55 protein-coding genes and 1 pseudogene (2 of these 56 running past the window's edge) are annotated in these 55082 nt (G+C 63.3%); 23 read left to right on the top strand and 33 right to left on the bottom strand.

Features of this window, described 5'->3' with window-relative positions:
* Positions 1–126, bottom strand: the 5' portion of a protein-coding gene (locus AC5Y5C_RS00855; RefSeq protein WP_499968153.1) for an FMN-binding negative transcriptional regulator. 495 nt of this gene lie to the left of the window's left edge; the window shows 126 of its 621 coding nt (coding positions 1–126); the start codon lies at positions 124–126; the stop codon falls past the left edge of the window.
* Positions 127–265: 139 nt separating this feature from the next.
* Between AC5Y5C_RS00855 and AC5Y5C_RS00860 the strand changes: the two genes are divergently transcribed.
* Entirely contained in the window at positions 266–1525 is a 1260-nt protein-coding gene (locus tag AC5Y5C_RS00860; RefSeq protein ID WP_499968155.1) for an MFS transporter, read from the top strand.
* Positions 1526–1540: 15 nt separating this feature from the next.
* On the opposite strand, the gene AC5Y5C_RS00865 is transcribed toward AC5Y5C_RS00860, so the two are convergent.
* Positions 1541–2149 carry a TetR/AcrR family transcriptional regulator gene (locus tag AC5Y5C_RS00865; RefSeq protein WP_499968157.1) on the bottom strand — a complete coding sequence of 203 codons (609 nt, stop codon included), beginning with the start codon at positions 2147–2149 and terminating at the stop codon, positions 1541–1543.
* 145 nt (positions 2150–2294) lie between these two features.
* Between AC5Y5C_RS00865 and AC5Y5C_RS00870 the strand changes: the two genes are divergently transcribed.
* Entirely contained in the window at positions 2295–2756 is a 462-nt protein-coding gene (locus AC5Y5C_RS00870; RefSeq protein WP_499968159.1) for an MmpS family transport accessory protein, read from the top strand.
* Positions 2753–5668, top strand: a complete 2916-nt coding sequence (locus AC5Y5C_RS00875) for an MMPL/RND family transporter (RefSeq protein ID WP_499968161.1) — start codon at positions 2753–2755, stop codon at positions 5666–5668. The genes AC5Y5C_RS00870 and AC5Y5C_RS00875 overlap by 4 nt, the downstream gene beginning before the upstream one ends.
* Before the next feature lie 7 nt (positions 5669–5675).
* On the opposite strand, the gene ppc is transcribed toward AC5Y5C_RS00875, so the two are convergent.
* Both ppc and AC5Y5C_RS00885 read right to left on the bottom strand, forming a co-directional pair.
* Positions 5676–8465, bottom strand: coding sequence for a phosphoenolpyruvate carboxylase (ppc, locus tag AC5Y5C_RS00880; protein WP_499968163.1), 2790 nt, complete (start codon positions 8463–8465; stop codon positions 5676–5678).
* A 90-nt stretch (positions 8466–8555) separates the two neighbouring features.
* The gene (locus AC5Y5C_RS00885; protein ID WP_499968165.1) at positions 8556–9389 is read right to left on the bottom strand and encodes an SDR family NAD(P)-dependent oxidoreductase; all 834 of its coding nucleotides are present in this window, start codon (positions 9387–9389) and stop codon (positions 8556–8558) included.
* 93 nt (positions 9390–9482) lie between these two features.
* On the opposite strand from AC5Y5C_RS00885, the pseudogene AC5Y5C_RS00890 reads away from it, so the two are divergent.
* A pseudogene (locus AC5Y5C_RS00890) lies at positions 9483–9850 on the top strand (TetR-like C-terminal domain-containing protein); the annotation flags it as partial.
* Positions 9851–9883: 33 nt separating this feature from the next.
* Here the strand turns inward: AC5Y5C_RS00890 and AC5Y5C_RS00895 are convergent.
* The 4 genes from AC5Y5C_RS00895 to AC5Y5C_RS00910 form a co-directional block, all read right to left on the bottom strand.
* Positions 9884–10606, bottom strand: coding sequence for a DoxX family protein (locus AC5Y5C_RS00895; protein WP_499968167.1), 723 nt, complete (start codon positions 10604–10606; stop codon positions 9884–9886).
* Positions 10607–10727: 121 nt separating this feature from the next.
* Positions 10728–10883, bottom strand: coding sequence for a hypothetical protein (locus AC5Y5C_RS00900; protein WP_499968169.1), 156 nt, complete (start codon positions 10881–10883; stop codon positions 10728–10730).
* A gap of 102 nt (positions 10884–10985) precedes the next feature.
* Positions 10986–12488 carry a PPE domain-containing protein gene (locus tag AC5Y5C_RS00905; protein ID WP_499968171.1) on the bottom strand — a complete coding sequence of 501 codons (1503 nt, stop codon included), beginning with the start codon at positions 12486–12488 and terminating at the stop codon, positions 10986–10988.
* A 279-nt stretch (positions 12489–12767) separates the two neighbouring features.
* Positions 12768–13532 carry a DUF1906 domain-containing protein gene (locus tag AC5Y5C_RS00910; RefSeq protein ID WP_499968173.1) on the bottom strand — a complete coding sequence of 255 codons (765 nt, stop codon included), beginning with the start codon at positions 13530–13532 and terminating at the stop codon, positions 12768–12770.
* Positions 13533–13601: 69 nt separating this feature from the next.
* Between AC5Y5C_RS00910 and AC5Y5C_RS00915 the strand changes: the two genes are divergently transcribed.
* The gene (locus AC5Y5C_RS00915; protein WP_499968175.1) at positions 13602–15266 is read left to right on the top strand and encodes an ABC-F family ATP-binding cassette domain-containing protein; all 1665 of its coding nucleotides are present in this window, start codon (positions 13602–13604) and stop codon (positions 15264–15266) included.
* Between the two features lie 23 nt (positions 15267–15289).
* Here the strand turns inward: AC5Y5C_RS00915 and AC5Y5C_RS00920 are convergent, their stop codons facing one another.
* Positions 15290–16318, bottom strand: coding sequence for a fused (3R)-hydroxyacyl-ACP dehydratase subunits HadA/HadB (locus tag AC5Y5C_RS00920; protein WP_499968177.1), 1029 nt, complete (start codon positions 16316–16318; stop codon positions 15290–15292).
* 214 nt (positions 16319–16532) lie between these two features.
* On the opposite strand from AC5Y5C_RS00920, the gene AC5Y5C_RS00925 reads away from it, so the two are divergent.
* Positions 16533–16787: a hypothetical protein gene (locus AC5Y5C_RS00925; protein WP_499969374.1), complete on the top strand. Its 255-nt coding sequence runs from the start codon at positions 16533–16535 to the stop codon at positions 16785–16787.
* Between the two features lie 111 nt (positions 16788–16898).
* Complete coding sequence (locus tag AC5Y5C_RS00930; protein WP_499969260.1) at positions 16899–17801, top strand: glycoside hydrolase family 6 protein; 903 nt, start codon at positions 16899–16901, stop codon at positions 17799–17801.
* An 8-nt stretch (positions 17802–17809) separates the two neighbouring features.
* On the opposite strand, the gene AC5Y5C_RS00935 is transcribed toward AC5Y5C_RS00930, so the two are convergent.
* From AC5Y5C_RS00935 to AC5Y5C_RS00945, 3 genes are read right to left on the bottom strand one after another with little or no spacing between them, the layout of a single operon-like run.
* Positions 17810–18559 (bottom strand): enoyl-CoA hydratase-related protein, encoded by a 750-nt coding sequence (locus AC5Y5C_RS00935; protein WP_499968179.1) that lies wholly within the window; start codon positions 18557–18559, stop codon positions 17810–17812.
* A 35-nt stretch (positions 18560–18594) separates the two neighbouring features.
* Complete coding sequence (locus AC5Y5C_RS00940; protein ID WP_499968182.1) at positions 18595–18987, bottom strand: PPOX class F420-dependent oxidoreductase; 393 nt, start codon at positions 18985–18987, stop codon at positions 18595–18597.
* Positions 18988–18998: 11 nt separating this feature from the next.
* On the bottom strand, positions 18999–19610 hold the full coding sequence (locus AC5Y5C_RS00945; RefSeq protein ID WP_499968184.1) for a class I SAM-dependent methyltransferase: 612 nt from the start codon (positions 19608–19610) through the stop codon (positions 18999–19001).
* A 78-nt stretch (positions 19611–19688) separates the two neighbouring features.
* Between AC5Y5C_RS00945 and AC5Y5C_RS00950 the strand changes: the two genes are divergently transcribed.
* Together AC5Y5C_RS00950 and AC5Y5C_RS00955 are read left to right on the top strand one after the other, a co-directional pair.
* Positions 19689–20300, top strand: a complete 612-nt coding sequence (locus tag AC5Y5C_RS00950) for a TetR/AcrR family transcriptional regulator (protein WP_499968186.1) — start codon at positions 19689–19691, stop codon at positions 20298–20300.
* A 163-nt stretch (positions 20301–20463) separates the two neighbouring features.
* Positions 20464–21261, top strand: a complete 798-nt coding sequence (locus AC5Y5C_RS00955) for a L,D-transpeptidase (protein WP_499969262.1) — start codon at positions 20464–20466, stop codon at positions 21259–21261.
* Positions 21262–21368: 107 nt separating this feature from the next.
* Here the strand turns inward: AC5Y5C_RS00955 and AC5Y5C_RS00960 are convergent, their stop codons facing one another.
* The 4 genes from AC5Y5C_RS00960 to AC5Y5C_RS00975 all read right to left on the bottom strand — a co-directional run bounded on the left by AC5Y5C_RS00960 (position 21369) and on the right by AC5Y5C_RS00975 (position 24844).
* Positions 21369–21818 carry a hypothetical protein gene (locus AC5Y5C_RS00960; protein ID WP_499968188.1) on the bottom strand — a complete coding sequence of 150 codons (450 nt, stop codon included), beginning with the start codon at positions 21816–21818 and terminating at the stop codon, positions 21369–21371.
* A gap of 489 nt (positions 21819–22307) precedes the next feature.
* Positions 22308–22967 (bottom strand): biliverdin-producing heme oxygenase, encoded by a 660-nt coding sequence (locus AC5Y5C_RS00965; RefSeq protein ID WP_499968190.1) that lies wholly within the window; start codon positions 22965–22967, stop codon positions 22308–22310.
* Positions 22968–23065: 98 nt separating this feature from the next.
* On the bottom strand, positions 23066–23632 hold the full coding sequence (locus AC5Y5C_RS00970) for a TetR/AcrR family transcriptional regulator (protein ID WP_499968192.1): 567 nt from the start codon (positions 23630–23632) through the stop codon (positions 23066–23068).
* Positions 23633–23842: 210 nt separating this feature from the next.
* Positions 23843–24844 (bottom strand): adenylate/guanylate cyclase domain-containing protein, encoded by a 1002-nt coding sequence (locus AC5Y5C_RS00975; RefSeq protein ID WP_499968194.1) that lies wholly within the window; start codon positions 24842–24844, stop codon positions 23843–23845.
* 140 nt (positions 24845–24984) lie between these two features.
* Here AC5Y5C_RS00975 and AC5Y5C_RS00980 point away from each other — a divergent pair, with 140 nt between their 5' ends.
* The 3 genes from AC5Y5C_RS00980 to AC5Y5C_RS00990 all read left to right on the top strand — a co-directional run bounded on the left by AC5Y5C_RS00980 (position 24985) and on the right by AC5Y5C_RS00990 (position 28827).
* Positions 24985–25431, top strand: a complete 447-nt coding sequence (locus AC5Y5C_RS00980; protein ID WP_499968196.1) for a hypothetical protein — start codon at positions 24985–24987, stop codon at positions 25429–25431.
* Positions 25432–25609: 178 nt separating this feature from the next.
* On the top strand, positions 25610–26008 hold the full coding sequence (locus tag AC5Y5C_RS00985; RefSeq protein WP_499969264.1) for an MmpS family transport accessory protein: 399 nt from the start codon (positions 25610–25612) through the stop codon (positions 26006–26008).
* Between the two features lie 35 nt (positions 26009–26043).
* Complete coding sequence (locus AC5Y5C_RS00990) at positions 26044–28827, top strand: MMPL/RND family transporter (protein WP_499969266.1); 2784 nt, start codon at positions 26044–26046, stop codon at positions 28825–28827.
* Positions 28828–28918: 91 nt separating this feature from the next.
* Here AC5Y5C_RS00990 and AC5Y5C_RS00995 read toward each other — a convergent pair whose 3' ends face one another.
* Positions 28919–29614 carry a cupin domain-containing protein gene (locus tag AC5Y5C_RS00995; RefSeq protein ID WP_499968198.1) on the bottom strand — a complete coding sequence of 232 codons (696 nt, stop codon included), beginning with the start codon at positions 29612–29614 and terminating at the stop codon, positions 28919–28921.
* 72 nt (positions 29615–29686) lie between these two features.
* The gene (locus tag AC5Y5C_RS01000; protein WP_499968200.1) at positions 29687–30295 is read right to left on the bottom strand and encodes a TetR/AcrR family transcriptional regulator; all 609 of its coding nucleotides are present in this window, start codon (positions 30293–30295) and stop codon (positions 29687–29689) included.
* A 124-nt stretch (positions 30296–30419) separates the two neighbouring features.
* Between AC5Y5C_RS01000 and AC5Y5C_RS01005 the strand changes: the two genes are divergently transcribed.
* The 3 genes from AC5Y5C_RS01005 to AC5Y5C_RS01015 are packed head-to-tail and all read left to right on the top strand — an operon-like array spanning position 30420 to position 32973.
* Complete coding sequence (locus AC5Y5C_RS01005; RefSeq protein ID WP_499968202.1) at positions 30420–31355, top strand: metal-dependent hydrolase; 936 nt, start codon at positions 30420–30422, stop codon at positions 31353–31355.
* A gap of 2 nt (positions 31356–31357) precedes the next feature.
* Entirely contained in the window at positions 31358–32524 is a 1167-nt protein-coding gene (locus AC5Y5C_RS01010; protein ID WP_499968204.1) for a hypothetical protein, read from the top strand.
* A 38-nt stretch (positions 32525–32562) separates the two neighbouring features.
* Positions 32563–32973, top strand: a complete 411-nt coding sequence (locus AC5Y5C_RS01015) for a WhiB family transcriptional regulator (RefSeq protein ID WP_499968206.1) — start codon at positions 32563–32565, stop codon at positions 32971–32973.
* On the opposite strand, the gene AC5Y5C_RS01020 is transcribed toward AC5Y5C_RS01015, so the two are convergent.
* The 5 genes from AC5Y5C_RS01020 to AC5Y5C_RS01040 all read right to left on the bottom strand — a co-directional run bounded on the left by AC5Y5C_RS01020 (position 32963) and on the right by AC5Y5C_RS01040 (position 37664).
* Positions 32963–34909, bottom strand: a complete 1947-nt coding sequence (locus AC5Y5C_RS01020; RefSeq protein ID WP_499968208.1) for a YhgE/Pip family protein — start codon at positions 34907–34909, stop codon at positions 32963–32965. The two genes, AC5Y5C_RS01015 and AC5Y5C_RS01020, sit on opposite strands and share 11 nt — an antisense overlap.
* Before the next feature lie 3 nt (positions 34910–34912).
* Positions 34913–35647, bottom strand: a complete 735-nt coding sequence (locus AC5Y5C_RS01025; protein WP_499968210.1) for a hypothetical protein — start codon at positions 35645–35647, stop codon at positions 34913–34915.
* Between the two features lie 89 nt (positions 35648–35736).
* Entirely contained in the window at positions 35737–36411 is a 675-nt protein-coding gene (locus AC5Y5C_RS01030; protein ID WP_499968212.1) for a nitroreductase family protein, read from the bottom strand.
* A gap of 9 nt (positions 36412–36420) precedes the next feature.
* Positions 36421–36792, bottom strand: coding sequence for an ATPase (locus AC5Y5C_RS01035; RefSeq protein ID WP_499968214.1), 372 nt, complete (start codon positions 36790–36792; stop codon positions 36421–36423).
* A 26-nt stretch (positions 36793–36818) separates the two neighbouring features.
* Positions 36819–37664 carry a patatin-like phospholipase family protein gene (locus AC5Y5C_RS01040; RefSeq protein WP_499968216.1) on the bottom strand — a complete coding sequence of 282 codons (846 nt, stop codon included), beginning with the start codon at positions 37662–37664 and terminating at the stop codon, positions 36819–36821.
* A gap of 221 nt (positions 37665–37885) precedes the next feature.
* Here AC5Y5C_RS01040 and AC5Y5C_RS01045 point away from each other — a divergent pair, with 221 nt between their 5' ends.
* Together AC5Y5C_RS01045 and AC5Y5C_RS01050 are read left to right on the top strand one after the other, a co-directional pair.
* A complete protein-coding gene (locus AC5Y5C_RS01045) occupies positions 37886–38941 on the top strand; it encodes an NAD-dependent epimerase/dehydratase family protein (protein ID WP_499968218.1) in 1056 nt (351 codons plus the stop codon).
* Positions 38942–38962: 21 nt separating this feature from the next.
* Positions 38963–39586, top strand: coding sequence for an MBL fold metallo-hydrolase (locus tag AC5Y5C_RS01050; RefSeq protein ID WP_499968220.1), 624 nt, complete (start codon positions 38963–38965; stop codon positions 39584–39586).
* Here the strand turns inward: AC5Y5C_RS01050 and AC5Y5C_RS01055 are convergent.
* Entirely contained in the window at positions 39583–40542 is a 960-nt protein-coding gene (locus AC5Y5C_RS01055; RefSeq protein WP_499968222.1) for a GlxA family transcriptional regulator, read from the bottom strand. The two genes, AC5Y5C_RS01050 and AC5Y5C_RS01055, sit on opposite strands and share 4 nt — an antisense overlap.
* 135 nt (positions 40543–40677) lie before the next feature.
* Between AC5Y5C_RS01055 and AC5Y5C_RS01060 the strand changes: the two genes are divergently transcribed.
* Positions 40678–41313 (top strand): HD domain-containing protein, encoded by a 636-nt coding sequence (locus AC5Y5C_RS01060; protein WP_499968224.1) that lies wholly within the window; start codon positions 40678–40680, stop codon positions 41311–41313.
* A gap of 10 nt (positions 41314–41323) precedes the next feature.
* Here AC5Y5C_RS01060 and AC5Y5C_RS01065 read toward each other — a convergent pair whose 3' ends face one another.
* The 3 genes from AC5Y5C_RS01065 to AC5Y5C_RS01075 form a co-directional block, all read right to left on the bottom strand.
* Complete coding sequence (locus AC5Y5C_RS01065; RefSeq protein ID WP_499968226.1) at positions 41324–42661, bottom strand: HNH endonuclease signature motif containing protein; 1338 nt, start codon at positions 42659–42661, stop codon at positions 41324–41326.
* A 109-nt stretch (positions 42662–42770) separates the two neighbouring features.
* Complete coding sequence (locus AC5Y5C_RS01070) at positions 42771–43706, bottom strand: patatin-like phospholipase family protein (RefSeq protein ID WP_499968228.1); 936 nt, start codon at positions 43704–43706, stop codon at positions 42771–42773.
* Between the two features lie 57 nt (positions 43707–43763).
* The gene (locus AC5Y5C_RS01075) at positions 43764–44531 is read right to left on the bottom strand and encodes an SDR family oxidoreductase (RefSeq protein ID WP_499968230.1); all 768 of its coding nucleotides are present in this window, start codon (positions 44529–44531) and stop codon (positions 43764–43766) included.
* Positions 44532–44680: 149 nt separating this feature from the next.
* Between AC5Y5C_RS01075 and AC5Y5C_RS01080 the strand changes: the two genes are divergently transcribed.
* Entirely contained in the window at positions 44681–45223 is a 543-nt protein-coding gene (locus AC5Y5C_RS01080) for a TetR/AcrR family transcriptional regulator (RefSeq protein WP_499969268.1), read from the top strand.
* Between the two features lie 50 nt (positions 45224–45273).
* Positions 45274–45705 carry a pyridoxamine 5'-phosphate oxidase family protein gene (locus AC5Y5C_RS01085; RefSeq protein ID WP_499968232.1) on the top strand — a complete coding sequence of 144 codons (432 nt, stop codon included), beginning with the start codon at positions 45274–45276 and terminating at the stop codon, positions 45703–45705.
* Between the two features lie 29 nt (positions 45706–45734).
* On the opposite strand, the gene AC5Y5C_RS01090 is transcribed toward AC5Y5C_RS01085, so the two are convergent.
* From AC5Y5C_RS01090 to AC5Y5C_RS01100, 3 genes are read right to left on the bottom strand one after another with little or no spacing between them, the layout of a single operon-like run.
* Positions 45735–46004 carry a metal-sensitive transcriptional regulator gene (locus AC5Y5C_RS01090; protein WP_499968234.1) on the bottom strand — a complete coding sequence of 90 codons (270 nt, stop codon included), beginning with the start codon at positions 46002–46004 and terminating at the stop codon, positions 45735–45737.
* Positions 46005–46038: 34 nt separating this feature from the next.
* Positions 46039–48855: an MMPL/RND family transporter gene (locus AC5Y5C_RS01095; protein WP_499968236.1), complete on the bottom strand. Its 2817-nt coding sequence runs from the start codon at positions 48853–48855 to the stop codon at positions 46039–46041.
* Complete coding sequence (locus tag AC5Y5C_RS01100) at positions 48852–49295, bottom strand: MmpS family transport accessory protein (RefSeq protein ID WP_499968238.1); 444 nt, start codon at positions 49293–49295, stop codon at positions 48852–48854. Before AC5Y5C_RS01100 ends, AC5Y5C_RS01095 begins: the two co-directional genes overlap by 4 nt.
* A gap of 224 nt (positions 49296–49519) precedes the next feature.
* On the opposite strand from AC5Y5C_RS01100, the gene AC5Y5C_RS01105 reads away from it, so the two are divergent.
* Together AC5Y5C_RS01105 and AC5Y5C_RS01110 are read left to right on the top strand one after the other, a co-directional pair.
* On the top strand, positions 49520–50140 hold the full coding sequence (locus AC5Y5C_RS01105; protein ID WP_499968240.1) for a mycothiol-dependent nitroreductase Rv2466c family protein: 621 nt from the start codon (positions 49520–49522) through the stop codon (positions 50138–50140).
* A gap of 64 nt (positions 50141–50204) precedes the next feature.
* Positions 50205–51362, top strand: coding sequence for an NAD(P)/FAD-dependent oxidoreductase (locus tag AC5Y5C_RS01110; RefSeq protein ID WP_499968242.1), 1158 nt, complete (start codon positions 50205–50207; stop codon positions 51360–51362).
* An 84-nt stretch (positions 51363–51446) separates the two neighbouring features.
* Here the strand turns inward: AC5Y5C_RS01110 and AC5Y5C_RS01115 are convergent, their stop codons facing one another.
* Together AC5Y5C_RS01115 and AC5Y5C_RS01120 are read right to left on the bottom strand one after the other, a co-directional pair.
* Complete coding sequence (locus AC5Y5C_RS01115) at positions 51447–52292, bottom strand: glycoside hydrolase family 16 protein (protein WP_499968244.1); 846 nt, start codon at positions 52290–52292, stop codon at positions 51447–51449.
* Positions 52293–52348: 56 nt separating this feature from the next.
* Complete coding sequence (locus AC5Y5C_RS01120) at positions 52349–53509, bottom strand: NAD(P)/FAD-dependent oxidoreductase (RefSeq protein WP_499968246.1); 1161 nt, start codon at positions 53507–53509, stop codon at positions 52349–52351.
* 74 nt (positions 53510–53583) lie between these two features.
* On the opposite strand from AC5Y5C_RS01120, the gene AC5Y5C_RS01125 reads away from it, so the two are divergent.
* Positions 53584–54828, top strand: a complete 1245-nt coding sequence (locus AC5Y5C_RS01125) for a M20 family metallopeptidase (protein WP_499968248.1) — start codon at positions 53584–53586, stop codon at positions 54826–54828.
* Positions 54829–54832: 4 nt separating this feature from the next.
* On the opposite strand, the gene AC5Y5C_RS01130 is transcribed toward AC5Y5C_RS01125, so the two are convergent.
* Positions 54833–55082 carry the final stretch of a DsbA family protein gene (locus tag AC5Y5C_RS01130; RefSeq protein WP_499968250.1) on the bottom strand. The gene runs 401 nt beyond the window's last position, so only the last 250 of its 651 coding nucleotides appear in the window; its start codon lies beyond the right edge, outside the window — the gene reads right to left on this strand; it ends in the stop codon at positions 54833–54835.

A 55082-nucleotide genomic window follows, 5' to 3' on the forward strand; every position in this document is an offset into this window, starting at 1 on the left:
GAGCAGGGGGACCGGAGTCACCAGGTATCCGTCGTCGTCATGCGTGACGAGGTGGGCCAGACCCACGTCGGCGAGCGCCGCAGCGGTCTCCTCGTCGCTCATCACGAAGTTCTTTGGTACGTACACAAGCTCATTGTCCTCAACCGCTGTCGGTGAAGCGACCGAGTTAACCGGGCTCCGCCGCCAGGTGTGACCGATCTCGTCCCCAGCGGTCCGCGTGCATAACCACCTACAGTGGTTGTTCGAAGAACGTCGAGAGGACCGTATGTCTACGGAAACGCCTGCTACACGCCTTGGGGCGGATGTCCAGGTTGTGCAGCCGCGCGCGTTCCTGCCGATCTTTCTGCTGGCCTACTTCGCTTCCGCGGTCGCCCTGCTTGCCGCCGGTGCGGTCAGCATTCCCCTGCGTCTTGCCGAGCTCGACCCGGACCACAAGACACAGGCGCTGTCGCTGACGATGGCTCTCGGCGGAATTGCGATCATCGTGGTGACTCCGCCTCTGGGCCATCTCAGCGACACATCGACCTCGCGGTTCGGTATCCGTAGACCGTTTCTCGTGGGGGGCACCCTCCTGGGGGCGGTGGGTCTGACGACATTGGCCACGGCACCGACGGTCGGCGGTGTCGTCGCCGGTTGGTGTATCACCCAGATGGGTTTCGCCGCAACGCTTGTGGTGTTCAACGCACTGTTGGCAGATCAGATATCGGTCGCCATCCGGGCACGTGTTGCGGCGGTGTTCGGCATCTCGACCAGTCTGGCGCCCGTGGTCGGCAGTGTTTTCATCAACGTCCTGCCCAACGATCCCCGCTGGTGGTTCGGTCTGCCGGCGGTGCTGGCGTTGGCATTCAATGGTGCCGCCGCACTTATTCTGCGCGATATCGTTCGCACGCAGCGGCTTCCCCGGAGCTGGCAGGCGATCCTTGCCAGCTATTGGATCAATCCAAGGAAGCACCAGGATTTCGCCTGGGCGTGGATCTGCCGACTGTTCGTCACGATGTCGGTGTTGTTGGTGACGGTCTACATGCTGTATATCGTGGCGGGCACCTTGGGGTTGTCCGAGCATGAGGCAGCCGCCAAGTACGGCATCATCATCGGCGCCTTCTTGATCACCAATATGCTCACCGCAGCGGTATCTGCGTGGTGGTCGGACCGCACCGGGCGACGGAAGGGCATCGTCTGGTCCTCGTGCCTGATCACGGCGATAGGCTTGGTGATCCTGTTGCTGTTCAAGGACTTTCATGCCCTCCTGCTCGGCGCGGCGGTAATCGGAGCAGGGCAGGGTGCCTACGCCGCGGTGGACTTGGCACTGATGACGGAGGTGCTGCCGGAGACGGAGTCCTCTGGGAAAGACCTTGGCGTGGTGGCAATGGCGTACCTGTTGCCGCAGCTGCTCGTCCCCATGCTGGCAACGGCACTATTCGGGTTGCACCACGCTCAAGGAGATTTCAGCATCCTGTACCTCGCGTCCATGGTGCTCTCGGTCCTCGGTGCGCTGGCAGTGCTTCCGATCAAATCCGTGCGGTAGCGGGACCGGATCGGGTCACTCGTCGTGGAGTTCGACGTAGGAGGCCACGGCAGAGTAGAAGATCTCGACGTAGATGTCGATCATGTGTTGGCGGTTTAAGTCGGGGCGGGACTGCCACCAGTGTCCGAGACGCTCAGCGGCCCCGGACATGGCGTGGGCGAGACCTTCGGCGAACAGCTCGGGTATGCCGGGCCGATCTTTGATGATCAGTCGGTAGGTCGTCTGGATGTTGTCCAACCGCAGCGCAGTGAGTTCTTCCCGTGATTCGGCGGGCAGCACTGCGGCGCTGCCGTAAATCAGCTCCCACCGCTCGGGGTGGGTCTCCAGGAGCTCGAAGAACAGGTTGGCGGCGGTGGCGAACTGCTCTCGCACCGCCAACGAGGAGTCCACCCGCAAGATCAGTGCCTGCGCGAAGTCGGCCTGCGCTCGGCGAGCGCAGGCCAAATATGCGCCATCTTTGGTTGTGAAGTGGCGGTAGGCGATGGGCTTTGTGACGCCCGCGGCCTGCGCGATATCGCCCAGCGACACAGCGGCAAAGCCGCGCTCGAAGAACAACTGCTCGGCGATGTCGAGTAGGTGCGTGTGACGCAGCACCCACGGCTGACGTGTCGAGCTGGCATCCATGAGCCAACAGCCTAGCCCTCTTGTTACTTTCGGTAACAAGAGCTATGTTACTCATGGTAACAAAGGACTCTGTGGTCGCAAGGAGCATGTGATGAGGGGATTCGACGGTCGTGGTGCATTCCGCTCCCGACACACCGCCTCAAAGATGAGCAGTCGCAGACGGTCGAGCGACCGCGCCGGCCGAATCCTCGGCACGTTGTGGATGCCCTTGGTGGCGCTGCTCGTCATCGCTGTCGTCGGCTTCGGAGTCAATCGGATTCGGGAGAAGTCGCAGGCGATCAGCCACCCGCCGACTACCCGTCCGATTCCGGCCACGGTTGTTCAGATCAATCCCAAGAACGTCACCTATGAGGTGTTCGGCAATTTGGGGGCCAGCGGGAAAGTGTCTTATGCAAACCTCAACAGCGAACCCGTCGACGTCGTGCTGACATCACTGCCGTGGTCGGTCTCCGAAACCACGATGTCGTCGGCGGCGTCGCTGAGCCTGGTCGCACAGGTCGACGGGGACTCGCTGGGCTGCCGTATCCGGGTCAACGGTGAGGTCCGCGAAGAGCAGGTCGTCAACCATGCCAGCGCCGCGGTCGCATGCACGGTGACGGCAGCATGACGCCGACTCAGCAGCCGCCGGAGGACGCGGACACGGGCCCGGTGCTGGTACCTTCCGCGTCGCCGGTGGCGAAGGAACCCGAGAAACGCCCGGGGCCGGTGCGATTGCTCCGGGTGCTGGCGATTCCGGTGGTGATTTTCTGGGTGGTGGCTGCCGCCGCCCTGAACATCTTCGTGCCCACCCTGGAAGAAACGACCGCGGCCAATGCCAAGGCGATGATTCCGCGTGACGCACCCTCGTCGGCCGCGGCCATCACCCAGGGCCAGGACTTCAAAGAGTCCGACTACACCAGCATGGCCGTGATCGTCCTGGAGACCGAGGGCCGCACGCTCGGCGAGCAGGATCACCGCTACTACGACGAGATGGTCCGTCGTCTGCTTGACGACAAAGAGCATGTGCAGTCGCTGATGAATCTGTGGGGCGACCCGGTGACCATGTCGGGCCAGCAGAGCGCCGACGCGCAGGCGGCAACGCTGACGGTCCGGCCTGCCGGTGATTTGGGCGATGCCGACTCGAACAGGTCGATCAAGGCCATCCGCGGCATCATCGACAAGCTGGATAAGGACAAGCCGGAGGGACTCAAGGTCTATGTGAGTGGCCCGGCACCGTTGGCCTCGGACACCCTCAACGCCGCCGACGAGAGCATGGTCACTCTCACCATCGTCACCATCGTGGTCATCATCGCGATGCTGCTGATCGCGTACCGGTCGTTCACCCGGGCGATCATCCCGTTGATCGGCGTGCTGATCACGTTGGCCACCGCTCGCGGCGTCGTTTCTCTCCTGGTCGAAAATCACGTCATCGGCATCTCATCGTTCGCGATGAACATGGCGGTGTCTTTGGTGCTCGGTGTCGCCACCGACTACGGCATCTTTTACCTGGGGCGTTTTCAGGAGGCCCGGCGTGCGGGGGAGGACCGCGAAGCGGCCTACTACACCTCGGTGCGCAGCGTGGCCCACGTCGTTCTGGGATCGGGTATCGCCATATCGGGTGCGTGCCTGTGCCTTAGCCTCACGACGCTCGACTACTTCCGCACTCTGGGGCCGCCGTGTTTTGTGGCGATGGTGGTCGCCGTTATCGCGGCCCTCACGCTGGGCCCGGCGCTACTCACCCTGGGTAGCAAGGTGCCCTGGTTGTCCGAACCGGCCAAGACCAGCCCGGTCTGGCGCAAGCTCGGCACGGCGATCGCCAAATGGCCGGTCGCGATGATTGCGGTAGCGGCCCTGGTGATCCCGTTGTGTATCGCCAATCTGGCCAACTACACGGTGAGCTACAACGATCGCGACTATGCGCCCAAGAGCGTCGAGTCGTCTCGCGGGTATGACGCCGCGGATCGGCATTTCCAGCCGAGTCAGCTCTCGATCGACACGCTGTACATCAAGGCCGATCACGATATGCGCAACACCACCGACATGATCAGCCTCGATCGCGTTGCCAAGAACATCGTCCGCACCCCCGGCATCTCGATGGTGCAAAGCATCACCCGGCCCAACGGCCGCCCGTTGGAACACGCCTCCCTGCCGTACGCGATGGGTTCGATGGGAACCAAGATCGGTCAGAACCTGGGATTCCTGAAAGACCGCGTCGCCGATATCGACACCATGGCCGCCCGGATGGGCGACATGATGGAGTCCACCAAGAAGATGGCGGACATCACCGGTCAGTTGTCCGCGGGCACGCAGATGTCGGTGGAGGCTTCTCGGGGCCTGAAGGCCGCGATGGAAAAGACCCGCGACAATCTGGCCACGTTCGACGACTTCTTCCGTCCGATCCGCAACTATTTGTATTGGGAACCGCACTGCTTCGATATTCCGATCTGTTGGGCAATGCGCTCGCTCAATGAATCGGTCGACAATATCGACGAAGCGACCTCGCAGTTGGGTCCGATGGTCGACGGCCTGAGCATGGTCGACGCGGCCACGCCGCAGATGATCACGCAGCTCAACGGGATGGTGCAGAACATGGCCGTCATGCAACAGCTGACGTCGACCATGCAAAGTCTGTTTCACGCCACCATCGCCCAGCTGGAACCGATGATCAATCCGATGGTCGATATGGGCAAGGCGTTCGACAATGCCAAGAACGACGACTTCTTCTTCATGCCGCCAGATTCGTTCAAGACCAAGGATTTTCAAACCGGTCTGAAGTTCATGATGACCCCCGACGGCCGCGGTGCCCGGATCCTGATCTACCACGAGGGCGAGGCCATGAGCCCGGAAGGCATCGATCAGATCCAGCGGGCCGAGGCTGCTGCCCACGAGGCGATCAAGGGCACGTCGCTGTCCAATGTTGATCTGCTGGTGGCCGGCGCGTCTGCGAATTATCGTGACGTACAAGCGTTTTCTATGAACGACATCCTCACGATGATGCTGGCGACGTTCGGCCTGGTGTTCCTGATCGTCATGGTCATAACCCGGACCCTGGCGGGTTCGGTGATTGTTCTGATCACTGTGGTGCTGTCCTTCCTGGGCTCCCTGGGGCTGGCCGCATTCATCTGGGAAACGCTCATAGGTATCGAATTGCATTGGCTTACACTGCCCATCGCGTTCATCGTGTTGGTGGGTGTGGGCTGTGATTACAACCTGCTGCTGCTTTCCCGGTATCGGGAGGAGCTGCACGCAGGCATCCGCACCGGTCTGATTCGCACCATCGCGGGGTCTGGCAACGTGGCCGTCACCGCCGCGTTCGTGCTGGCGGGCACCATGCTCGCGATGCTGTCCAGCGATGTGGTCAACATCGGCCAGGCCGGATCCACCATCTGCATCGGGCTGATCTTCGACATGATGATCGTTCGGCTGTTCCTGGTGATGCCGTTGGCACGATTGCTTGGGCCGTGGTTCTGGTGGCCCCAGAAGCTGCCAAAACCTGAGCGCGCCATGTTCAGGGACGAGCCGGTCAGCGCACAGCCGTGACGAGGCGCTATCCGCTGTTGCGCAGCGCAGTGGCGAGACCACTCATCGTGAGCAGTATGCCGCGCTGCACCAGTTCGTCCTGGTCGCCGGAACGGTATCGACGCAACAGTTCAACTTGTAGGTGGTTGAGCGGCTCTAGATAGGGAAAACGGTTGAACACCGAACGCGCGAGTGCCGGATTGTCGGCTAGCAGGTCGTCATGTCCGGTGATCAGTTGATGCATGACGATGGTTCTGTCGTGTTCAGCCACGATCTTGTCGAAGACCCGGTGCCGCAACGCTTCGTCCTCGACAAGCTCGGCATAGCGGGCAGCCAGTCCCATGTCTGACTTCGCCAGAACTTGGGCCATGTTGGAGAGGACCGTTTGAAAGAACGGCCATTGACGGTAGAGCTGCTGCAACACCTCAAGTCGTCCGTCACCTTCGGCGATCCACTGTTCGATCGCGGCTCCCGTGCCGTACCAGCCGGGCAGCATCACCCGCGATTGGCTCCAGGCCAAAACCCAGGGGATAGCACGCAGGTCGGCGATCGATGTGGTGGGCTTTCGCGACGTTGGCCGACTCCCGATGTTGAGGGCCCCGATTTCATTGACTGGTGTCGAAGCCTTGAAATACTCGACGAAGCCTGGGGTATCGTGCACCAATTCGCGGTAGGCGCGCTGGGCGCGCGCGGCAAGGTCATCGAGTATTTCGTACGCCGCGCCGGCCGCCTGCCCCAACCCTTCGACGTCGAGCAGTGTCGACTCCAGGGTTGCGGCCAGCAGTGTTTCGAGGTTGCGATGTGCGGTGCGTGGCTCGGCGTACTTGGCGGCGATTACTTCGCCCTGTTCGGTGATACGAAGCGACCCGGACACCGCCCCCGGCGGCTGCGCCAGGATGGCGTCGTAGCTGGGACCACCACCGCGGCCCACGGTGCCTCCGCGACCGTGGAAGAGCCGCAATCGAATTCCGGTCTTGCGTGCGGATTCCACCAAGTCCAGTTCGGCGCGGTACAGGGCCCAGTTGGCAGCCAGGTAGCCGCCATCCTTGTTGGAATCCGAGTACCCGAGCATGACCTCTTGGCTCTCGCCGCGGGCTGCCACCAGTGCGCGGTAAAGCGGAATTTCTAGTGCTGCTTCGAGAATGGCGGAACCTCGTTGCAGGTCGTCGATCGTCTCGAACAGCGGGACGATGCCCACCGGGCAGTATGGCCTCGGTCGTGAAGCGTCCAGCAGACCCGCTTCCTTGAGCAGAATCGCGGCTTCCAACATGTCCGAAACCGATTGGCACATAGAGATGATGTAGTTGGGGACCGCCGCGGGACCGTAGACGCGAACGGCACGAGCGGCGGCAGCGACGATATCGAGTTCCTTGCGGGCAAGCTCGGAGAGCTCGGCGCCCTCGCCGATCAGAGGGCGCCGAGTGCGCAGCTCGGTGACCAGCACCTCGATGCGCTCCGGCTCCGATAGCGATCGATAGTTGGGATGCACACCAGCCCATGCAAGCAATTCCGACACCACTTCTTCGTGGACGTCCGAGTTCTGCCGCATATCCAGTCCGCTGAGATGAAAACCGAAGACGTGCACTGCTTCCCGTAGCGCATGCAGCCGATCGTCCGCCAGCACCACGCTGCCGTGTGCGCGTAGCGAAGCGTCCACGGTGTCAAGGTCTCTGAGCAATTCATCTGGGGCGCGGTATGGGCTCAGGTTCAAATTGAGATCGTGCTCGGGCATCTGGTCAAGGATCTGTGTGGCCGTCGCGGTGAGGCGCGCATGGATGACGCGCAGTGCACGACGGTACGGTTCGTCTGCCCGCTCGGTTTCGCCACCGTGCTCGGCCAACGCGGTCAGCTCGGAAGAAACAGTGACCAGACGGACCGATAGGGAGAGCTCCTGCTCCAGCGCCACCAATTGTTCGAAGTAGTAGGCAACAGCCGTCTGGGCCGCGCTACTTGTCGCAAGATGCACCACCTCGGCGGTGACGTTCGGATTTCCGTCTCGGTCGCCGCCGATCCAGGATCCAGGCCGCAGAATAGGCTCGCTGAGCAGTTGCGTTTCCGGCCACCGACGGCGTAAGGCCGTGCGTACCTCGGCGTTGATCTCCGGTATCACTTCGAAGAACGCCGCCCGGTAGTATCGCAGACCGACCGCGATTTCGTCTTGAATCTTCAACCGGGACAAACGGATAAGTGCCGTCTGCCATAGCGTGAGAATGTGCCGCTGAAGTTCGTCTTCGATATTGCGACCAGTTTCGGTACGTGATAGTCCCTGCATCCGGAGCCGCATGAGCTCGGTGATCCGATGCTGAGTGTCGAATACGGTACGGCGGCGAGTCTCCGTTGGATGGGCAGTAATGACCGGTGACACCAGTGCGCCAGTCAGTGCGCGTGCGACACGATCCGAATTGAGTTGTGCTGCATCAAGTTTAAGGTACGTGGCGGCAAGACTGCTGTCCTGTGGCGCGGCGCCTGCGTCGACATGAACCGCGCGACGCCGCTCCCGATGAATATCCTCGGCCACATTGGCCAGCAGAGCGAAGTGGGTAAAGGCTCGAATAACGGGGATGGCCTGATGGATGTCCACGCCGTCGAACAGTTCTGCCAGCTCGGTGCGATCGATCTCGGAACGGCGCACTCTGAATGACTCCACCCGCGCCCGCTCAACAAGTTCGAAGACGTGATCGCCACACTGCTCACGCACTGTGCGGCCCAAGATCGTCCCCAGCAGTCGGATATCTTCGCGCATCGGCTCGGTAGCCTCCCGGCCCACCTGTGTCCGGGTAACCGCGCCTATTGGTGCTAGATCGGAAACCTCAGCCATAAGTAGAGTATCGGTGGCGACGAGGATGCCCGCACGATGAGCGCCGTGATTGTTTACAGACGTATCGGTACCCAATACGTCTGTGTGTATCTATGTGATCGACGCGATGGTGCTGTCCGACGCTGTCGGTGAGAACAAGTCGATCGCCGGTAGGAGGGCCCGTAGCAGGGCAGGGTTGACCTCCACCGGTTGATGAGTAACCGCGCGCACGATCCAGCGACCGGCCTCCTGTGCGGACAACGCGGCCGCGCCGTCGTATTCTGCTGTAGGTGCGATCATTTCGGTGCGCACGAGCGGGAAGTGCACGTTGGTCGCGTGCACGCCGGGATGTGGCCGCTCGGCATTGAGGCTGCGTCCGAAGATCGCCAGGGCGCTCTTCGAGGCCGCATACGCGGAGAAGCGCGGAAAAGTGTTGGCGTGCAAGGCCCATGTGCAGACATTGACGAATTGGCCACGACCGCGCGCGATCATTCCGGGCATCAAGCCGAGGGTCAGCTGCACGGGCGCGAAGTAGTTCAGCGCCATGGTCCGCTGGTAGTCGTGCAGCCGCTCGGTCGCATCGACAATGCGACGGCGTATGGAACGACCGGCGTTGTTCACCAGCACGTCCACCTGCTGATCGGCGAGATCCTGCAGCAGCCGTGCGATCTCGGCCTGATCGGTCAGGTCGCAGGTGCGCCAGTCACAGCCGGTCTCTGCCGCGAGTGTCCGTAGTTCGTCTGCACGCCGGGCCACACCGATGACCCGGGCTCCCCGGGCACGCAGTTGGGCGACGGCCTGTCGGCCGATCCCGGCTGACGCGCCCGTGACCACGACGGTTAATTGGCTGACATCGCGGCCCGGGCCGGACAGCAGGGAATCGATGCGTGCAGGTAGCAGGGTACGGCGCTGGACAAACTCCTGGACGGTACGGCTAACGGACACGGAAAATCCCTCTCGAGTCGCTGTGAGGCCAGCCGATATCGGATATGACCACATGGTCATATTAACGGATCCGGCGCGGCGGCTGGGCCGGGTCGGGTGCGTGCAGCGTTCTTGGCCGCTCGTTCCTGGGTACTCGCGAATCCGGGGGATTTCGCGTTGCTCAGCGGAACGCCCTACCGGGTTACCTCAGCGCGGTGGACGCCGGTCAAGCGGTACCGCAACGCACCAAGTTTCGGCGGTCGGCTCCGGGGCCACTTCTTGCCGCACTGATTGGAACGGCCTCGGATTTCCCGGTTGACCCGGCGATCATCGGGATCGGCATCTCCGCGTGGGCCTCGATCACCGGGTACCTCGCTGGCGAGGTCTTCGGGAGTCTGCAGGAACTCGTTGTGGATAGCGACGCGCTCTACAGCGATCACGTGGATACCGTCATGTGCGGCATGGGTTTTGCCGAGATTTGAGCCAGACTAGCTCGCCGTGCTGCTCTGCCTGTGCTATCGGCCGAAGGCACGGGCTAGCTTGCGGAGTTTAGGAGGTGGATCGGCGGCAAGGGCCTCGATCTGTTGGCGGCCTTTGTCTACCGCACTTACCAATTCGGCGCCGCGTCGTTGAGCGGTTTCAGCGAGCTCGGCTCCGCGCTCTCGGGCGTATTCGGCGATCACCGGGGCCTTCTCGCGTACGGTTTCACCGAGTTCTGCGGCCCTGGTTTGTAGTGATTGCGAGGGATGGTCGGCTCCGGGAATCGCCGAGGTAACGGCGGCGACGGCGTCGCCGGCAGCTCGACGGGCGCGCCACGACAGGCCGGGCTGTCCTTCGGTGTCGATACCGGCGATGATCAATCCGCCCAACAGCGAGATGTTCTTCCAGAAGTGGGTTTTCTGCTGCAATTTGAGCTCGGGATCGGGTTCGCGCCAGAACGCCTGGTCCGCTAGCGTCGCCGGAACCAGGGTGCCGGCGAGTGTCCACGCGGACACCCGGGGATATCTGCCACTGGCAAGAGCCAGCCCGGCGGCAAGCTGAGTAGCCGCGTGGATGCGGACGTAGGTCTGCGGGTCTCGTGGCAGGTATCTGGCCGCGGACTCCGGTGCGCTTTCCAACAGATTGTTGACCAGCGGTGCGGCCACGTCCGTGGAGGCGGCAGGCCGGCGGAGGCCGTCCACTCCCGCCGCGATGAAGATGGATGAAAGCATCGGACGGGCAATGCGTCGCACCAGCACAGTGGCCTCCCTGACGTTTGTAAAAAATGAAGGGTCCCAGAGCCGACCGGCTTGAGCCAGTCGATCGTGTCATTCCCCGAAAGCTCGACCACTAAACATCATCCGGGCAATGCTCAGTGCGCTAAAACCACACCTTGCGGCCCGCAACCGGTCTGCCCACCGCCCCCAGGATCCACAGCACAGCCCCGGCCACTATCAAAACGATCCCTATTGTCTGCAGAATCGGAACGGCCAGTACGTATCCCAAGACGGCCAGCAAAACGCCCAAGATGATCATGATGTCCCTCTCCTTGCCTAAGGCACGCACGCCTTAGGCCTGAGATATACCCGCTCGGAGCAACACTGAAACATCAACAATGAGCGCAGCAAGTGCAAGTAGTCAGTCCGTGGAGTCGTCCGCGTCAACGTCCCATGTTCCGGGCAGCATCGGCGTGGTCCGGCTCTCCGGTGTACCCGCTGCGAGTGTGGTCAGCCCGGCGGCCTCGATACCCGCCGAAGTTGTGCGCACGCCGGCGAAGCCAAGCCTCCCGATGCCCGTGCTCGAGGCGCTCACCGCAACGGGATCATGAGTACCAGCGGGGATGTCGTTGTCCATGGTGGCGTACTCGTGGCGGTACCCGCGGTCTCCGGCGGTCCCACGACGGCGCCTGCGGCTTTTGGACATTCCGGGATTGCCGGCTAGCGCAGCGGCGGCGGCCGCCGCGCTGCTCGGTGCGTGGGCCACGGCGCCGGTGCTCTGGCCCATGGTCGGCCCGAACCCAAATCCGGGACCGTCGCCCCGAATGGCGTACCCCAGGCCCTCGGCTCCTGCGGGCGGTGGTGGCGTGGCCGCTGGGGCAGATCCGGGAGCCACCGTGGAGGTGGGTGTCGGGGCAGGCGAGGCCGAGCCCGCCGTGGTCACCGGGCCGCCACTCATCGCGACGGCGTTCGGTTGATCGGCAGGCGGGCGGACGACCTCCGCCGGCTGATCGGCAGGTGGGGCCTCGGGCATCTGGGACAGGCTGCCCAAGGTAATGGCGAGCGGGAGGGAGATGCCCGCCGCGGGGCCCAGGATGGCGGCGTAGATGGGTGTTCCCATCACGCCAAAGGTTGCGGCGTAGGCGAATACGAAGAACAGCGGCTGCCAGGTAACCAGGGCCGCGGCCGGGTTGGTGGAGAAGTCGATGATGATCTGAACGATGGTGCCGACCGGGTCGGTGATCAGTCCTTTCAGTGCGCGATACATGCCCAGGAAGTGCTGGGAGTTCGCCAGCAACATCTCGATGGGATCGTTCGGGTTGGGCACGATGGGTGGTGGTTTTGTGGCGTCCTGGGCCGCGGCCCGTGCGGCGCCACCACTTGCTGGTGAGAGCAGCATCGGCGACGTGAGGGGCGGCGGCGTTGATGCCACCGAGCTCTCGGAGACGGCCTGATAGGTGCTCATCACGGTTGCGGCCTGTATCCACATCCGGATGTAGTCGGCCTCATTGAGTGCGATCGCAATGGTGTTGATACCAAAGAAATTGGTGGCGATCAGTGCACCGTGGGTGGCGTGATTTGCGGCCAGTTCGCCAAGGGTGGGCATGGTGGCCAACGCCGCGGAGTACGCCATGGCAGCGGTTTCGGTTTGGGCGGCCACGACGGCACTGACGGTGCTCGTCTGCTGCAACCAGCTCAGGAAGGGCACGTGGGCCGCCTGGTATTGCTCGGAGCTGGGGCCGTTCCATGAACCGGCCCGCACAGTACCCAGCGTCGTGGTGAGTTCTGTTGCTGCCGAGGAGTATTCGGTGCTCAATGAACGCCAGGCATCGGCTGCGGCGAGCAGAGGCCCAGGCCCCGGTCCGCTGCTCAGCAAGGCCGAGTGCACTTCGGGAGGGGCCGCCATCCATACCGGGGCTGTCATAGTCCGCTACCTACGCCGCTGATCGGATCGACTGCGCGGGAATCAGTTTCGCAAGGGGTCATCTGCCTGGTTTCCAGGGCCCGGCGCTCGGGCGGCCTGGCGTCTCCTCTCCAGTGCTCGCTGGCCGTCCCTGGCATGGGTCAGCGAATTAAGGTTAGCGTAACCTTCCTTGGCTTGGTGGCGTCCCCTCACGCGGGAGATCTGGTTCCGCTGCGGTGCTAGATATTTGGATGTGCGGCGACCAGCGCGGCGGCGGTCCCGGACGGCATCTCTCGATGCTTATCGAACCAGATCCCACTGTCCGAAATCGGTTGCTAGAACGTCGTCCACGTCCACGTGTACGTCACCGATCAAGGGACCAGGATTGGATGCGGTGTTGACCGCGCTCTGGTACAGCACTGCTGCCGGCTCGCGCGCTCCACCCGACCAGGCGCGGGTCTGCCAGGCCCAGCGGTATCCGTCGGTCGAGGAGTGCCCGACGACACCGTCGCCGATCGCCCACCCGCACGCCCGTGCGTGGCCGTAGATGCCGGTGCGGCGAACGCCTAACACCGCGTTGATGCCCTGGAACCATTGCACGGCAACAGTTTTCCAAGTTTTCTGATCGATGTCTTCATCGACGCTGAAGAATATCGGTGCGGAGTCCGGTCCTCCCGCAGCGCCGTGCAGCCGCAGGGCGGTCTGTGCATCGGCTACGCCGCCGTCGTAGCCGCGAGTGAAGTCCGATGGGGTAGGCCAACCAGGCTTGCCGTACTGGTAACAGCTCACGACGTGTAGTCCGGCCGCGCGTAGCCCGGCGGTGTAGTCCCGGGTGACGGGTTTGAAGTCAAAGGTTGCGCCCGGCCGTAACTCGGACACGTAGACGAGCGCGCCTGCGTAGCCCGCGGATTTGATCTGCTCCGGGGTAACCAGCCGCTCGGTGAAGTCGATCAGCCGTGTGCCGTCTGCGGTTGCCTGCGGTGCAAAGGCCATCGGCAAACCCGCGAGGATCGGCACGGCCAATGCGTATCGAAGGGCGTCGCGCCGTGAGACCGACAGATGCATGGCGCGATGGTAGCGGCCCGCTGCTTACGCGTGGGTTCTGTTGCGGCGCGGTGATGAGACGATGAACCCATGACGGCAACGCTTGTCGCGAAGGATGTGGCCGGGGGATTCGCGCATCGCACCCTTTTCGAGGGGCTCGACCTGACCGTGGCGCCGGGCGATGTGATCGGTGTCGTGGGCGCAAATGGCGCCGGTAAGAGCACTCTCCTGCGAATCCTGGCCGGGGATCTGGAGCCGCTCGGCGGTGTGGTCAGCGTTGCACCGGGCGACGCGTTTGTCGGGTGGCTGCCACAGGAGCATGAACGCGTAGCGGGGGAAACTGTCGCTACCTACATCGCCCGCCGCACGGGATGCGTCGAGGCGACGCAGGCCATGGAAACAGCGGCAGCGGCGTTGGCCGAACAGAGCGAGAGCCCTGTGGAGGCCGATCCGGCCGAGGCCTACTCGGCCGCGTTTGATCACTGGCTCGCCTCGGGCGCGGCCGATCTCGACGAGCGGCTGCCTGCGGTTCTGGCCGACCTGGGCATCGGCTCGGATGCGGTGCAGCCCGAGTCGACTCTCATGACCTCGCTATCGGGAGGACAGGCGGCGCGTGTCGGATTGGCGGCGCTGGTGCTGTCGCGGTTCGACATCGTTTTGCTCGACGAGCCGACCAATGATCTCGACCTGGACGGACTGGCCCGGCTGGAGGAATTAGTCCGAGATCTTCGTGGTGGCGTGGTGCTGGTGAGCCACGATCGCGAGTTTCTCGCCCGCAGTGTCACCCACGTCCTGGAACTGGACCTGGCTCAGAACACCACCGCCGTCTTCGGCGGCGGTTACGACAGTTACCTGGAAGAGCGCGCGGTTGGTCGACGGCACCGGCGCGAACAATATGAAGAGTTCGCCGAGAAAAAGGCCGACCTGGTGGCACGCGCACGTACTCAGCGGGAGTGGTCGAGCCAGGGTGTGCGCAATGCGATGCGCAAGGCTCCCGACAACGACAAGATCCGGCGCCGTGCGGCCTCTGAGTCCAGCGAGAAGCAGGCACAGAAGGTTCGCCAGATGGAGAGCCGTATTGCCCGCCTCGAAGAGGTTGTCGAGCCCCGCAAGGAGTGGGTGCTCGAGTTCACCATCGGCGCCGCACCGCGGTCGAGTTCGATCGTTGCGACTCTTGACCACGCTGTGGTGCGACAAGGCGAATTTGTCCTGGGGCCGGTATCGCTGCAGGTCGACGCCGGAGAACGAATCGGTATTACAGGCCCCAATGGCGCCGGAAAGTCCACCTTGTTGCGCCTACTACTGGGGCGCCAGCAGCCCGACGAAGGCCGCGCAAGTATGGGTGCACATGTCGCGATCGGCGAGATCGACCAGGCGCGTGCCGATTTCACCGGGACAGACCGGCTCGTCGACCGCTTTGAGCAGCGGGTGCCGGCCTGGTCGACGGCCGATGTGCGAACCCTGCTCGCAAAGTTCGGTCTGCGCGCCGACCACGTGGAACGCACGGTTGATGAGCTTTCGCCCGGTGAGCGGACCCGGGCCGGCTTAGCGCTGCTACAGGCGTGCGGCACGAACGTGTTGGTCCTGGATGAGCCCACGAACCACCTCGACCTCGCCGCCATCGAGCAACTTGAGCAGGCGCTCGAGACCTATGACGGTGCGCTGTTGTTAGTGACGCATGACCGGCGGATGCTGCAGAACGTTCGGTTGGACCGTTCATGGATGGTCGACAACGGTCGCGTGACAGAGCTCTGACCGCAGACGCGGTGGCCGTCAGGTCAGCTGAAGCGGACGTGCATGGTGGCGAGGCCGAAGATCTTCTTACCGCTGGACTTCGCAGTCACGATGATGATGCCGGTGCGGGTGTCCGGGTCCAGCGATTTGATCTTGCCGCCGAACTCGATGTCGGCGCCCTCGGCGGCTGACACGATTGCGGGTGCGGACAGTCGCACCGCGTAGCGGGTCACCGCACCCGGGTCGCCCGACCACGCCGAGAAGAATCCGGCACCCAGACCCATGGTGAGCATGCCGTGTGCGATCACGTCAGGCAGCCCGGCCAGTTTGGCGATGTCCTCGTCCCAGTGAATCGGGTTGGCATCACCTGCGACGCCGGCGTAGTTCACCAGATCGCCGCGGGACAGTCGGGTGTGATGCACCGGCAGCTCGTCTCCGACCGTCACATCGTCGAAGGAAGGTGTCCCCGGTGTGCGTGTGGTGTCCGCGGAGATCCGAATCTCGCCGGCGGGGCGAACGGTCTTCTCATACGCCTCGGCCGATGCGCCGATGCCGGAGAAGTCGACGTCGTGCATCATCGCCTTCTGCACGGCGGCCATTGTTCCCGGATTGATCTCGTCGGCGGTGACACCCACGACGGTGGTGTGCAGGGTGTGCACCCGCTCGCCGGCTGTGTCGGTGAAGGTGTTGGTCACGGTGATCAGGTCCCGGCCGGCGGCCCGGCGCACGGACGTTAGCTCCACGTCGATGTGCAGTTCGTCTCCGGCCACGATCGGACGGTGCTGTTCGAAGACTTCTTCGGTCTGCAAGTAGGTGTCATAACCGACGACAATGGATTCGAACATGCGGCGGTTGCAAGCCATCGCGGGTGTGGACGTGAATGTCAGCGGCGCCACCACACCCGAGTAGCCCAGGTCCGCGGCAGCGGCGGCGTCCCAGTGCGCGGGGTGATAGTCCTGCACCGCACGGGCGTACTCGCGCACCTTCTCACGGCCGACCAGATAGGGGCCGTCCATCTGGTAGTAATGGCCGACGCGGGCTTCGAGTGCCGACGCTTCTGCGGGTGCAGTCATGAGTTGTCCAACTTTCCTGTCGGCCTGTTCGCTGAGGCCGACGCAAGCACAGTAGCGCGCGGTCTCCGTGTAGATAGACGCCGATCCGCGTCGCAATCTGCCCTCGGCGCGATCATTACTTTGTAAAATGGGTGGTCACCGCCCGTGTCCACGGCTCGTCACCGCTGAGAAACCGAGACTGGCGGTTGTGCCCGTACGAAGAAGGGAGGGCACTATGGCCAGTATTCGAGGCGTCGTCGCCGCGGCATGTGTCGCCGTCATCGCGGGCGCTGTGCACGTCTCGGCTCCCAGTGCGTATGCGGCGCCCCAGACGCACGTGATGTGCGAAAAGGTCAACGACGTCGGCGATTGCGTGCCGGAGACCCCCGAGGAACAGGGTGGGGCAGACAACTGCGTGCGGGTCAACGATCTGGGTGCCTGCGAGGACCAGTACGAAGTGGATAACCCGCCGCACACCATGGACAGGTAGCCCCACGAGAACTGGGCCGAATGGCGCGGGTCGACGTGCTGCGGCTAGTTTTCTGAGGTGATTTCCTCAGCTGCTGGTGTGCTCGCGCGATGGATTACCCCCCTTCTGGCCATGATGTGCCTGGGTTTGTTCGTCGGCCCGGCCGCTAGGGCGGACAACCCGCTGGACGGTCAGGGCTTTTACGTCAATCCGAACTCGGCCGCCATGCGCGCAGCGCAGGGCGCGGGGAGTCCGGAGCTGACCGCCATCGCCAACACGCCGCAGGCGTACTGGATGGATAACGTCTCGTCTCCCAGCGTGGACGCGAAATACATCAGCACGGCGCAGGCTTCCGGTGCTGCGCCGGTGCTGGCTCTGTACGCAATCCCGCACCGCGACTGTGGCAGCTTCGCCGCCGGTGGTTTCGGATCGGCCGATGCCTACCGAGGGTGGATCGACGGGGTCGCATCCGCTGTGGGTTCCGGGCCGGCAGTGATCATCCTCGAACCCGACGCGCTCGCCATGGCCGACTGCCTGTCGGCAGGCCAACGCCAGGAACGCTTCGAGTTGATGCGGTACGCCGTCGATACGCTGACTCGTAACCCGGCCTCCGCTGTCTACATCGATGGTGGCCATTCGCGTTGGGTGAGCGCCGATACCATGGCCGCCCGGCTCAACGACGTCGGTGTCGCCAAGGCGCGAGGCTTCAGTCTTAACACCGCGAACTTCTTCACCACTGACGAGGAAATCGGTTATGGAGACGCGATTTCGGGAATGACGAATGGCGCGCACTACGTGATCGACACCTCGCGCAACGGAGCGGGGCCCACCGCCGACGCTCTCTACTGGTGCAATCCGAGCGGTCGTGCCCTGGGTACCCCGCCCACCACGGCCACCGCGAGCCCGAACGTCGACGCCTACCTGTGGGTCAAGCGGCCCGGGGAATCTGACGGTTCATGCGACCGCGGAGACCCGCGGGCCGGTACCTTCGTGAACCAGTTCGCGATTGATCTGGCGCGTAACGCGGGGCGGTAAAGACGGGGCTACCTGCCCGTCCACTCAGGTGGGCGACGTTCGAAGAACGCGGTGATCCCTTCCGTCATGTCCGCGGATTGCAGCACTGCCTCGAATGCGGTCTCGGTGTACGCCCACCCGGCCTCGTCAGCCTGGTTGAACGCTTGGTGCGTCGCGCACAGGCTTTCTTGAACGGACACAGGCGAATTGAGCACGATCCGTTGGGCGAGGGCGATTGCGGACTGCAGGGCCTCGCCGTTTTCGGTCAGCTCGTTCACCAGCCCCAGCTGGTAGGCACGATCCGCCGTTATCGGATCGCCGGTCAGGAGTATCTGTCGTGCAATGTTCAGCGGCAGTGCGCGTTGTGCGCGGAACAGGCCGCCGCAGGTGGCGATGACCCCCCGGCGGGCCTCGGGCAGTCCGAAGGTGGCCGAGGTCGCCGCCACCACCAGATCGCAGGCGAGCACGATTTCCATGCCGCCGCCCAGGGCCATTCCCTCGACGGCGGCGATCAGCGGCTTACGGCGTGAGCGCCGGATCACGCCGTACTCTCCTCCGCGCGCGGTGCGCGGGCCGGATGTCTCGGCGAGATCGGTACCGGCACAGAAGCCTTCGCGGTAGCCGGTCAACACGGCCACCCACAGGCCCGGGTCGTCGTCGAATTCGTTCAGGGCGGCGTCCAGCGCCAGCGTCATCTCGGGGTTGATGGCGTTGCGCTTCGCAGGCCGGTCCATCCGGATCACGCGGACCCGGTCGTGCGTCTCGATCGTCACAGGCATACACAGAGCATGACCGATAGCCCGACAGGTAGCGCCTAGACCGATCTCCCGCGCGTCTGCGGGCCGTCGATTCCCCACGAGATAATCCGGCGCGGCGTGATGCGGATGATGTCGCCGCTCAGCCCGGCCTCGGTGCCGCCGTGACCGGGCAGCAGCTCCGCAATCCCGCGAATCTCGATGCCATGTGCTCTTGGAGGATTCACCGAGGCCACCTCATCGACGATGAAGGCCACGCGTGGGTGACCGATTACGTTGCGCCACTTCTGTGTTGATGCCAGAGAGTGCCCCACGATGTCTATCGCCGCTCCATCGGGGCTGAGGTGCACGCCCACCGGTCTTATCTGCGGATCGCCGTCGGCTCCCACAGTGCACAGGCGGCCGATGGGTTGTTGGCGCAGGAATTCACGTTCACCCGGGGTGAAGGCCATCGTCTGGTCCCTCAAACCTTGCGGGCGATCACGAGATGTCCGGGCAACTGTGCCCGGGCCCCACCGGTCCCGGCCTGGAGGCGGGCCGGGCTGATGCGTTCGACCTCCCAGTACTTCGAGACCTCCGCGCGCAGTTGGTCTTCGGTGAACTGAGTGGGCGCAGGACCAGCGTGGTCGGGGAACGCGCCGGTGCCGAACGCCAAGATGTAGAACGAGGCGCCGGGTGCCGCCGCACGATGGACGGACTGCAGATACCCGTCGCGCAGCTCTGCGGGCAGGGCGTGCAGCAGGCCACTGTCGAAGATGGTGGAGAAGCGGCCGTCGTAGCCGGTGAATGAGCTGATATCCGCCTGCTGGAAGGTGGCGGTGCGTAGGCCGCGTTCGGCGGCAGCAGCGGTGGCGGCCCCGACCGCGGTGGGTGTCAGGTCGATCCCGACGACGGTGTGTCCGCGCGCGGCCAGCGCAAGCGCCAGTTCGGCGTATCCACAGCCCGCGTCGAGCACCTCGCCCCGAACGATCCCGTCCTGGTCGATGAGCGCGGTGAACTCGGGCTGTGGTTCACCGATATTCCACGCCGGCTTGTCTTTCCGGTAGGCGCTGTCCCAGTCGATTACATGTGTCATCCGCTTGTCCCTTCTATGGATACTCGCGACCACCATAACTCAACACTTGTCTACTTTTATTCCTGCGAGGATGTGTTCATGTCTTCACCAACGCCCGAGCGCAAGGGACAGCGGACGCGACAACGGATCCTGTCGGCCGCCCGCAGGGTGTTCGCCGAGGTCGGGTACGAGAAAGCGACGATTCGGGGCATCGCCGCAGCGGCCGATGTGGACAAGTCGTCGGTAATCCAATACTTCGGGAGCAAGAGCAACCTCTTTCGAGAGGCCGTCCACTGGACGATCCCGGTGGAGGAGCTGACGGTGCCGAACCCTGCGGAAACGGCCGAGAACTATCTACGCGGGTTGCTTTCAGGATGGGCCGCCGAGCCGAACGGCCCGATGGCGGTTCTGCTTCGTAACAGCATGACCAGCGAGGATGCATTGGAACTGTTGCGTGAACAGGTCACCGACCATGCCGTGAGCTCGGTGGCGTCCACCATCGATGAGCCTGACGCACGGCTGCGAGCGGCGCTGCTCAGCGCTGTCTTGATGGGCATCGCCAGCCAGCGTTATCTTCTGCGGCTGCCGGACTTGGCGGCCGCCAGCGACGACGAGATCGTCGCGCTGATGGCCCCCTTGTTGACAGCGCTTATCTCCCCCGAAAGCGCCTCCGGACGTACGGCTATTTGGGGTGCCCCTGAGACCAGTTAGCGGGCTCGTTTCGCTGACTTTTTCGTTATCAAACCGTGGGTAACGCGTAACCGAAACGGCAAGCGCGCCCGCTACTTCGGGCCCCGGCACGTCCATACGATCACAGCGTTCACGACGAAGTGGTCATCCCAGAGGGGTCGGGTCGATGAGGGCAGTTCTTCATATGGTTGTCGCGGTATCCGTCGTCGCTGCGACGCTGGCAGGGCGTCCCATCGGCGTCGAGGCGACGGCTGTCAGCCTGCCGGTTGATCTGGACGTCAGATCTATCGGGCCCGCGCCGGGCAAGCCCGTGGGTATTGCGCACCCCGTGGTGGTGACCTTCAACGGACCCATCGCCAACCGCCAGGCCGCCGAGCGGGCGCTGGGGATCACGTCGGCGCCCGCCATGACGGGCACGTATGAATGGACTGACGACAATGTTGTGCAGTGGATTCCAGACCGGTTCTGGCCGTCGCACAGCACGGTGAAGCTGATGGTGGGTGGCAAGCTCGCGGAGATATCGACCGGCCCTGCCCTGATCGGGATCGCGAGTATTTCGCGACACACGTTCACGGTGTCCTACGAGGGAGTGTGGCGACGGCCATCAGAGGGGACGACGGGATTGCCTGCGCCACATCATCTTCCTCGCTTGGGAGAGGAAGGGGTCTTTCCGGCCTCCATGGGCAGACCGGAGTATCCGACTCCGGTCGGCACCTACTCGGTCCTGGGGAAGGAACGCTCGGTGCTCATGGATTCCAGCAGCGTCGGCATTCCCGTCACCGCTCCGGACGGCTACAAAATCGACGTGGAGAACGCCGTGCGCTTCACCAGCCGCGGCCTCTTCGTGCATTCGGCTCCGTGGGCCGTGCCGGCGATGGGTTACGAGAACGTCAGCCACGGCTGCATCAGCCTGACTCCGTCGGCCGCCGAGTGGTACTTCAACAACGTCAACATCGGCGACCCGGTGATCGTGCAGGAGTAGCAACGCGCTCCGGGGATTCGGCTGCCGGACCTGAATACTTGGCGAATACCAATGATGCCGAGGCTCTTTCGGGAGCCTCGGCATCATTGAAGAATCGGATGTGGCGATCAGCCTTGCGGGCCAGCGGGAGTCGGCACACCCGGAGTCGGGCCACCCGGAACTGTGGAGCCGACGGGTGCGCCCTTACCGCCAACAGGCCCTGCAGCTATTCCACCGTCTAGGGGAGCGGCGGCGGGCACGACGACGGGTGCCGCCGGAACCACCGGTGCCGCAGGAACGATCGGGGCGGCCGGCGCTACGGGTGCTGCCGGAACGACAGGTGCTGCGGGTGCTGCGACTGGCCCCGGCAGAATAGGCACTCCGGCTACCGGTGCTGCTCCGGCGGCAGGAGCGCCGACCAGTGCGCCCTTCCCTGAGCCGCTTGCCCCGTCCTCAACGGAGTACTGCCCGCCGATCGCAGGGGCTGCGGTCGCGTAGGGGCTCAACACGACGGCGGCTACGCCAAATCCGGCGCCAGCAATTACTTGAATAACCACTCGATCGAGGTTGATGGCCACCGACCCGACTCCCTAGCTTATGCGTGTAAATCACGCGGGTGAAATTCTCTGGCTGAACTTTATAGCGCTCCAGAAATTGGGTCCAGACGAGGCCTGCCAGGTTATGAAGATGATATGGAAAAAGGGCTGCGTCTGTGACTTAGTAGGTCTCGGGTGCCCGATGCCTTTACCGGATTCTTATTGTTAACTACCAGGTCACGAGGCCATTCTGGTTACGCTGGATCACTTCTCTTGTCGAGGCGAAACTGTGATCAGAACGTATTCATTGCGAGCTTCTTGCGGCGTAGCAGTCCAGTCCACGAGTAATGAAATTCCGTCTCAGGACGGGAGATCAAGGAAAGGAAGTATGGTTAGGTAAAGACATAAAAAGTGGACGCATTGCACAAATCAGCGTGCCGAAATTATGTATTCTCTGTTACTCAAATTTGCGCGCGGAATGCGTCGGGCTCTGTGTGGTGGCCGGTAGGGCGCCCAGCGCAGGTGGCGTGTTCAGCGTCGGTATCTAGCCAGATTTGCGGTCAATTCGTCAAACAGTGCCTGATTGAGACCGAACGCGACCTTGACCTCATCGACTACCCGCGCTTTCTCCGGCGCCTCTAGCCCTAGTTCGTCCAGGCGGGCGCGGTACGCGTCCTTGTAGGGTTTCGGCCGCATCGGGAATTCGTAGAACGACAGACCGGCTCCGCCGAGGCCGAACGCGCGGTCGAGTATGCGGCCGATGGCTTGGCCGCCGGAGAGGTCACCTAAATATCGAACATAGTGGTGTGCCAGCACCGCCCCACTCCAGTCGGCATGGGTCATCCGATTCCGGTAGTTCTGCGCTGCAGCGGAATCCACCTGGCGGGAAGCGCCGGGCGCCCAGTACTCGAGGTCGGCGTCGAGGGCGTCGCGCCGCTCCAATGCCGGGTCGTAGACGGCCGCAATCAGTGGGTCATCACGCCGCGCCCGCACAGCGTCTTCGATAGCAGCGTAAACCGCCCGCAGTCGCAACAGATAGTCGACGTATCCGAGGGCGTTGACTCTGCCGGCGAGCAACTCGGAGATGAATGGCGACTGCTCGGCGGCATCGTGTTCGGCACGCGAACCATCACGCATAGCCAGCGAAAGCGACTCGGCAGCTTGGGAAACCGTGGGGGAGCTGAGGGCCATGCGGCGGACATCCTGACCTCGAGATTTACTTGACATCTTGTCAATATCATCCTGACAAGGTGTCAGAAACCTAGCATGGCATCGCGCCGAAGTGGGGCCTACGGGGTTGTCCCCAGGGCACGTAACACGAATCGTTCGATCGCAGCAATGGGCAGGTGCCGAGGTGCCAGGCACGCGTGGATCAACGAGACCGTCGCCGCCTGGTCCTCAACGACGAATACCTCTGCGGCCACCCCGTCCGTCAGGATTTCACGTAGTACTTCCTCGACGGCCACCACATGGTCGCGAATTGCGACTGTGGCATCCCGAGACAGTGCGCCATACAGTTGGCTGCCCAGCCCCATGTGAAACTGCTGGCCGGTTTCGAGTTGGTGCCGGATGTAGACAGTCAGCCGCTGTGCCGGATCTCCGATGTCGGCAAGCGCTGCGCGGAGACCCTCGAGGTAACGGCTCGTCTCATGTGAGGCGAATTCGACAATGACAGCATCCTTGTCGGCGAAATGGTGGTAAATCGCCGTGCGTCCAATTCCCGCTGCCGAGGCTAGCTTGGCCATCGTGATGGCGTCGAAGCTCTGTTCAGCCATCAAACCGGCGAAGGCCTCGAAGACCCGACGGTGAACCTGTTCGCGGTGCTCTTCCACAGAAGAGGCGCTGATCCTGGGCACGTCGCGACTCTAACCCGGCGGGCCGCGGGCCCGGCCTCGACAGGCTGCATGCGTTCGCCTGCAACGAGCTCGATGACTTCCTCTTTGACTTCCTCTTCGACACCCACGGGTCCGGCACCCATTCGATGAACTGCGCCGGCGCCTTGGCGTTCGGTGGACCCCGGACGTACCAATGTGACGGTGAGCGGCAGGAAGTTGTTGGGCAAATTGTCAGCGTTTTCGGGTTCGCAGCACGTGCGAACCCAACCGGGAGAACCCCTTGACGCGCACGCCGCGCAGATGACGGAGCACAAACTCGCTGCCGTCTTCTAACGCTGCGGCAGCGGCGTCGTCGAGCAGAATCGTTCCGGGCCGCGCAACACCGGTCAGTCGCGCCGCGATGTTGACGACGGTGCCGTAGAGGTCGCCGAAGCGCACGAGCACTTGTCCGTAGGCCAAGCCCACTCGTATCTGTGGCATGTCCGGAATCGTCTGTGCCGCTTCGATGATCGCCGCGTTCATCGCGACCGCGATACGCGCGCCAGTTCCTGCGTTCCCGGCCGCGAACATGACCTCGTCGCCGACGTTCTTGATCACCCAGCCACCGTGCGTGGTGATCGCGTCGGTGAGCGCGGTCTCGAATGCCTCCAATAGGTTGGTCAGCTCATCGGGATCCAGGTGGCGGGACAGCCGTGTATAGCCCACCATGTCGGCGAAACCGACGAGTAATTGCCTTGTGGTGCTGCCTGATTCATGCGATCGAGTGAGCGCGGCGGCCAAGTGCCGCTGCCACGCATAGTCCTGCAGCGCCGTCAGCGTCGAGATTGTCTGGCCGACCGCATCCACGCTTGACCGGGGCGTGAACTCGTCGCCCTCGGCGGCGATACGGTCTCCGATCTCGCGAGTGAGCAGGTCCGCCTGCCACTCGGCTAACCGCGCCATGGCCTGACCGAGCGTTCGAGCGGCTGCGACCTGGCTCTGGTCGTTGGCGGCTGTCGTCGTTCCCAGCGCCGCGAAGGTACGGATCGCGGAGACATCGGCATCGGTGAACGCGATATCGTCGTCGCTTTCTGCCGCTGCAAAGCCCAGTGCCACCCATAGCTTCCGGGCGCGCTCGACGGGCACGCCGGAGAGCTCGGATACTTGCGAGCGGGTGTACTTGCGTGGCCCCCCGAGGAGCGACTGCTCGATCGCGGCATCGACCACCTCGTTGAGCTCGCGAGACTCGGACATCTCGCCAGTACAGCACACCCACAACCCGCTGTCGGCGGAACGATATGAGCCGCAGGCAGTGTCAGGAGCCTTGACTTGATCCAGGGAAAGCTCGAGTATCTCCAAGGGATTCCTCGACAGCGGGGCAAAGGGACGGTGTGATGAACTGGAACTTCTTGGGGCATAACTGGCACCTCTTTGGGTATCTGGCGGTTCTCGCCTTCGTGGCCCTGTTGACCTTCGCCACGTGCATGTTCGTGTACACCACCCGTCTGCGGAACCAGGCGTCATCACCGCTGGCGGACCGGGTCGGCGGCTATCCATTCGTGCTGAAGAAGCTGCGCAAACGGGAGCCGATGTCGGCCGACGAGCTCCACTTCGCACGGCAGGCGATCGCGGATCGGGGGTCGCTGTGGGCGTTGTCCATTCCCGCCACGATCTTCAGCCTGGGCTGCTTCTATGTGCTCGGCAGCCTCGAGCAACTGCACGGCGCCACACCCTCCGAGCGAACCTTTCTCGGTGTGATTCCGATGATCTCGTCGATCAACATCACGGCGCAGGTACTCAGGATGCGGCGGCTGAAGGGGCGGTTGCCACGGGCGGCGTGATGTGGATCTGACGGACTGTCGGAGGGGTGAAAGTTGCCGTTCGCATTCCCAGGTTGGACTGATAACATCTCCGACCGTACTTATGTCAGTTCCATTGACATGCGCGCAACGTGAGCTGCGGGAAGGTGGTCGGGTGAGCCCACGTTCGGTTGGGAGGACGGTCCTGGCACGAGCCTGGATGCCTCTGGTCGCGGTTATCGCGCTCGGAGTGGCCGGTGGCTCGATGTTGAAGGTGCACCAGCTGTCAGCCCCCGGAGCCGTGCTCACTGTCAATCCGCCACAGGCGCCGCCGGAGTTCACCCCCAAGACGCTTACCTATGAGGTCTTCGGCACGGTCGGGAATGGCGGGATGTTGAGCTATGTCGATATCGACGGTCATCCGCACCAGGTCGACGTGACCACGTTGCCGTGGTCGCACACGGAGACAACCACTCTCACCGTGGTGTCGGGCAGCATCTCGGTACAGGTGCGTGGAGGGCAGGTCGGCTGCCGGATACGGGTGAATGACGTGGTCCGCGATGAAATGTCTGACGACCATGCCGATGCCAACGTGATGTGCAGGGTGAAGTCGGCATGAGTGAGCATCGGGAGAAGAAGCCCTTCGTCGCCAGGATGGTCCGTGTCCTGGCGGTGCCGATCATCGTCTTCTGGGCCATCGTCGCGGTAACGACCAATACGTTTGTGCCGCACGTGGAAGACGTTGCAGCCGAGCTCGCGGGGCCGATGATCCCGCACTACGCCCCGTCACAGCGGGCGATGCTGCAGATCGGGGATAAGTTCCAGGAGTCCACCTCCACCAGCCTGACCATGCTTGTATTGGAAGCCGATAGGCCCCTCGGCGAGGCCGATCACCAGTACTACGACGATCTGGTGCGCAGGCTCAAGAACGACACCGAGCACGTGCAGTACGTGATGGATACCTGGGGAAAACCGATCACCGCGGCCGGGGCACAGAGCCTCGATGGCAAGTCAGCGTTTGTATTGCTGCGCTTGGCAGGAGATATCGGCCAAATGCAGGCGAACAAGTCCGTCGATGCGGTTAAGGACCTGATCGACAAGGACACGCCACCGCCCGGCCTCAAGATCTATGTCAGCGGTGCCGCGCCTCTGGCCTCGGACACGTTGAGCGTCGCCAACTCGAGCCTGAACAACATCACGATCGTGACGATCTTCCTCATCATCTTCATGCTGCTGATGGTGTATCGCTCCGTCACCACGATGCTGGTGCCGTTGTTCGGCGTGCTGGTCGAGATGCTGGTTGCGCGAGGAGTTGTCGCCACCCTTGGGCACTTCGGGTATATCGAGCTGTCCTCATTCGCCGTCAACATCGTCATCTCCCTGACGCTGGGTGCCGGGACCGACTACGGCATCTTTTTGCTAGGGCGGTATCACGAGGCGAGGAACGCTGGGCTGAGTCGCGAGGACGCCTTCTACGCGGCGTACCGCGGCGTCTCCCACGTCATCATCGGCTCAGGATTGACGATCGCGGGAGCGGGTCTGTGTCTAAGCTTCGCGCGGCTCAACTACTTCCACACCATGGGCCCGGCCGTTGCCATCGGCATGCTTTTGACCATCGCGGCAGCGCTCACACTCGGGCCGGCCATGCTGCACCTGGGCAGCCTGTTCGGGCTCTTCGACCCCAAGCAGAGGGCCAAGGCGCGTCTGTACCGGCGCATCGGGGCGAGCGTGGTGCGTTGGCCTAAGCCGATCCTGGTGGCAAGCGCTGCGGCGGTGCTCGTCGGGGCGGTTTTCGTGCCGACCTACCAAGTGAGCTATGACGATCGGGCCTACCAGCCGTCGGATGCCCCGGCGAAGGAAGGATTTGCGGCTGCGGACCGGCACTTCCCGCCGAGCAAGTTGTTCACCGAGATGCTCATGGTCGAGTCGGATCACGACATGCGTAACTCAGCCGACTTCATCTCGTTGGACCGCGTCTCCAAGAGTCTGGTGCGGCTCCCCGGTGTTGCGATGGTGCAAAGCATTACGAGGCCGATGGGGCGAGCGCTCGAACACGCTTCTCTGCCTTATCTGTTCACCACGCAGGGCAGTGGGAACGGCCAGCAGCTTCCATTCACGAAGGCGCAGAACGCCAATACCGATAAGCAAGCCAAGATCATGGCGCACTCGGTGGCAGTTCTGCGGCAAACCATCGATCTGACGCAACAACTTGCGGACGAGATGCATAACACCGTCGTGACGATGGAGGACATGCAGCAGGTGACGAAAGACATGAACGAGAAGGTCTCGAACCTCGACGACTTCATGCGTCCATTGCGCAACTACTTCTATTGGGAACCACACTGCTTCGACATTCCCGTGTGCTTGTCCTTCAGGTCCCTTTTCGACATGCTTGACAGCATCGACAAGTTGGCGGCCGATATCAAAGATGCGGTGGGCTCCCTCGAAGTCGTCGATAGGCTGCTGCCGCAGATGGTTTCGCTACTGACACTCACGGCCAATGACCAGGAGGCCCTGCAGGCCCTCATTGTCAACACCTACGGCCAGACGAATCTTCAGTCCACCGCCACCGACCAGACCTTCGACGACATGATCAATGTCGGTAATGACTTCGATGCGTCCCGTAGCGACGACTTCTTCTACATACCGCACGAAGCATTCGACAATGAAGACATCAAAACCGGTATGGCGTTGATGATGTCACCGGACGGCAAGGCGGCCCGGTTCATCGTCACCCATGTGGGAAATGCCATGGGACCGGAAGGTATCGAGCATGTCAACGAGTTCCCCGACGCCATCACGACGGCGCTGAAGGAGACCTCGTTGGCGGGATCAAAGGTCTATATCGGCGGCGCCGGGTCCAACAACAAGGACATCAAGCAGTACGCCGCATCGGATCTGCTCATTGCGGCGATCGCGGCCTTCACGCTGATCTTCTTGATCATGATGGTCATCACGCGAAGTCTGGTGGCGCCGTTCGTCATCATCGGCACGGTGGCCTTCTCGTTCGCAGGTGCGTTTGGTCTCTCGGTGCTCATCTGGCAGCACCTCGTAGGCCTTCCCTTGCACTGGCTGATTTTGCCGCTGACGTTCATCATCTTGGTGGCGGTGGGTTCGGACTACAACCTGTTGCTGATCGCCCGGCTCAAGGAAGAGACGCATGCCGGGTTGAACACCGGACTCATCCGCGCGCTGGGAAGTACCGGAGGCGTCGTGACATCCGCGGGTCTGGTGTTCGCCTTCACGATGCTGGCGATGTTGTCGAGTGATCTGCGAACCATCGGCCAGGTGGGCACCACCGTGTGTATCGGCCTGCTACTCGACACGCTGATCGTGCGCTCGTTCATCGTGCCCGCGCTCGTTCGGCTGCTGGGGACGTGGTTCTGGTGGCCGACGCGGGTGCTTTCGCGTCCGCGCCGGGAACCTGTGCGGTCCTGACGCGAGCACGCAGACGGGCTCGGCGGCGCCAGCGCCACGTGCTGAGGCCGGTGGTCGCGAGCAGTAGCGGAGCCATTCCTCCTGCGGTGCGTTACGCGGGAGGTCTGCGCAGGATGGTGATGGACTCGTCGATCTTCGTGAACTTCGAGAATGTTTCCGCTGGCACGCCGAACACGGCGGCGAGGACGTCGGGTGGGAGCTTGCTAATCGAGGCGCCAATTCCGATGTCGTCCTTGCCTTCTGCAGTGCTTGCGTTGAACACGATCAACAGTGAGAGGTCGTCGGTGCTCTTGTTCTCGAAGTAGTGCAGCGATCCCTGGGGGGCGAAGACCACATCGCCAACGCGGGCGTCGAAGGTTTCGCTGTGCCCCTCGGGGTCCAACAACGTCCATTTCGCGACACCGCTGGTGATGATGTTGATCTCCCAGGCACTGGGATGCCAGTGTGGTTCCCGGATTCCGCCTGGCTGCAAGGTCACCATGACGATGCTGGCTTGCTGCCCGGTGAGGATGGGGAAGTTGCCCTCGTGTGCCTGTCGTAGGTCGCCGCCGTCGAAGGTCTGTGGTGCCAGGGCGCCAAGGTGAAAGAGGTGCGGCTGGGCGGTGTCCAGTTCGGCGGGGATGCGGGGATCGCCGAAGCGAGCGGCGTCATCGGTCACGGTCTGATCCTTTCCGTCATCACGGGAGCGCGGGGAAGACAGTGCACGGTCGGCTCCCGCACCGGCGACGGCTGCGACCCCCGCCACTCCGGCGCCGCCGAGCACGGTACGTCGATTGATCGGCTTCATGAAGTGACGGTATGTCCGCTCGGACTGATTGCGAAAGGCGATATAAACGTTTAGTTGAAACGAAAATTGCGATTAATCAGATGGCTGGGCCAGGATGGCTCCGCCCAGCCAGCGCTTGAGGAAGCGTCGCAGTTCGTCGCGGGAACGGGTGGCCTCATTGGGGGAGACGAAGAACGACAACATGATCCGCAGTGCGAACTCCACGAGGCCGCGCTTGGCATCGTCGTCGTATCCGTACTGATCCCACTCGACGTCAAACCGGCCGAGCATGCGCAGACCGAACGCCTGGGCCTGATCCGAGGTCATATCGCTTGTGTGCGAGTGCGCATACGGTTCGGACATCATGATGGCCAAATGTGGTGTGCGAGTGACCTCTTCCAGGGTGTACAGCACGCCCTCGGTGAGTGCCTCGGCGGGATCGGTGATGCCGCGCACGACCCTTGTCAACCGGTCCAGGAAGCCGTCCACCGATGCGATGGATGCCGCGTGCATGAGCGCGTCGGCAGTGGGGAAGTACCGATAAACGGTTTGCCGGATGACGCCGAGTTCTGCCGCGACGTCGGCGAGGCTCACCGCTGAGCCGGTCTCTCCGATCAGCTTCACTGCCGCCGCGACGATCCGAGCGGAGGCCTCCTCGTCACTGCTGGGCGGTTGTCCGTCCCATCCCCGTCTACGAGCCATCGTCAAGTCCCCGGGCCGCCGACATCTACGCAGCATATCGGCCGTTGACAGCATCTGTTCGATCAAGTAATCATACATAGCAACAAATCAATGTCTGATTGTATGTTCAAGTGAGGTGCTTGCCATGACGGAACTCATCGTGCGCAAATTGCGGTTCGCGTTCGCCGACCACCACGTGCCGTTCTTATGGAACGAGTCCAACCCGGCGTTTTCGAGCATGGCCAACGCGGTCTCCTTTCTGGCGATCGCGTTCGAGAAGATGATCGGGCAGATGATTCCCGAGGCCATACCGTTGATCGCCGATCCCGCGATCGCCGAGGAGGCAGAGGCCTTCGTTCGGCAAGAGGGCCAGCACTCCATGGGGCATCGTCAACACGCCAAGGGTCTGATCAAGAGTTACCCGGGCCTCAAAGAGACCCTGGACGAGGTGATCGCCGCCTTCGACGACCTGACCGCGAACAAGCCGCTGAAGTATCGGTTGGCCTACACCGCCGACCTAGAAGCGACCTTCACGCCGGTCTTCAAACTGATGCTGGACCACGATGACAGCCTGTTCGCGCCCGGCGATGATCGTGTGGCCTCGTTGTTCCTCTGGCATTTCGTCGAAGAGGTTGAGCATCGGAGCTCGGCGCTGATCATCTATGACGCGGTGGCCGACGATCCGTGGTACCGCATGCGGATGGCACCCTCGATCTTCAGACATGTCTGGGCGGTGCTGCGCATCGCGTGCGAAGGATTCAACAAACACGTTCCTCTCGAAGACCGCAAGGTGGATGCTTTGTCGATGTTCGGTATGCAAGCGCGTAAGAAGTCGCTGCTGCAACGCCTTCCATTCGTAGATGCACCGTATGACGGGCCTGTCGAAAATGCGTTCAGCCACTTGCCGGTGCGAGAGGTGATAGTCGCTATGTCGGGCGCGGTGCGTAGTCAGATCCCGGGCCACAACCCAGCGCACGAGAAGCTGCCGGCGCTGGCCGACGAATGGTTCGCGCGGTATGAGGCCGGTTATGAAGTCACCCAGTGGTATACGGCCGACCGGGCGGCACAGGTGGGACTCTGAACATGTCTGGTCTATGTGCGCCGACCTTCGCTGATCTGGCAGCGCGGCTGGGATTTTCGTGCGACACCGCGGGCGGGGCCGTCGCCTTCCGCAGTCCGTTCTCACTGCAGAACTGGACACTGCCGGTCCTGGAGCTGACTGTGATCGCGGGGGCGGTGCTGGCGTTGGTGTACGCGATCATCCGGCTACGCCGCCACAACGACCCGACGAATATCGCCGTGTGGTTCGGAGCGATCGCCTACCTGTTGATCATCGAGCCGCCCCTGTATTTCCCCGGGCCGTTCGGCATCAGCGAGCACGTCGATACGATGTTCGCGCACAACGTCTTTACGGTGGACTTCCTGTGGGGACGACTGCCCCTGTACATCATCGCGATCTACCCGATGATGGCCACCGTGGCCTTCGAGATCGTGCGGACACTGGGAGTGTTCCGCCGCTACGGTGTCCTGATCGGGGCGGTCTGTGTCGGTGTGGTCCATCACGCGTTTTATGAGATCTTCGACCACCTGGGTCCGCAATTGCGCTGGTGGGAATGGACTCTGGATAACCCGCTGAACAAGCCGTTCTTCGACTCGGTGCCGATGGGCAGTCTGGTCGTCTTCGCGGCGCTGTGGCCGATGTCCCTGGCGTTCTGTGCACAGCTGTTTGTCGGCCGCCATGTGGACGAAGGACAATCCTTCACCGGCGCTCAGATCATCTGGCGCACGGTGGTTATCGGCGTGCTGGCCTCTATCGGTACTGCGGTCTTGCCGATGCCCGCCACCATCGCAGGTGCGATATCGGGTAGCACCACGGTGGTCGGCATCGTCTACGCCCTGGAACTGGTCGCCCTGGTGGCGGTGGCAGTACCCGTGCTGATCAGACAGTGGCTCGGTATCCGGCGCAGTGGTACGGACGGTTACGCGACGCATCCGGCCATCTTGATCTATGCGGGCAGCTACCTCGCGGTGATGACACTGCTCTGGGCGACCGCGCTGCCCGGCTACTTCGGTGCGACGAATGGTGTTACCGCCAGCGGTGATCCGACCGGCAGTCTTTGGTATGCCGTCCTCTGTCTCGTCCTAGCGGCGGCGAGCACATTCGCCGCTTGGAGTGTGGTCTCTCCCGTTCGCCGAGATGAAATAGCTCAACGGTCGCGCACGATAGCGAGCGGCACCGCCGAATCCTAGAGCCAGTCCGGTCAATTCCGCAGTGCGCATTATCCAAAGTGGCTATCGCCTTTCGGTGTCCTTCGGCTCCAGACTCGGTGGATGCGGATGGCATCGACGCACCCGAATGTTTGTGGGTGGTCTGGGGCAAGGCTGTGACACGCCCAAAATTTCGCGGCGCGGAACCGGCGTTGGATCAACTGGAGTGGCAGGTCAAGGCGGTCTGTCGGGGAATGTCGACGGATATCTTCTACTTCGCCGAAACTGAGCGTGGAGCCTTACGGAAACAGTACGAGGTGCAGGCGAAACGGATCTGCAACGAGTGTCCGGTGCGAATGCCGTGCGCGGCCCATGCCATGAGAACCGACGAACCACATGGTGTTTGGGGTGCGATGACAACGCGCGAGCGCCGATTGGCCATGACGCGGTCGCGGCGTAAGGCCGCTGCGGCGGACCAGGCTACATCTTGATCGACGGCAGTAGCCTGGTCAGATTCCAGAGCTGATTACGCCGGGCCGACAGGCTAGTGATCAGGAGCCCGCCCAACGCGATACAGAGCAGCGTGATCACTGCCTGCCACAGTCTGCCGTCGATGCCGCCCAGGATCAGCTGACGTAATCCGTCGACGCCGTACGTCATCGGGTCGTATTTGTGCAGTACCTGGAATGGTCTTGAGGTGGTCTCCACCGGGTACATGCCGCCGGCGCTGACCAGCTGCAACATCAGTAGCGCCATGAGTAGTACGCGCCCGACAGCCGGACCCACCAGCGCGTTGATGGCCTGGGTAGCGGCGACGAACGCGAACGAGATCAGCACCATGAAGGCGAGCATTGCGGCCGGGTGCGCGGCGTGCATTCCGAGGGCAAATCGCACCACGCAGTACAGGATGATCGCCTGGAAGATCCCGATGGTGGCGGCGGGCAGATAGCTGGAGAGCGCCACCCGAATCGGGAGCACCTCCGCGGCGATTGCACGAGTTTGCAAGGGTCGCAGTATCATCCACAGCACCAACGCTCCGAAGAACAGCGCCAGTGTCACGAAGAACGGTGCCATACCGGTACCAAAATTGGGTGCGGCGTTCTCGTGTGAAGTCTCCAGATGCACGGGGCCGCCGATGGTATCGGCGATGGCGTCCTTCTGCTGAGCACTCCAGTTGGGTACCTGTTTGGCCCCTTCGGCAAGCTTGGTGGCGAGCTCGGTCGAGCCAGAGCGCAGCTGCGAGGTGCCCGACTTCAGTTGTTGTGCACCGTCGTCCATTTGGGCGATGCCGCTGGCCAATTGCGCGTTTCCGGTGGCCAACTGCTGCGCACCGTTACGCATCTGGGTGAGCTTGTTGGTGAGCTCCTGCCCCTTGCCTCCGACCTGGTCGAGCGCGGACTTCAGCGGGCTGCCCGGGCCGCGCAGCGTCTCGGTCATCGCGATCGATGCGTTCTCCGCATCGGTGAGCTGCTGGCGAACCTGGGGTGTGAACTGGTGTTCACGCAGCTGATCCTGGATCCCGCGCAGCGTGTTCGCCGCCGGATCTTGGCGGCCGGCCAGCTGATCGATCACCGTGGTGAGCGCGTTGGCGGCGTTGTCTTGGGCCTTGGCGATGCCGTCGATCTGATCGTTGGCCTGCCGGAGCGCGTCGGTGCCCTGCTGAAGTTTGTCGGTGCTGCCACCGATGTTCGCGACCGCCTTGCTGACGGTCAGCAGCGGGTCAGTGGCCTGGTTGATGCCCTCGGAGAGCTGCTTGGCGCCGGTGGCCAGTTGCGCAGATCCGGGCCGGGCGGTGTGCAACCCGTTGGCGAGCTGCCCCGCACCGTCGTCGACCTTGGCCGCGCCGTCTGCGAGCTTCTGGGCGCCGTCGGCCGCCTGCTGTATACCCGCAGCGGAGGAAACCACCACGGACAGAACCTGATTGACGGCCTGACCGGAGATGCGGGTCGAGACGGCGTTGAGCACCTGGTCGATGGCCGTGCGGCCGATGCTCGATGAGATGTAGTTGTTGGCGTCGTTGTAGACGGCGACCAGATTGGCCTGCTTCGGCTGCCCGGTCAGCGGCGAGGCGATGGCCTCACTGAAATCGGGGGGCAGCTCCAACATGAAGTAGTACTTGCCATGGTCAACCCCGTCGCGCGCCTCATTGAGATTCAGTACGTGCCAGTCCATGCTGCCGTCGGCGGTGAGGCTCTTGGAGATCTCCTCGCCGATGTTCACCTGTTGGCCGGAAACGGTGGCGCCCTTGTCGGCGTTGACGAGTGCCACGGGCATCTTGTTGACGTGGCCGAAGGGGTCCCAATACGCCCACAGATACAGCGCGCCGTACACCAGTGGCAGCAGCATGAGGACCACGATCGCGGCGCGGGTCATCCGGCTGCGGCCGAAACGCTTTATTTCTGAACCAAATGCGAGTCCAGCAAGCATGGGCTAGTCCCTCCCGGTGAGGATGCGGTGATCGTGCAAGTCGTGGATGGGCGCGTCGATGCCCAGGGGGTTGGTCACCCCGACAACCACGGTGCGGTGCTGGGCGATCACACCGAGCCGCTCGGCGGCCGTGTTCCGGCGAGCGTTGTCGCGGACCTGTTCCAGGTCGCCGACGACGAGAATCGGCCGCTCCGAGAGCAGCGCCAGCGTGATGCGTAACAGGAAGAGATCCAGATCGGACAGTTCGACGATAAACGTCTCGCTCGAAGGCGGAACAAGCTCACCGAACACCTCGGCCAGTTTGTCGCGTCCGGTATCGGCAGGGACGCGGGAGAACCACGGAGCCAGCCAGCGGACCTGTTCGGCGAGTACGGTTTGTACCGTCACGGTCTCCTCCAGCTCATCGATATCGGCGAAGGCGGCGATAGCGCAGTGCCGGCGAATTGCGCGAGGGTCGGTATCGCCCATGACGGTGACGGTGCCGTGGCTCGCCTTGAGTCGACCTGCCAGTGTCAGCAGCAGACAGTGCTGCCCGGGCCCGCCGGGCATCTGGATGGCGTGAAAACCCGAGGTCAGTTCCAGGTCGATGCCGGAGAAGAGTGGACCGTGTTCACCGTCCACACCAAGGCCGGTCGCCGTGATCAGCGCCGAAGCAGGCTCCGGGAGCACATCGTCTCCCGGCTCCTCGGCGGTATCCGATTCAACCGGAGTGGTGTCCGGTTCGTCCTGTGCGTTCACGGGTTGCTCGTTTCAGATCGCGGACTGATACGTCCATTCGATCAAATGCCGTCCTGGGTGACGCCCACGGGTTCCCCGGGGCACAAACCTCAGTTGCTCCCGGGAACGTAGGGGTCTCCGTCGAACCGTTCGCGGGTCACGAACTCGTCGACGGTATTGCGCCGTAATTTCTTCAATTGCTTGACGGGCTTGCCGATGGGCAGTACGGCGGCTACCGCATATGTATCGGGAACACCCAGCAGCTCAAGAACTTTCGGTTCTTGTGCGACTGCCATGGTGGTGAGGGTGCCGCCGAAGCCCTCCGCGCGCGCGGCCAGGAGAATGTTCCAGACCAGCGGATAGATCGACGCTCCGCCGATGACGCCGATGCGATCCAGCCCCTGATCGGTTGCCGCGACCAGCCGCAGGTCCACGCACACGACCAACACCACCGATGCGGTGCGCAGCGGCTCGAAGATCGACTCGGGAACCGCGGTCGCGGCGATAGTTTCCGGGGCCACTTGGGTGAGAGTGACCGGATTCCACGGTGACTCACCGGCCATGATCTGCGCGAAGTAACGGCGTGCGCCGGGCGTTGTCGCCTCGATCAGACCTGCCCGCGTGGTGTGGTCCGTGACCACGATGATGTGACCGGCTTGCCGGTTGCCCCCGCTGGGCGCGAACCGGGCGTTGTCCAAGATGCGGTCTAATACGTTGTCGGGCAAGGGTTCCCCGGTGAACTCCCGTGCCGCGAACGTGGTGCGCATGACGTCGTAGAGCTCCATGGCGCCACTCTAGTCAGCCGCGGGGCGCGCCAACCGTCGCTTGATCTCCTTCTGGAAGGACACCAGGACGCCTCGCACTGCCGACTCGGTGACGGTGACCGGTGTGAGCACCGACTCGGCGAGTCCGACGATCCGTTCGATGCGGGTCATGACGTTCTCCATCCGCTCGACGACGACCATCATGCGGGGCGTGAGCTCGCCGATGACACCAAGCGTGTCGTTCATATCGATAAGAACAGCGGACATATCTGTCAGCACGGTGTCGAGTTGCTCGACGGTGACGTCCGCGTTGAGTGCGGCTCGGGCCAGTTTCTGGATCCGCTCGCGCCCGGTACGGGAGGCAGCCTGGCTGCCCTTCTCTGGGGTGTCCTCGACCACCACGCGGCCAGTATTACAGGTCTGCGCCCTCAGTCGTGGTGATGTTCCAGCAGATCCGCCTGATTGATCTTGAACCGCGGCATGAGCAGCCATCTGCGAGTCTGCTCGCGTGCGCGGCCGATGAGTTCGCCCGACTGCGAGAAGTCGACCGGCGAGGTGCGGACCGGGCACAGCGGTGGCACCACCCGCAGGTCGACGGTTTGCTCGAATCGGGCCACATCGACCGCGAGGCGCTGGTTGATGGCCAGCGTGGCGGCGTGCAGCGCCATGGCCAGCGCCCCTTTCGGGGCTTCGGGAAGTGCACAGGCGTAGCCGGTGGGCAGTACCCAGATCTGGTCAGCGCCCAGCGAAACGGCATGTGAGAGTGGGGTGTTGTTGACCACGCCACCATCGATGAAGTCACGTCCGTTGATAGCCACCGGTGGCAGCACGGCAGGCACAGCGGCACTGGCGGCGATCGCATCGATCGGATCGCCACTGGACAGCAGAACGTCCTTGCCGGTGAGCACATCGGTCGCCACCACATGCAGCGGAATAGGAGCGTCTTCGAGCCTGCGAAATTCCAAGTTTTCTTTCAATAAACGGCGTAGACCCGAATCAGAAACCAGGCTGCGACGACGACCGACGAATCCCAGGAAGCCCGTGTACAGGTTGGTGGGGAAGACGTCGCTGCGAGCGAGTGACCTCCAGAGGTCGGCGAGTGCGTTCATGCCGTCCATATCGGATCGTGCGGCTAACCAGCCGCCGTTCAGCGCACCCACCGAGGTTCCGACGATCAGGTCGGGGACGATGCCCGCCTCAGTCAAGGCCAGCAGCATGCCGACTTGGATCGAGCCGAGGCTGGCGCCACCGGACAACACGAATGCCGTTGTCATAGCGCAACACTAGCGATCCGCGCCGACGGCGGTAGCCGCGCGCGCAATCATCCTGGACACCTGTCTGATTTTGGATAATAGTGATGAGATCGGGCGCGCCCGCGGCGCTCGGAACCTGCAGGTTAGTTTGTTGAAGATATTGAAAATAAGGCTCTTTAGCCGGGGCGGGCGCCCGTCGAGGTGTTGACAGCATTCTGGACACTCGTCTATTGGAGGTTGACGTGACCAGCGATCGTATCCTTGTGACCGGGGCGTTCGGCCTGGTGGGATCCGCTGTTGTGGGTGCCCTCGCGGCACGGGGCCGCGCGGTCGTCGCTACGGACCTGCACACCGCTGCGAACGTTCAGAGTGCGCGGCGTGTTCCGGCCGGGGTCGAGGTGCGGTGGGCGGACCTTACATCCACTTCCGAGGTGACCTCATTGGTCGAGTCCACCGCCCCCGCCGCGGTCGTTCACCTCGCCGCGCTTATCCCGCCGTTCTGCTACGCGAATCGCCGGTTGGCACAAGCGGTCAACGTCGACGCGACGGGCGCCCTGCTGTCCGCGGCAGCCGACCTGGAGTCACCGCCGCGGTTCGTGCTGGCCTCGAGTGTTGCGGTGTATGGCGCGCGGAATCCATATCGTGACAAGGGATTGCTCACCGCGGACACACCGGTCAACCCTTGTGACCTCTACGGAGCCCACAAGGTCGCGGCGGAGAATCTGGTGCGGTCTTCGGGTCTGGACTGGGTGGTGCTCCGTCTTGGCGGCGTACTGACGGCCGCTCCTCGCTGGAGTATCGACCCCAATCTGCTGCGATTCGAGGCGGTGCTTCCCTCGGACGGACGGATACAGACCGTCGACGTGCGCGACGTCGCGCAGGCCTTTTGCGCCGCGCTCTCGACGGGCCACGTGCGTGATGTCTTCTTGATCGGCGGCGACAGCTCGCATCGCACCACGCAGTCCACTGTGGCGTCGGAGACTGCCGCCGCCATGGGGCTCGCCGGCGGCATTCCGGCAGGGCGTCCAGGTGATCCCGACGTGGATGGCAGCTGGTTTGTCACCGATTGGATGGACACGGAACGTTCCCAGCAGGTCCTTGGCTTCCAGCGGCACTCGTTACCGGCGATGCACTCCGAGACCAGTGCTGCGGTGGGGTGGAAGCGGGTACCGATACGGCTGGCAGCACCCATCGTGCGTGCCGTGCTCAAGACTCAGTCGCCGTACCGCGGGATGGGCGGATGGTTCGCCGATCCGTGGCGTGCGATCGAACGGTGCTGGGGCGATCCGCAATACTGAGATGATGCGAAAGGTCGATGGATGAGCGGAATCGAACGGGTCGTCACGCGAGGAACCTTCGAGCTCGACGGCGGCAGTTGGGAAGTCGATAACAACATCTGGATCGTCGGCGAGGGCGATGATGTGGTGGTCTTCGATGCCGCGCATTCGGCAGAACCGATCATTGAGGCGGTCGACGGCCGCAACGTCGTCGCGGTGGTGTGCACCCATGGCCATAACGACCACATCACCGTGGCCCCAGAGCTAAGCCAGGCCCTTGACGCGCCGGTGCTGCTGCATCCGGCCGACGACATGCTGTGGCGAATGACGCACCCGGACAAAGATTTCCGCGGGGTTGAAGACGACATGGTATTACCGGTGGGCGGTCTGGAACTGCACGCTTTACACACACCGGGCCATTCCCCCGGCTCGGTATGCTGGTACTCGCCCGACCTGCGCGCGGTGTTCTCGGGCGACACCCTGTTCCAGGGCGGACCGGGTGCCACCGGGCGGTCGTTCTCCGATTTCCCGACGATTCTGCAGTCCATTTCGGGGCGCCTCGGCCCACTTCCCGCGGACACGGTGGTTTACACCGGCCATGGCGACACGACCACTATCGGCGATGAAATCGTGCACTACGACGATTGGGTGGCGCGCGGCCACTAGCGCGCGGCGGTACGAAACCGGTCGCGGTAGGCCTTCGGTGAGACCCCCAGCTCGCTGGCGAAGACCCGCCGTAGCGTCTCCGCGCTCCCGAATCCCGCGATTCGCGCAGCGTGGGCGACGGTGCTTCCCGCGTCCAATGCGCCACGGGCCGCATCGATTCGGACGAGTTCAACGTATCGCGCGGGCGTAATGCCCAATTCGGTGTGAAAGAGCCGGGTGAGCTGGCGGGTGCTCAGCGCCGCCCGGCTGGCCAGCTTGTGGACACTGTGATCGTCGGCAGGATCGGCGGCGATCGCATCGGTCGCCGGACGCAGCGCCGAGCCCGCGGGTGGCGCCGACTCCACGAAGACCGAGAACTGGGATTGTCCGCCTGCCCGCTTGAGATAGACGACAAGCGACCGGGCCACTTCGCGCACAATGTGCGATCCGTAGTCGTCTTCGACGAGTGCCAGCGCCAAGTCGATACCTGCGGACACTCCGGCCGAGGTGAAAACGTTTGCATCCCTGACGAAGATCGCATCGGGCTCGACGGTGATGTTCGGGTACGCGCGTTGCAGAAGACCGGTGTGGCGCCAGTGCGTGGTGGCGCGACGATGGTCGAGCACGCCCGCCTGGGCCAGCAGGAAGGCGCCGGTGCAGATGGACGCGATGCGCCGGCAGCGCGCGGGTATGCGGCCCAGGGCGTCCACAAGTGCGGGGTCCAGTGGGCGCCCGATCAACACGTCGCCGCCGGCCACGAGCACGGTATCCGTCAACGTTACGGAGTCGATCGTTCCGGTCACCGAGAATGGAGAACCGATGGATGTCGCCACGTCCTGTCCGTCGACCGAGGTCACCACCAATCGGTAGTTTGCGCCGAATCGGTTGGCTTCGGTGAACACCTCTGCGGGCCCGGCCAGGTCGAGCAGCTTCATGCCGTCGAAAACGACGATCGTGACGAGCCGTTCCTGCGACATGGCCTCAGGATCGCAGATGCGCACCCGAGTAGGTGTCCGGATCTGTGGGATCGGCGGCTGCTCTGCACCTCTCACCGGGGAGCGACCTGGCCAGAGACTAGTGGGTGACAGAGTTCCACCAGACAAAGGAATGCCATGACCGAGATTGCCGGAGTCGAGATCCCCGAGACCCCGCTGGCCCGCGAGATCACCGAGTACATCCGCGACACCGAGGACGATCTGCTGTTTCATCACTCGCGCCGGGTGTATCTGTTCGGCGCGTTGCACGGTCAGCGTCGCGGCGTGAAACCCGATCTGGAGCTGCTGTACGCGGGCGCGATGTTCCACGACATCGGCCTCACCGATGGATTTCGGGGCTCGCAGTTGCGATTCGAGGTCGACGGCGCTAATGCCGCCTGCGACTTCTTGACCGAACGCGGCGTAAGCGCCGACGATGCCCAGAATGTGTGGCTGGCGATCGCGTTGCACACCACGCCCGGGGTTACCGAGTTCCTCAGCCCGGAGGTGGCTCTGGTTACCGCGGGGGTCGAAACCGATGTGGTCGGTATTGAACGGGATACGTTGTCAGCCAAAGATTTGGATGCGGTGACGGCGTTGCATCCGCGACCCGATTTCAAGAACAGGATTCTGAAGGCCTTCTTCGAGGGAAATCGGCGTCGGCCGCGCAGCACCTTCGGCAACATGAACGCTGATGTACTCGCACATTTCGACCCGTCATTCGTGCGGGACGATCTGGTGGAGTTGATCCGGGCGAACAGCTGGCCGGAGTAGGCCAGGGCACCTAGAAGGGTGGCGGGTCGTGGGCGGCGAGTACGGCCAGGGCCGCTTCCCGTTGTAATCGTTGTTGGTGGTTGAAATTTCTCTCCGCTTGACGCCGATGGTCGCGTTCCTGTTTTCGTGTGCGCTGGCGGGTGAGAGTGGGAAAGAGGAACCGGCTGGCCGGAGTGGTGGCATAGGTGTGCCCCGTCGGTGCCTTCCACAGCACGGTGCCGTCGGGTTCCTGAATCTCGGTCCAGCACCCGAAGGTCTTCAGGAGATGATGCTTGCGGCACAAGGCCTTCAGATTGACGCCGGTCGTGCGCCCACCCGTGGCCCAGGGCACGGTGTGATCGATATCCGTGCGGTCGGCGGCGGCTTCGCAGCCGGGGAATCGGCATAGCTGGTCGCGGGAGCGTACGAAGGCGGCAAGCCCATCTGAGGGTCGGTATCCGGCGCTGTGGGAATCAGTGAGCATGCGAGTGCGGGCGCGGACGGCCACCGTGCGTGCCTGTTCGGCGGCGAGCACGCCGAAGCCGGGCACATGGGCGGGGGCATCGTCGCGGCCGTCGAGGGTGGACTGGTTGACGACTACATGGACGACGACCGCGACATCGGCGACATCGCGTCCGGCGCAGTCGGGACGTTCACAGGTGCAGCGCATCTGGCCAAGACCGCGAGTCAATGCGCCGACAGCATCGGCGCGGCGCTGAGCCTTGGTGCGTGGATCCGCCGGGCACACGGTGTCGGCCAATAGATCGAGACGCTTGTCCAGGGCCACCGCATGAGTGGCCTGCAGGGTGCCCCAGATCTCAGCGACCGGCTCCCCGTTGCCGAGTGGGCGGATTTCGACATGACGGCCCTCGCTGGCGGATTTGTTGCGTCGCACAGCGTCCTGATCGAATCGGAGCACCAACGCATCGAGTGCCGCGGTGATGCGTCTGTGTGACCAGCGTGCCCAACGGGGCAGTGCATGCACGATGGCCGCGTCCACCTGCACCACCACCGCGTCGTTGTCGACGAGTTCGGTGCGGTTGATGATCAGCGCGACAGTCCGAAAGTCAAGATCGCCGGCGGCGAATCGTTCAGCGACGGCTCTGAGACGGTGCCGAAGAACCTGGGCGTAACGCATCTGGCTGGAGGCCAACGCCTGTGTGATGCCCTGAGCCGCGGCAATTTCGGCGGCGACCCGATCCCAGCGATCCAGGGGATGCCGGTCACGCTCGTCGGGCCGGTCGAGGTCGGCGTGCCGGTCGACAAGCACACCGATCGCGTCCAGTCGCCGGGCGCACGCCTGCCCCTCGGCGCGCTGTGCCGACGTGATCACATCGATCAGGTCTGCATCGGGCAATGAATCGAACATATGTTTGAATGTAGCGGAACCTGCAGAGCCGCAACACATGCGGGATCGTCATTGTGGATAAAGCTCGGATTGTGGATAAACGGAGAACCAGGCGCCCATAGCAAGGGGATTAGTTGGTGTTCGCGTAGGCATCGAGAGCCTCAGCGGCGCAACGGCGCCCGACCTCGATGACCTCGGTGGCACGATGAAAGTCGAGACTACGGCTGACACTGCGGGGCACCTCGATGAAGACATCCGGCGGGTGCGCCGCGAGCTGCATGCGGGCAAGCGCCGACTGCATGACCTCGATCGTCCGGTTCATCACCTCGAAGCTTGTCAGTTTCGCGGCGGGATCTGGTTGGCCGGCAGCTTCGGTGCCGTCGGTTTCGAACAGTGCCGAGGTGCTGCGCAGCAGCCGGTTCAGCCACTCTGTGGTCACCCGCGGTTCGCGGGGCTCAGGATCCAGCGGCGGCGCCGGGGTACGCAACTCGTCGCCTCCGCTGAGGCTCACCGCCACCCGCAGCTCGGCATGCACGCCGGCCAGCGGAGCAACCGCCATCAGGTCGAGGACGCCGCCGTCTGCCAGCACTCGGCCGTCGAGCACATGCGGCGAGATCATCCCGGGAATCGCGATCGAGGCGCGGATCGCGGACGTCAACGCACCGCGCTGCAGCCATACCGACTTACCGGCGATCAAGTCGGTGGCGACGGCCGTGAAGGGGATCGGCAGGTCTTCGATCGCTACGTCGCCCAGCAGTTCACGCACCACATCGAGGATCTTCTCGGCGCGGAAGAAGCCGGGGCTGGTCCATGTCGGATCCAGCAGCCGTAGTACCGCACGTTGGGTCAGCGATGTTGCCCACAAGGTGAATTCGTCGAGGGCCCCAGCGGCCTCCAAGCCGCCCACGAGTGCACCCATCGATGATCCGGAGATCCCGGAGATCTCGAAGCCGCGCTCGCGCAATTCTTGGATCACGCCGATGTGCGCATAGCCGCGGGCTCCGCCGGCGCCCAGCGCCAGCGCGATCTTGGTGCCGGGTGCGCGGCTACCCGCCTCGTCGGTCATCCACCCAATCTTGGCAAGAGCGAGGCGAGGTATCCAGGTGAGGTGTGCGACACCCGGCTATTGGCGAGCGTGAGGGTCGGAGGCATTGAGCGTTGCGACAACTTCGTCGTAGTCACCGCGGGCCTCGCCATAGCGCAGGAACTTTACCCTCTCCACCTGGATTTCGGTGGCGTCGGGCTGGGTCTCCAGCAGCGCGACCACTTCGTCGACGAAGTCCTTTAGGGGCATCGCGAAGTCGCTTTCTTGCTGGCCCGGCATGAGGTCTGTGCGAACGGCGGGCGGCTGGAGCTCCTTGACTGCGACTCGGGTGTCCGCCAGTTGTAGCCGGATCGACTCACTGAGCATGTGGATAGCGGCCTTGGACGCGTTGTAGCTGGGTGTGACCTTCAGCGGCGCGAAGGCCAACCCGGACGACACCGTGACGATGGTGGCTTCCGGCTGCGCCTGTAGGTGCTCAATGAAGTTGGCGATCAAGCGAATGGGACCGAGCACGTTCGTGGTGACGATCTCCTCGGCCGACTCGAGAAATGACTCGGGGCGGTGCCAGTCCTCGACACGCATGATCCCTGCCATCGCGATGAGGACGTTCACGCTGGGATGCTCGGCAAGCACCCGTTGGGCAGCAGTGCGAATGCTCGCCGGGTCGGAGATGTCTATCTGCACCGCCGAGATGCCGGAGTGCTCAGCAGATATGCGCTCGAGTAGCTCGGTGCGGCGCCCACCGACTATCACGGTATTGCCCTTGGCATGCAAGGCCAGGGCGAGTTCCAGGCCGATTCCACTGGTCGCTCCAGGGATGAACACGGTGTTGTCGGTGATCTTCATCGGGACCCTTCGATTACGTTTGTGTACGTACCGTACATATATATAATGTACGGTACGTACACATAGTTGGCAAGGAATGCGAGGCGAGGGTGACTGCGGAACGGGACCGGGTGAAGCAGCCTCGTCGAGGACGCCGGCCGGCTGACGAGGTGCGTGAGGACGTGCTTCAGGCCGCGGGCGACCTGCTGTTCGGTGAGGGCATGAGCGGCTTCACCATCGATAAGGTCGCGGCCCTTTCCGGTGCCAGCAAGATGACGATCTACAAGTGGTGGCCATCGAAGGGGGCCCTCGCGCTCGACGGTTACTTCCGAAAGGTCGAACCGGAGTTGGGCTTCCCCGATACGGGGGAGATCGAGCGTGACCTCCGCACCCAACTGCATGCGTTCCTGGGCATCATTCGGGGCACTGTCGGGGGCGGAATCATCGGCGAGCTCATAGGCCAGGCACAAGTGGATCCGGAACTCAAAGCGGCCTTTTTGCAACGGTATTCGGGGCCCCGTCGAGCTCTCGCGGTGGCGGCGATCCGTCGGGCTCAGGAGCGCGGCCAGCTCGGCGCGAAGGTGAACCCGGAGGTCGTCGTGGACCAACTGTGGGGAGCCTGCTATCACCGGCTACTGGTACCCGACCAGCCGCTGACAGGAGATTTTGTGGACGCCGCACTGGACAATCTGTTCGGCGGAATTAGAGCCTGACATATGCGGTTGAGGAAATAAGCCCGACAGCTCGGCGGGTTTGACGCGGTATGCCACGTCAGTTCACCGAAGCAGAACGCCAGGAGTTTCTTGCCGCAAAGCATGTCGCCGTGCTGTCGGTTGCAGCCGACGACGGACGCCCGCCGGCCAGCGTGCCGATCTGGTACGGCTATACGCCCGGGGGAAACATCCATATCAATACCGGTGCAGGCAACCGCAAGGCGCGCCTGATCGAGCGGGCCGGCGCGATCACGCTGACGGTGCAGCACGAAGAGCCGCCGTATCAGTACGTCATTGTCGAGGGCACGGTTGTCGAAACGGGGCGGCCGGCTTCAGCGGAGGTACGGGAAACCATCGCCATCCGCTATCTCGGCGAGGAGGCCGGGCGGGAGTTCGCGCGCGGTTATGACGACGCGGACACCGTGCTGTTCGTCGTCCGTCCCGATCGCTGGTTTACCGCGGACTTCTCGGGCGAGCTCTGAGCTAGGGCCTGCCGGCCCGAGTTACCGCGCTATGCCAGGGCGAGGAACAGTTTCTCGAGTTCGGCCTCGGTCATGGGTGCGGTGTTTCCGTTGCGATCGGCAGTGATGCATTCGCGCAGTCCGGTGGCGACGATCTTGAACCCGGCACGGTCGAGCGCTCGTGACACTGCGGCCAGCTGAGTCACCACGTCTTTGCAGTCGCGCCCGTTTTCGATCATGTTGATCACCCCGTTGAGCTGACCCTGTGCCCGGCGCAGTCTGCTGAGGATGGCGGTGATGCTGTCTTGATCATCGATCATGTGTGTACCTTTCGAGGGCCCCTAGCTACTGGCACTATACCCTCCTGGGTATAGGGCGCGTGCGGACTTTGAGTGGCCACCAGAACCATGGGCCGAGCAGCCCGGCGATGGACGGAGTCATCAGCGAGCGCACGACGAGTGTGTCGAACAGTAGGCCCAAGCCGATCGTGCTTCCGGCTTGACCGATGGAGCTCAAATCGCTTGCTGCCATGGACATCATGGTGAAGGCGAATACCAGCCCCGCGGACGTGACGACTCCGCCGGTTTCTCCCATCGAGCGGATGATCCCGGTCTTTAGTCCCGCACCGATCTCTTCCTGGAAGCGCGACACGAGCAGCAGGTTGTAGTCCGAGCCGACAGCCAACAGGATGATCAGCCCGAAGACGGGTGCGATCCAGTTGAGCTCGAGACCGAAAATGTGTTGCCACACCAGGACCGAGAGTCCGAATGCGGCACCGAGAGATAGCAGCACGGTGCCGACGATGACCAGCGAGGCGATTAGTGCCCGGGTGATGAGCATCATCACCGCGAAAATCAGTGTCAGGGCGGCGATTCCGACGATCAAGAGGTCGTAGTGAGAACCGGATTGGATATCTCGGTAGATTGCCGCGGTACCGGTGAGGTAGAACCTGGCGTCAGTGAGGGCAGTTCCCTTGACGGCCTGATGGGCGGCCTCCAACTCCGAGGTGACGGAGGCGATTCCTGCGGGGGTGGCCGGGTCCTTGTCGTGGGTGATGATGAAGCGTGCGGCATCACCGTCGCGGGACAGGAACAGCCTCAGGCCGCGCTGAAAGTCTGGATTCTGGAAGGCTTCTGGTGGTAGGTAGAAGTAGTCGCCGCTTCGGGATGCGTCGAAGGCTTGCCCCATCGCGCTGGCGGTGTCGGTCATCTGAGCCAGCTGTGTCACCAGGCCCGAGAAGCTGCTATGCATGGTCAGCAGGGTCGCCTGCATGGACTTGGCCACGGCGATGATCGGCGGAAACTGCGCAGCCATGTGAGGAATGACCGCATCGATGTTTCCGACATCCGCGGTCAGCGCGCGCATCTTGTCACTGAACGTGTCGATGCCGTCCATCGCGTCGAACACCGAACGTATGGCCGAGCACGAGGGTATGCCGGAACAGTGCTGCTCCCAATAGAAGTAGTTGCGCAGAGGGCGTATCACATCGTCGAACTCGGCTAGATGGTCCCGAATTTCGTTCAGCGCCGTCTGCGCGTCTGCCATATCCGCGGTCATGAGGTGGGTCGCGTTGCTCATCTGGCCCAGCAGGGATTGCATGCGCTGCATCGAGCCGATCATGGCGCCGAGATCCTCGCTCATGGTGAGCATGTCCGCCGTGCGGTCCTTCATGAATTGAAGGTTCTGCTGGATGGGAATCGACTGGGCACTGATCTGGAACGGTATGGAGGTGTGCTCAATCGGGCCCCCTAAAGGGCGGGTGATGCTTTGCACCATCGCGATCCCCGGCGAGCGGAACACGTCCTTGGCGATCTTGTCCAGGATGATCATGTCCCCGGTGTTGCGCATATCGTGATCGCTTTCGACCACCAGAATATCGGGATTCATGGTGGCGGCGCTGAAATGGCGCTCAGCAGCCGTGTACCCGACGTTGGACGGTAGGTCTTTGGGCATGTAGAAACGGTCGTTGTAGCTGACCTTCATGGTTGGCATGACGGAGATGCCGATGAGCGCAACGGCCAATGAGGCGGCGAACACCGCGCCGGGCCAGCGCACCGTGGCGGTGCCGATGCGCCGCCACCGCCTAACCTTGACGGCCCCCTTGGGCTCGAGCAGCCCGAACCGGCTCGCGAGTGTGACGACGGCGGGTGCGGCGGTCAGCGCGCCGGCGACAACGACGAGCAGCCCCAGTGCGGACGGGATGCCCAGTGCCTTGAAGTACGCCAGTCGCGCAAGATGCAAACACAACGTGGCCCCGGCAATGGTCAGACCTGAGCCCAGGATGATGTGGAATGTCCCCCGAAACATGCTGTAATACGCTGCTTCTCGGTCTTGTCCGGCTCGGCGTGCTTCCTGGTAGCGGCCGATGAGAAAGATGGCGTAGTCGGTTCCGGCCGCGATCGCCAACGACGACAACATGGCCACCACGAATGTCGAGAATCCCAGTAGGTCGTAGTGCCCGAGAATCGCGACAACGCCTCTGGCAGTACCCATCTCGAAGCCGACCATGACGAGAACCAGCAGCATTGTGCTGACGGAACGGTACGTGATGAGGAGCATGATCATGATGACGGCACCCGTCACGCCCATCATGATGAGCATGCTCTTATCGGCGGCCTCGTTCATATCCGTGATCAACGCTGCGGGGCCGGTGACATATACCTTGAGCCCCGGTGGCGGGGCGGAGCTGTCCACGATTTCCCGGACCGCCGCCACGGACTTGTTACCCAGGGTGCTGCCCTGATCACCCGCCAGATTCAGCTGCACGTAAGCGGCCTTACCGTCACGGCTCTGAACGCCGGAAGCCGTCAACGGGTCTCCCCACACGTTGTGGACATGTTGAACGTGGCCAGTGTCCGCCCCCAACACGTCCACCAAGTTGTCGTAGTAGCGATGTGCCTGCTCGCCGAGCGGCTCGTCGCTCTCCAGCACGATCATGGCGATGCTGTCGGAGTCGGATTCGTGGTACTTCTGGCCGATGTGTTTGGCTGCGATCATCGCCGGCGCGTCATGCGGCGACATCGTGACCGCATGCTCTCGTGCTACCGACTCGATGGGCGGCACAAGCAGATTCACTGCCACGGTCAGCAGAAGCCAGGCCACTACAATGGGGACAGCGAATCTGCGGATTAGTTGCATGAAGGCCGGACGTTCTTGGGTGGGAGAGTTCATGCGGCCTTCACCAGACAGGAGGTCTGGGCGCGGTGCCCGTCCGTGTACTGCTCATCCTTGATCTGGCCGTTCACGGTGATCCGGCACCCTATTACTGCGCTATTGCCTTGTGCCACAACGCTGGCGATCACTGCCGGTACGGTAGTTTCGATGGTGTAGCTCCAGGGCAGACTGGTGAAGTCGGCCCGTTGCGGCTCAGCGTTCTTGTCCAGGTAGCTCACCGCGCCCGCGGTACCGGTGGGACCGTAGATTTCGTATCGCACCTGCTTAATCGTTGATGACGCAAGCGGTTCCGCGCTGCTGCCGGTGACCGAAAAGATCGGTTCGGAGCCGAACGCGCCGCGCAGATGATTCACGGAGATCGCGCCGAGACCCGCCGCGCATGCAACAACCACCACGACCCACGCCCGCTTCAATACGGCAACTATCGCTGTGCGCATCCTCCCGGCCACCTTCCTGCTGGGCCAGCCAAGGGGCCGAGCCATGCTCAATAAATACCATACCCCCTACCGTATATTCCAGAAGTCCACCTTTCGGCCGCGCTGGGGGGTATATACCGTGGGGGGTATGGTATAAACGAAGTCGGAACGAATTGGCGGGCTGACGCCATGGTGTGTCGTAGTACGTGATGTCGGCCCTGCTTCGCCGTGATGGGAGAGGTCGTATGTCCACGGATAACGCTGCTGCACAAAGTGCTACGTTCGACGTGAGGATATGGCTCGACCCGGTGTGCCCGTTCTCATGGAATACCGCGCGTTGGCTGGATACGGTCGCGGGCCAGTCCGGCCTGGCGGTCGATTGGCAGCTGATGAACCTGGCCGTGTTGAACGAGGGCAGGGAGCTGCCGCCCGTGCAGCAAGAACGTATGGCTGACTCACGGCAGGTGGGCCGGCTGATGGCCGGCATTCATCGCGATCTGGGCCAGTGGGGCCTGCACACCGCATATTTCGCCTTCGGCGGGCTGTATTTCGATAAGTCGGTGCCCGTCGGCCCCGATCTGGTCGATCCGGTGCTGGCGGCAGTCGCACCCCTTCGGACATCCCGCGAATCGTTGTCGGACACCTCGCTCGACGGGCTGGTCCGTTCCTCTCACGAGGCCGGGCAGCGGGCGTTGGGAGATGTTGGCGGTAGCCCGCTGTTGCAGGTGAAGGGCCGCACGTTCTTCGGCCCCGTCGTGACGGCTTTGCCGGAGCGCAACAACGCGCGAGCGCTCTTTGACGCGATCACCATCCTTGCGGGGGTGCCGGAGTTCACGCAGTTACAGCGTCCGCGGCCGGCGCACTAGGGCACGGCACACCACCATCTGCTCCTGTGTGCAGGGGCCTGTTCAAGAAGAGGGAGCATAGAACATGAAGAAGATAGTCATCCTGGGTGCCGGAGTCGGCGGTCTGAGCGTGATCAACGAGCTCCGTCAGTCCCGGGTACCGCTCGATGATCTCGACATCACGATCGTGGACGAAGACTTCACGCACTTTCTGGGATTTACCTTGCCGTGGGTCATGCGGGGCTGGCGGGACGCGGCGAGTGTGCCGATTCGGCCCAGTGCCGACGCATTGTCGGGGATAACCACGGTCACGGGCTCGGTGGCCGAGGTCGATCCCGACGCGCGCACCGTAACCCTGGCTGACTCAGCGACTCTGGACTTCGACGCGCTCGTCATCGCCACGGGCGCTCGTAATGCCGTCGACAAGATTCCGGGCTTGAGTGAAGCAGCCGCCCGCGGTGACGCCGTGCACTACTACGGCGTCGACGCAGCCGGTGACGCCAGGCGTGCGCTGGAGAACTTCTCGGGAGGCACGCTCGTCTTCCTGGTCACATCACAGCCTTATCGCTGTCCGGTGGCTCCCTATGAGGGAGCGCTACTGGCCTCGGACTTCTTGCACGACAAGGGCATACGGCCGGATGTCGAAATCAGTGTGTACACGCCGGAGAAGCACCCCATGCCGTCGGCCGGTCCCTATGCGGGACCGCAGCTGGTGCAGTTACTCGGCGACAAGGAGATCACCTTCCACGGTGAGCACACCACAGAACGCGTCGACCCAGATCGGAAGGTCGTCGTATTCACGGACGGGAGCACGGCGAGTTTCGACTTATTGGTGTTCGTGCCGCCGCACGAGCCGTCGGTGACCATCGACGGACCGGAGTGGATCGGCGTCGATGCGCAGACCATGCAAACGCCCTATGAGGGCATCTGGGCAATCGGTGACACCGTGTCGGTGACGTCGCCCTCCGGTAGGCCGCTGCCGAAGGCCGCCATCTTCGCCAAGAACGGCGCAAAAGCCGCGGCGCAAAACGTACTTCACTACCTGGAGAGGTCCGACAGGACTGCGGCGCTCTCGGGACTGGGGTACTGCTATCTCGATACCGGCCAGCACCGCGCGGCACAGGGCAAGGGCGACTTCTTCACGCTGCCGCATCCGGCAATCACCCTCACCGAACCTTCCACGGGCCAGCATCGCGACAAACAGGACGAGGAAACCCAATGGCGCGGGCTGTGGGAGTCATAGAGGTGAATCCACTCGGGGCAGGATGGTTGCGCACCGATGTCAGCGGCGCTGTCTGGGAGCACCCGGTGGGGATCGGCGGCTGAGCTACCAGACCCGTATCCAGTCGACGAGCATCTCCGCGGGGTAGGTACCGCCGCGGGGATCGCCGCCACCGGATCCGGCCACGGCCAGGTTCAGCACGGGAAATGCCTTGTGTCCGGGATTGTTGAACGGCCAGTCCGCCAGGGAGTTGGCGGTAACCTCGAAGTACGGGGCGGCTCCGTCGGTGTAGTCCTTCCAGAACCGAATGCCCTTGTCATCCCACTGGGTGCGCCAGGTGTGCCACGCGTTGTCGAGGGACAGGTTGTGGGTCTTCCATTCGGAGCCGTTTGCCTTGGCGTGCACGGTGGTTGCGGCCGGCCAGCTTCCGTTGCCGTACCACTCGACGATGTCGATCTCACCGTCCTGGTCGCTGCCAAGCCAGAACGCCGGCCACGCGCCAGGGGTCAGGCAGTTGAACTTGATGCGAGCTTCCCAGGTGTAGCCGATACCGAGTTCGGTGGTGCTGTAGATCTTGCCGCCGTAGTACGTGTTGCCTTCTTTTGCGGCCCTGATGACCAAGTTGGAGTTGCCGTCCAGGAAGACGTTCTTGCGATCGTCACGGTATTGCCCGACATTTTCGGGGAGTTCCCAAAATGTCGGGTCCTTCATGGACTCGCGAGCCTTCGACACCGCCCACCTGGATCCATCGGGCGCTGACCCGGCGGGCCCGTCGAACTCGTCGACGAACACGTACTTGCCGGTGGGGGGTGCCGCGGGCGGCCGACTAGGCGGGTTCTGTGGCAATTGGGGGCTACCGGGCTGCGCCCACGCTTCGGGCATGGAAACCGCTGCTGCCAACATGCCAAGCCCTGAGAACGCCATCATGCGGCGCCGATCCATGTTCACCATCGCCGCCGACGATAACAGGATTCGCCCATCGCGGTCCGGGAGCGCGGAAGTGGCTGCTAGGGGTGGGCGTGTAACGAATCGCGATTGGGTGCCAGCATCGAGGGCGTCAGGCCCCGCACGGCTAGCTCCTCGGGGAGGGGATTACCGGTGGCGAGTGCGGCACCCACCCGCGCAAGGGCTGGCGCCATCTGGATGCCGTAGCCGCCCTGGGCCGCGTACCAGAAGAAGCCCTCGACATCCGGGTCCTCACCCACCACGGGCGTGCGGTCTCCGGTGAAGCACCGCAGTCCGGCCCAGGCGGAGTTAACGCTCCGGATGCCAAGAGTGGTTGCATCGTTGATCATCCCGATTGCCCGGGCCATCTCCAGCTCGTCCGGTCGGGGGTCTCCGGGTGATTGCAGTGTCTCGTCGGCGGGCGAGCAGAGGAACTGAGCGCCATCGGGTTTGAAGTAGAAGCTGTCTGAGGCATCCAGTGTCATGGGAAGCGCGCCGGTGGAGTTCTCCTGCGGCGCGGACACCATGAACGCGGTGCGTCGAAGTGGCCGGATTCCTACCGGACGTGCGCCCATGGCGTGGGCGAGTTCATCGCACCACGCGCCGGCGGCGTTCACGACGGTTGCCGCGTCAAAGGTCCGTCCCGATGAGTCTCGCAGGACCCATCTGCCCTGATGCCGAGTGCTACTCACAATGGGAGCCGACTTGACGATGACTCCTCCGCGCCGGCGGAATCCGCGCACATAGCCCTGATGCAGACCGTGGACGTCGAGCTCCATCGGCGTGAGGTCGACCGCCGCCAACCGGATGTGCCCCGGACGCAGGTAGGGGTTGATCTGCTCGGCGACCGTGCCGTCCACCAACTCCGTGTGACAACCCTGCCGAGAGGCCTCGTGATGGAATCCGCGAAGCGCGTCCGCATGCGCTTCATCGGCGATGACCAACAGCGGCAAGGACGTCGCGAGTGGAGCCTCGAAACCTTCACGCGGGTCGGTGAAGAAGTCGCGGCTGGCCGTCGTCAACATTCGGATGAGGGAATTTCCGTAGTTCTCGATGAAGGTGGCGGCGGACCGTCCGGTCGTGTGAAACGCAAGGGTCGATTCACGTTCCAGTAGTGCGACGGTTCGATGTTCGGCCAGTTCGTAGGCAATCGATGCGCCCGACATCCCACCCCCGACGACGATGGTGTCGACGGAGAGTTCGGTATCGATGGATCGGCTCACGTATCCGAGGGTAGGTCGAGACGATCGCCGTATTGTCGAACTGAGTCGCAGAAGCACACAAAGTGGGAGGCCACATGGCGATCACGCTGCCCGACAACTGGGCTGACAACTTGGACAACTTGGCCGACTTCTACCGAGACCTGCATCAGCATCCGGAACTGTCGTTCCAAGAGCACCGCACCGCGAAGAAGATCCAGGAGACCATCGAGCCGCTCGGGCTGGAGGTGACGCCGGGTGTCGGCGGCACCGGAGTTGTCGCTGTGTTGCGCAATGGATCCGGTCCGGTGGTCTGGTTGCGCGCCGACTTCGATGCGCTCCCGGTGCAGGAGCAGACGGGCCTTCCCTATGCGAGCACCGCGCGCGCCACCAACCCTGAGGGCAAGGATGTTCCCGTCATGCATGCGTGCGGGCACGATATGCATGTCACCGCGTTGGTGGGCGCCCTTCGGCTTCTGGATGAACTCAAGGAGCAGTGGTCGGGAACGGTTGTCGCGGTCTTTCAGCCCGCCGAGGAAGTGGGCGGTGGCGCGTCGGCGATGATCGCCGACGGCATCCTCGATCGGTTCCCCAAGCCCGTGGTCGTTCTCGGTCAGCACGTCGGCCCGCTGCCGGCAGGAATGATCGCGTACAAGACGGGCACGGCGCTTGCTGCCTCGGATTCCCTCAAGATGCAGTTGTTCGGGCGGGGCGGGCATGGCTCGCAACCGGAATCGACAATTGATCCGGTGGTGATGGCCTCGAATGTGGTGCAGCGGCTGCAGACCATCGTGTCGCGCGAGCTGTCTCCGTTCGAGCCCGCGGTGGTCACCGTCGGATACCTGCACGCCGGGGCGAAGGACAACATCATCCCCGACGACGCCGAGCTCGGCATCAACGTCCGCACCTTTAACGAGGAGGTTCGCACAAAGACGTTGGCCTCCATCACACGGATCGCTCAGGCCGAGTCGACGGCCTCGGGTGCCGACAAGGAACCGGTAGTGACCTCGATGCACACTTTCCCGGTCACCGTCGTTGACGACGGCGCGATGCAGGCGATCGCCGCCGTGTTCCGGGAGCACTTCGGTGCCGACCGGGTGATCGAGTCTCCGAATCCGCTGGCAGGCAGCGAGGATGTCGGATTGTTCGGTACTGCCGCCGGTGCCCCCACCGCATTCTGGTTTTGGGGCGGGTACACACAGCAGCGCTTCGAAGACGCCGCGGCGGCCGGAAAGCCGGTGCCGTCCAACCATTCCCCGGAGTTCGCGCCGGTTCTGGAACCCACGCTCAGCACCGGGATCGAGGCGCTCACCGTGGCGGCGCTGTCATGGCTTACGCGTTAGTGCCTCACCGTGGAATCTTGTTGAGCCAGTTCGATTCCCCATCGACGGATTGGTTGTCGATCACGACCATGGGCACACCGGATTTGGGGAAGGCTCGCAGCAGCGGAAGGTTGTTCGCCGCGATGACGCGGGCGTCGAAGGGGACCGGCAGTCCGACCCGGATGAGGTCCTGCGCACTCTGCGGAGCATTGACGCGCTCGGCCAGCCCGGCGAGCTGGTCGTTGCTCAGGTCCGTGTCCCCTTCTTCCTCGGGC

This window comes from Mycobacterium sp. NGS15, assembly GCF_059813245.1.

Excerpts from the sequence above, each read along its gene's own strand:
- AC5Y5C_RS00935 (WP_499968179.1), bottom strand. The coding sequence starts at position 18,559 with ATGCCTGTGACGATCGAGACGCACGACCGGGTCCGCGTGATCCGGATG.
- AC5Y5C_RS01115 (WP_499968244.1), bottom strand. The coding sequence starts at position 52,292 with ATGGTGAACATGGATCGGCGCCGCATGATGGCGTTCTCAGGGCTTGGC.
- AC5Y5C_RS01070 (WP_499968228.1), bottom strand. The coding sequence starts at position 43,706 with ATGACCGACGAGGCGGGTAGCCGCGCACCCGGCACCAAGATCGCGCTG.
- AC5Y5C_RS01000 (WP_499968200.1), bottom strand. The coding sequence starts at position 30,295 with ATGGCTCGTAGACGGGGATGGGACGGACAACCGCCCAGCAGTGACGAG.
- AC5Y5C_RS01105 (WP_499968240.1), top strand. The coding sequence starts at position 49,520 with ATGTCCACGGATAACGCTGCTGCACAAAGTGCTACGTTCGACGTGAGG.
- AC5Y5C_RS00965 (WP_499968190.1), bottom strand. The coding sequence starts at position 22,967 with ATGGCCCTCAGCTCCCCCACGGTTTCCCAAGCTGCCGAGTCGCTTTCG.
- AC5Y5C_RS01060 (WP_499968224.1), top strand. The coding sequence starts at position 40,678 with ATGACCGAGATTGCCGGAGTCGAGATCCCCGAGACCCCGCTGGCCCGC.
- AC5Y5C_RS00915 (WP_499968175.1), top strand. The coding sequence starts at position 13,602 with ATGACGGCAACGCTTGTCGCGAAGGATGTGGCCGGGGGATTCGCGCAT.
- AC5Y5C_RS01125 (WP_499968248.1), top strand. The coding sequence starts at position 53,584 with ATGGCGATCACGCTGCCCGACAACTGGGCTGACAACTTGGACAACTTG.
- ppc (WP_499968163.1), bottom strand. The coding sequence starts at position 8,465 with ATGGCTGAGGTTTCCGATCTAGCACCAATAGGCGCGGTTACCCGGACA.
- AC5Y5C_RS00955 (WP_499969262.1), top strand. The coding sequence starts at position 20,464 with ATGGTTGTCGCGGTATCCGTCGTCGCTGCGACGCTGGCAGGGCGTCCC.
- AC5Y5C_RS00940 (WP_499968182.1), bottom strand. The coding sequence starts at position 18,987 with ATGGCCTTCACCCCGGGTGAACGTGAATTCCTGCGCCAACAACCCATC.
- AC5Y5C_RS01075 (WP_499968230.1), bottom strand. The coding sequence starts at position 44,531 with ATGAAGATCACCGACAACACCGTGTTCATCCCTGGAGCGACCAGTGGA.
- AC5Y5C_RS00905 (WP_499968171.1), bottom strand. The coding sequence starts at position 12,488 with ATGACAGCCCCGGTATGGATGGCGGCCCCTCCCGAAGTGCACTCGGCC.
- AC5Y5C_RS00860 (WP_499968155.1), top strand. The coding sequence starts at position 266 with ATGTCTACGGAAACGCCTGCTACACGCCTTGGGGCGGATGTCCAGGTT.
- AC5Y5C_RS01110 (WP_499968242.1), top strand. The coding sequence starts at position 50,205 with ATGAAGAAGATAGTCATCCTGGGTGCCGGAGTCGGCGGTCTGAGCGTG.
- AC5Y5C_RS00995 (WP_499968198.1), bottom strand. The coding sequence starts at position 29,614 with ATGAAGCCGATCAATCGACGTACCGTGCTCGGCGGCGCCGGAGTGGCG.
- AC5Y5C_RS00975 (WP_499968194.1), bottom strand. The coding sequence starts at position 24,844 with ATGTCCGAGTCTCGCGAGCTCAACGAGGTGGTCGATGCCGCGATCGAG.
- AC5Y5C_RS01085 (WP_499968232.1), top strand. The coding sequence starts at position 45,274 with ATGCCACGTCAGTTCACCGAAGCAGAACGCCAGGAGTTTCTTGCCGCA.
- AC5Y5C_RS00925 (WP_499969374.1), top strand. The coding sequence starts at position 16,533 with ATGGCCAGTATTCGAGGCGTCGTCGCCGCGGCATGTGTCGCCGTCATC.
- AC5Y5C_RS01090 (WP_499968234.1), bottom strand. The coding sequence starts at position 46,004 with ATGATCGATGATCAAGACAGCATCACCGCCATCCTCAGCAGACTGCGC.
- AC5Y5C_RS01100 (WP_499968238.1), bottom strand. The coding sequence starts at position 49,295 with ATGCGCACAGCGATAGTTGCCGTATTGAAGCGGGCGTGGGTCGTGGTG.
- AC5Y5C_RS00920 (WP_499968177.1), bottom strand. The coding sequence starts at position 16,318 with ATGACTGCACCCGCAGAAGCGTCGGCACTCGAAGCCCGCGTCGGCCAT.
- AC5Y5C_RS00900 (WP_499968169.1), bottom strand. The coding sequence starts at position 10,883 with ATGATCATCTTGGGCGTTTTGCTGGCCGTCTTGGGATACGTACTGGCC.
- AC5Y5C_RS01040 (WP_499968216.1), bottom strand. The coding sequence starts at position 37,664 with ATGACAACGGCATTCGTGTTGTCCGGTGGCGCCAGCCTCGGCTCGATC.
- AC5Y5C_RS01095 (WP_499968236.1), bottom strand. The coding sequence starts at position 48,855 with ATGAACTCTCCCACCCAAGAACGTCCGGCCTTCATGCAACTAATCCGC.
- AC5Y5C_RS01020 (WP_499968208.1), bottom strand. The coding sequence starts at position 34,909 with ATGCTTGCTGGACTCGCATTTGGTTCAGAAATAAAGCGTTTCGGCCGC.
- AC5Y5C_RS00875 (WP_499968161.1), top strand. The coding sequence starts at position 2,753 with ATGACGCCGACTCAGCAGCCGCCGGAGGACGCGGACACGGGCCCGGTG.
- AC5Y5C_RS01010 (WP_499968204.1), top strand. The coding sequence starts at position 31,358 with ATGTCTGGTCTATGTGCGCCGACCTTCGCTGATCTGGCAGCGCGGCTG.
- AC5Y5C_RS01065 (WP_499968226.1), bottom strand. The coding sequence starts at position 42,661 with ATGTTCGATTCATTGCCCGATGCAGACCTGATCGATGTGATCACGTCG.
- AC5Y5C_RS01005 (WP_499968202.1), top strand. The coding sequence starts at position 30,420 with ATGACGGAACTCATCGTGCGCAAATTGCGGTTCGCGTTCGCCGACCAC.
- AC5Y5C_RS01030 (WP_499968212.1), bottom strand. The coding sequence starts at position 36,411 with ATGGAGCTCTACGACGTCATGCGCACCACGTTCGCGGCACGGGAGTTC.
- AC5Y5C_RS01055 (WP_499968222.1), bottom strand. The coding sequence starts at position 40,542 with ATGTCGCAGGAACGGCTCGTCACGATCGTCGTTTTCGACGGCATGAAG.
- AC5Y5C_RS00870 (WP_499968159.1), top strand. The coding sequence starts at position 2,295 with ATGAGCAGTCGCAGACGGTCGAGCGACCGCGCCGGCCGAATCCTCGGC.
- AC5Y5C_RS01050 (WP_499968220.1), top strand. The coding sequence starts at position 38,963 with ATGAGCGGAATCGAACGGGTCGTCACGCGAGGAACCTTCGAGCTCGAC.
- AC5Y5C_RS00990 (WP_499969266.1), top strand. The coding sequence starts at position 26,044 with ATGGTCCGTGTCCTGGCGGTGCCGATCATCGTCTTCTGGGCCATCGTC.
- AC5Y5C_RS00985 (WP_499969264.1), top strand. The coding sequence starts at position 25,610 with ATGCCTCTGGTCGCGGTTATCGCGCTCGGAGTGGCCGGTGGCTCGATG.
- AC5Y5C_RS00865 (WP_499968157.1), bottom strand. The coding sequence starts at position 2,149 with ATGGATGCCAGCTCGACACGTCAGCCGTGGGTGCTGCGTCACACGCAC.
- AC5Y5C_RS00950 (WP_499968186.1), top strand. The coding sequence starts at position 19,689 with ATGTCTTCACCAACGCCCGAGCGCAAGGGACAGCGGACGCGACAACGG.
- AC5Y5C_RS00910 (WP_499968173.1), bottom strand. The coding sequence starts at position 13,532 with ATGCATCTGTCGGTCTCACGGCGCGACGCCCTTCGATACGCATTGGCC.
- AC5Y5C_RS00930 (WP_499969260.1), top strand. The coding sequence starts at position 16,899 with ATGATGTGCCTGGGTTTGTTCGTCGGCCCGGCCGCTAGGGCGGACAAC.
- AC5Y5C_RS00945 (WP_499968184.1), bottom strand. The coding sequence starts at position 19,610 with ATGACACATGTAATCGACTGGGACAGCGCCTACCGGAAAGACAAGCCG.
- AC5Y5C_RS00980 (WP_499968196.1), top strand. The coding sequence starts at position 24,985 with ATGAACTGGAACTTCTTGGGGCATAACTGGCACCTCTTTGGGTATCTG.